Raw genomic sequence first — 56,033 nt, 5'->3', positions numbered from 1 at the left:
CCCGGTAGCACAGGGTGTCGGTCTCGCCATAAGGGAGCAGGTCGGTGACCGTCTGCGCGAATTGCGGGGTGACGACATCGAGCGCATAGTCGGCCATGTCGCGAAAGACGAAGCGGGTCGTGTCGATTTCGTCGCCCTGATCGGCCCATTCGGCGGCCATGGCCTGGGCAAGGGCTTCGCCCGGCACGATCTGGGGCTGGCCACCCTGGGTGCGGATGCCGCGCCCGTCGAGGCAGACGCGGTAGCCGCCTGCTTCGTTCTGGACGCTGACGGTGGTGTAGAAACGCTTCATGGACGGGTCTTCCAGCGGCGCGCGAGCAGGCGCGGGGCGACAAAGAACACGGCAAGGCCGACAAAGGCCATCGGCATGGCCGCCGCGTGGGGGATGAAGGAGAGCGCGGGCGCCTGCCCGGTCGAGGCCATGGCGCCGATCATCACGATCAGCGTGCCGATCACGCGCAGGAATTGCAGCAGGGCAAAGCGCCCCATGGTGGACGATGGCATGATGTAACCTGTTGATTTTTTGTTTTCAGTTCACCGCGTCGAGCAACTGGGCCAGTTCGGTGATGGTTCCGGCCACGGCATGGGCGCCCGCCGCGATCAGCTCGGCGCGTTCGTGATAGCCCCAGTCCACCCCGATCGCGCGGACCCCGGCGTTGAGCGCCATGGCCATGTCGAACGCGGTGTCGCCGATCATCACCGTCAGCGCCGGTTCGGCCCCGGTTGCGTCGAGGCAGGCCTCGATCATGCTCGGATGCGGCTTGGACGGGTGGCGGTCGGCGGTCTGGAGGGTGACGAAATGGCGCGCGAGGCCATGGGTGGCGAGACAATGGGCCAGCCCCCGGTCGCTCTTGCCGGTGGCCACGCCCAGCAGCCAGCCGCGCGCGGCCAGATCCTCGACCAGCCCGGCGATGCCTTCATAGAGCGGCTCGCCGACCATGCCCGCCTCGCGCCGGGCGCGAAACGCGGCCTTGTAGGCTTCGGCAAGGGCCAGGTGCGTGTCGTGGTCGCCCCGGGTGTGGAGGCGGCGCATCGCCTCCACCAGCGAGAGGCCGACGATGCGCCGGGTCTCGCTGCGGGGCGGGGGCACGAGGCCGAGCGCGTGGAAGGCCCCGTCCATGGCCGCGCCGATGTCGGCCTGGCTGTCGACCAGCGTGCCGTCGCAATCGAAGATGGCTAGCCGGAGGGTCATGAAAGGGGGCCTTCTCGCTCGGGTCTCAGCGTTTGGGGGCGGAACGGTTGGAGGTGGGGCGGCGCGCGGCGGCAGGGGCCGGGCGCGGTTTTCCGGCGGTCTTGGGGCCGGCAGGCTTTCCGGCCGGTTTTCCACCCGGCCTGCCCCCTGCGGGCTTGCCACCCGTGAGTTTTCCGGCCGCGGGTTTCCCGGCCGGCTTGGCGCGCTGTCCGGTGGGCTTGCGTGCGCCGCCGGTTCCCTCGCTATCGGCGCGCTTGCGGCGTTCGCCCCGGCGTTCCTTGCGGTATTGCTTGGCGTGGGCCTTGGCCGCGCGCTTCTGCGTTTCCTTGGGATCGACCAGCACCGGCGCTTCGAGCGGAAGGTCGCCCTCGCTTTCGGTGAAGCCCAGTTGTTCGAGGCTCTTGGCGAAGTGTTCGGGCAGGGGGGCGGTCACATCGATCAGGTCGCCCTCGGGATGCTCGATGCGCAGGCGGCGGGCATGGAGGTGGAGCTTGCGGCTGATCGTGCCGGTCAGGAACGCGGCCTGTCCGCCATACTTGCCGTCGCCCACGATCGGGTGGCCGATGGCCGCCATGTGGACGCGCAGCTGGTGGGTGCGGCCGGTGAACGGCTGAAGCTCGACCCAGGCGGCGCGATTGCCCGCACGGTCGATCACGCGATAGCGGGTGCGCGAGGGCAGGCCGTGCTCGCTTTCGTCGACCATCATCTTTTCGCCGCCCGTGCCCGGCTGCTTGGCCAGCGGCAGTTCGATCATGCCGTCGCTGATCTCGGGAATGCCCATGACCAGCGCCCAGTAGATCTTGCGCGCGGTGCGGCCCGAGAATCGCTTGGAGAAGAAGGCCGCGCTGCCCGGCGTGCGCGCGACGAGCAGGACGCCCGAGGTGTCCTTGTCGAGACGGTGGACGAGGCGGGGGCGCGGGTCGCCGTCGTGGGCATAGGCATCGAGCAGGCCGTCGACGTGTTCGTGGGTGCCGCTGCCGCCCTGCGTGGCAAGGCCGGGCGGCTTGTTGATGATGATGGCCGCGCGATCCTGTTCGAGAACGATATCCTGGGCCAGATGGATCTGTTCTTCGGTCAGCGGCTTGCGCACCCTGGCGCCCTTGCCCCCGCCTGCGAGCGGAAGCGGCCCGCCAGCGGGCGGCACGCGCAGCACCTGGCCGGTCGTGAGGCGCGTGTCGACATCGGCGCGCTTGCCATCGACGCGGATCTGGCCGGTGCGGGCCCAGCGCGAGACCATCGCGAAACTGACCTGGGGAAGGTGGCGCTTGAACCAGCGGTCGAGGCGCACATCGTTGTCGTCGGCCTTGACGGTAAACTGGCGCACGGCATCGGAAGGGCCGCCGATGCCGGAGCCGCTGCCGGCGTCTTTGCGCGCGCCGTGAGAGGATTTGAAAGAAGTCATGGTCGCGCCCATAAGACCTTTGCCCGCAAAATGCACGACATTGCTTGCCTTCTGTCGCCAGAATCGCTAGTGGCCCCGCCAGTTCGAGCCGCCTCTGTTCGGAGTCGGCCCGTTTTGTGTTCCTGATATCTGGTGACCCCCGCGCGGCTGCGGGCTCTCGCCCGAAGCTTTTTTGAGGTGTGTCGGTTTATGCAGATTCTCGTTCGCGACAACAATGTTGATCAGGCTCTTCGCGCTCTGAAGAAGAAGCTGCAGCGTGAAGGCGTGTACCGCGAAATGAAGCTGCGCCGTCACTTTGAAAAGCCGTCGGAAAAGCGCGCCCGCGAAAAGGCCGCTGCCGTGCGCCGCGCCCGCAAGCTGGAGCGCAAGCGCCAGGAACGCGACGGCGCGAAGTAAGGTGCTCTGCAGCGGGCCTGTTCCGCTGCATTGAGGACTTGCGATAGGCCCTTGGCTGGGCCAAGAGGGCGCCGTGAATCACGGCGCCCTTTTCGTTTGTTTTCGATTCCGGACGGTTCGAATCAGGCGAAGATCGACGCCGTAGGGCGCGCCTCGACGGGGGCTGGCCCATTGCAGGCCCATCAAGGGACAACCCAGAGGGAAACCCCCAGAGGATACCTATGTCGGAAATCACCCGCGTTCCGTTGCAGCCCGTCGCCAAGGGCTCGCTCGCCAAGGTCTGGCTGGGCGTGATTGTTGCCGTGCTGGTGGGCATTGCCCTGGCCTGGACGATGCGCCCGGTCCACTACAGCGAAGTGAAGGTCGTTGCCCTCAAGGACGGCAACGGCAAGTCGCCGACCACGGCTGACGTCGCCCTCGTCAACTATGTCGGTCGCCTCGCCAGCACGGGCAAGGAATTCGACCGTGGCGAAAACGCGGTCATGCCGATCCAGGGCGTGATCCCCGGCTTCTCGCAGGGGCTCCAGAAGATGAAGGTCGGCGGCAAGTACCGCCTCGAAATCCCCGCTGCGCTGGCCTATGGCAGCCAGGCGATGCCCGGCCGCAATGGCGAGATCGCCATTCCCGCCAACAGCGATCTCGTCTTCGAGGTCGAACTGCTCGATTTCCGCAGCGCCGCCGAACTCCAGAAGCAGCAGGCCGCCATGCAGGCCATGCAGCAGGAAATGCAGGCGCGCGGCGGAATGGGTGGCGCGATGGGCGGGGCTGTCCCCGGCTCGGCTCCGGTTCCGGCCAACTGATTCGCGGCAGATCGCAGCCGGGGCCGCCATTGCAGGCCCCGCCGCGCGATCCGACCTGCTTGAAGGACACCGCGTGCGATGGTAGCGCGCGGTGTTCCTGTTTGTATCGAACCCCCGCATGAAAGGGACGGCATGTCCGTGAATACCGCCGACGTGGCGAAGATCGCCAGTCTCGCCCGCCTCAAGGTTACCGAGGCCCAGCTTGAGGCCATGGTGCCCGAGCTTAACGGCATTCTGGCCTGGGTTGAGCAATTGGGCGAAGTGGACGTGACCGGGGTCAGCCCGATGACCGCGGTGATCCCCAACCACCTGCGCCTGCGCGACGACGTGGTGAACGCCGATCCGCTGACCGGCGGCGACATCCGCGATGCGGTGCTCGCCAATGCGCCGGTGGCCGAACACGGCTTCTTTGGCGTGCCCAAGGTGATCGAATAAGCGGGCCGTTTGGCCGCTTTCCTGACTTTCTCTGCATGGCGGGCGGGGCCTGCCATGCGCAAACGATCGGTCCGACCAGATGACTGACATTACCGAACTTGGCGTTGCCGCCATCCGCGACGGGGTGAGCACGGGCGCCTTTTCCGCCACCGAAGTGGCCAGCGCCTTCAACGCCGCCGTCGCTGGCGCGCAGGATGCGCTCAACGCCTTTATCGTCACCACGCCCGAAGCGGCGCTGGAAGCCGCAGCAAAGGTCGATGCCGACCGCGCCGCGGGCAAGCCGCTGGGCAAGATGGCCGGCGTGCCGATCGGCATGAAGGATCTGTTCGCCACCAAGGGCGTGCAGACGACCGCCGCCAGCCACATCCTCGAAGGTTTCGTGCCGCCTTATGAAAGCACGGTCTCGCAGAAGCTGTGGGATGCGGGCGCGGGCATGCTGGGCAAGCTCAACCTCGACCAGTTCGCGATGGGTTCGTCGAACGAATCGAGCGCCTTTGGCAAAGTGATCTCGCCCTGGCGCAAGGATGGCGACACCACGCCGCTGGCGCCCGGTGGCTCGTCGGGCGGCTCTTCGGCGGCGGTGGCCGCGCGGATCGCCCCGGCGGCGACCGGCACCGACACCGGCGGTTCGATCCGCCAGCCTGCCGCCTTCACCGGCATTTCGGGCATCAAGCCGACTTATGGCCGCTGCTCGCGCTGGGGCATCGTGGCCTTTGCCTCGTCGCTCGACCAGGCCGGGCCGATGGCGCGCGACGTGCGCGACTGTGCGATCATGCTCGAAACCATGGCCGGTTTCGATCCCAAGGATTCGACCAGCCTCGACCTGCCGGTCCCGGACTGGGAAGCGGGCCTGAGCGCGGACCTGCGCGGCAAGAAGGTGGGCATTCCGCGCGAATATCGTGTCGATGGCCTCGACGCCGACGTGGCGAAGAGCTGGGACCAGGGCATCGCCTGGCTCAAGGATGCGGGCGCGGACGTGGTCGACATCTCGCTGCCGCACACCAAATATGCGCTGGCGACTTACTACATCATCGCTCCGGCCGAGGCTTCGTCGAACCTCGCGCGCTATGACGGCGTGCGCTATGGCCTGCGCGAACTGCCCGAAGGCGCGAACCTTCAGGAGATGTATGCCGCCACCCGCGCCGCCGGTTTCGGCGACGAGGTCAAGCGCCGCATCATGATCGGCACCTATGTCCTCTCGGCAGGCTTCTACGACGCCTACTACACCCAGGCCCAGAAGGTCCGCGCGCTGATCTCGCAGGACTTCATGAAGGCCTTCGAGGAGGTGGACGTGATCCTCACCCCCACCGCGCCCACGGCGCCCTTCGCCCTCGGGCAGAAGAGCACCGACCCGGTGGAAATGTACCTGAACGACGTGTTCTCGGTTCCGGCCAGCCTTGCGGGCCTGCCGTGCATGTCGGTTCCCGCCGGGCTGTCTTCGGACGGTCTGCCGCTGGGCCTTCATGTGATCGGCCGCCCGCTCGACGAGCAGGGCGTGTTGAACGCGAGCCTCGCGCTGGAACAGCGCGCACAGTTTTCGGCCAAGCCGGGTAAGTGGTGGTAAGATGAGCAGCTATCGTATCCAGGGCGCCACGGGCGAATGGGAAGTGGTGATCGGGCTTGAGGTTCACGCCCAGGTCACCTCCAACGCCAAGCTTTTTTCCGGTTCGGCCACCGCCTTTGGTGCCGAGCCCAACACCCAGGTCAGCCTGATCGACGCGGCCATGCCCGGCATGTTGCCCGTGCCCAACCGCGAGTGCATCCGTCAGGCGGTGCGCACCGGCATGGCCATCGGCGCGCAGATCAACGCGTGGTCGCGGTTCGACCGCAAGAACTACTTCTATGCCGACTTGCCGCAGGGCTACCAGATCAGCCAGCTCTACCACCCGCTGGTGGGCGAAGGTTCGATCGAGATCGCGCTCGACGACAAGAACCCCGATGCGGGCACCAAGGTGATCGGCGTCGAGCGGATCCACGTCGAGCAGGACGCGGGCAAGCTGATGCACGACCAGCACCCGACGATGTCCTATGTCGACCTCAACCGCTCGGGCGTGGCGCTGATGGAAATCGTCAGCCGCCCGGACATGGCCTCGCCCGCCGAGGCCGGGGCTTACCTCACCAAGCTGCGCCAGATCCTGCGCTATGTCGGCTCGTGCGACGGCAACATGGATCAGGGCTCGATGCGCGCCGACGTCAACGTCTCGGTGCGCCGCGCGGGCGAGCCGCTGGGCACCCGCACCGAAACCAAGAACGTCAACTCGGTGCGCTTCGTGATGGCCGCCATCGAACACGAGGCGAGCCGTCAGGTCGACGTGCTCGAAGCGGGCGGCAAGATCGTGCAGGAAACCCGCCTGTTCGATCCGGGCACCGGCACGACCCGCTCGATGCGCAGCAAGGAAGACGCGCACGACTATCGCTACTTCCCCGATCCCGATCTGCTGCCGCTCGAACTCGACGAGGCCTTCCTCGCCGATTGCCGCGCCAGCCTGCCTGAACTGCCCGACGCCAAGCGTTCGCGCTACACCGAGGTTCTGGGGCTCTCGGCCTATAACGCGGGCGTGCTGACCGCCGATGTCGACACGGCGCGCTGGTTCGAAACCCTGATCGCGGCGAGCGCGGCCAAGCAGGGCAAGGATGAAGCGGCGGTGGCCAAGCAGGCTGCCAACTGGCTGACGAGCGAGCTGTTTGGCGCGCTCAACAAGCTGGGCAAGGGCCTCGAAGACAGCCCGGTGACCTGCGAAAGCGCCGCCGAACTTCTCGCCCTTGTCGGCGACGGCACGATCTCGGGCTCGATCGCCAAGCAGGTGCTCGAAAAGATGCTGGAAACCGGCGAGGGCGCTGCTGCCATCGTCGAGCGTGAAGGCCTCAAGCAGACGACCGACACCGGCGCCATCGAAGCGGCGGTCGACGCCGTGCTGGCTGCCAATGCCGACAAGGTCGAACAGTATCGCGGCGGCAAGGAAGCCCTGTTCGGCTTCTTCGTGGGCCAGACGATGAAGGCCATGGCCGGCAAGGGCAATCCGCAACTGGTCAACCAGGTGCTGAAGACCAAGCTGGGCTGACAGAACAGGAAACCGGTATTTGCCGCCAGACTGGAGGCAATGCCGGTTTCTTCTTGTAATGTTACAAAGTTTTGCGAAAAGTGTGCCCCTATTCTGACGAGGGGGACAGACTGTGAATCGCCAATTCTGGGCCAGCGCCGCGTCGCTGGCCTTTTTCGTGGCGCCTTGCGCCCAGGCTCAGGAGGCGTCGGTCTATGGCGCGCCCGATCCTGCCGGGCTGACGATGCCCAGGCTGGACTTCGTGCCCACGCCCGACGACGCGCTGAACTACGACAAGTATTTCTATTTCCACCGCGAAGACACCAGTTTCGTCCAGGCCTACGACGACATCCGCGAGTGTGACGCCCTGTCCAGCGGTTCGAATATCTATGCTGGCGGCGATAGCGCCACGATGATGGCGGCGACGGCGCCTTATGGTGTTTTGGCGGGCGGTGTGGGTGGGGCAATCGCCTCGGCGGCGGTCGATGCCATCTGGGGTTCGGCGCAGCGCCGCGCCCAGCGGCGCACGAGCATGCGCAACTGCATGGGGTTCAAGGCCTATCATCGCTATCCGTTGAACGACACCCTGTGGAAGGCCTTCAATTTCGAGGAAGGCTTCGGCCGCAAGAAGGAAGACGTGCGGCTCGAAGCGCTGGCGCTTCAGGCCCTGGTTGCATCCGGCCCCAAGCCGACGACAGAGGAGCTGGCCCAATGAACACGAAGCCAGTGAAGATGAAGCGATTGGCAGGCTTTTTGGGCCTGTGCCTTGCGATGACGGCTTCGGCGGCATGGTCGGCGCAGACCAGGCCCAATGACCTGATCACCGAATCTGCGGTGCTTTCGGGCAAGGTCACGCCCGACCCGGCCATGGGCTATATTTTCCTTCGCATGCCGCGGGGAATGACGATCACGCTGATGCGGGTGCCTGACGCTGAAACTGTTGCCGCATGGGAGCAGGACCGGCAGAAGGCGCTGGCCAAGGCGATCAAGAACTATCCCGGAGACATCAGCACATGGGAAGACGACGTCGCTCTCTTGAAGAAGGCGCGACCCAAGGACCCACTTCCGCCTCGCCCTGCCGAACCGACCCTTGAGGCGGTTGAAGTCTTGCCGCAGGAATTGCGCGACTTGCTCAATATTGGGATATTCAGGCGCTACGCCAAGGGAACTGCGTTCGACGAGCCGTTCCTGGTGGCGGTCAAGCCGGGCACCTATTTCTACGCTGGCACCAATACGACTTGCATGTGCATGGGGACGGTCGCGTTCGATGTCCTGCCCGGCAAGGTGACGAACCTGGGCGCCACGCTGTTGGATAAAACGCCATCGCCGAGCGTGGATATGACCGTGCCCGACAGCCTCAAGGCGTGGCCGGTTATGCCCGCTGAGCTTCATGCCCATGGCAAGTTCAACAACTACTTCCGGGTGATCGTCAACCGTATGCCCGCCATTCCCGGCGTGCTGTCCTATCGCCGTGACACGGTGATCGACGAGCGGACCGGGCAGGCCCTGCCCAACCCCAAGCTGGTCGCCGTGCAGAAGCCCAAGCTCTGATTTTCATACCGACCCGAATAGCAAAAAGCCCCCTGTCAATGCCGGACAGGGGGCCTTGCAGGGCCGGATTGGATCAGTGATCGGTGCTGGTGGATTGTGGGGCAGCTTCGGGTGCCGAGGCTGGAGTGCTGGCCGGAATCACACGCGGCGCTGCTTCCGGAACAGCCGCCACCGGGTTGGCCTGAGCGGCGAGGGCAGCCTTGATCTGGTCGTCGGTCAGCACATTGGGGGACATGCGATCAGGGGTGACTGATTTCCACATCTTGCTGCGGAATTCATTTTCCATGGCCATTTTCAGCTTTGGACGCCCAGCCAAAAAGCCCATGGCGATGTTGCATTCGGCGTATTGCGTTTCACCCGGCTTGAGGGTGACAAACAATTGGTCCTTGGCTTCTGACGACACGGTGAAGGTGTGGTCACCCGGTTCAACGACAGCCGCGAAGAAGCGCGCAGGGGGCAGCGAACTGATTTTTGCGTTGTCTTCATGAACAGCGCAGCTGATCATGGAGCCTTGGATGCCGCCCTTGCGGAAAAACACCATTTGCGCCTTGCCCGCAGGCGGGTTGGGCAGTGTAATCCGTTCTGCGGTTTCCGTGTTGGCAAGAGCGGGTGTGCTGGCCAGGATGCTTGCGGCCACCAGTGTGACAAGAGCTTTCATTGACAGTCTCCGATACACCGCCCTCAGCCGCCCCTCGTGTTGCCGTTGAGCGTGCAATAAAGCGAATAAATCGGCTTATTAACGCATTAAAATGGCCTCGCAAGATGTGTTGCGAGGCCATTTTGCCGCCAAAATGAAGCGAATTAAGTTACTTGCCCGTAACGGTCGTCACTTCGACCGGGAGGCCGAGCGTTTCGAGTTGCGGTTTGACCTTGGCGGCGTCGCCCACGACGACCCAGGTGAGTTTTGCCGGGTCGATGGCGGCGCGGGCGGCCTTGTCGAGGTCGGCGGCGGTCAGGGTGGGGTAGCGGATCGCGAGGCGGGTGTAATAGTCGTCGGGGCGCTGGAACTGGGCGTTCTTGACCAGCCCGCCGAGCACCGCCGCCGAGGTTTCGAAGGCGCCGGGCAGTTCGCGTGCGGCGCCCTGCGTGGCCCAGGCCAGTTCGTCGGGGGCGACGCCCTTGTCCTTGAGGAACGCGGCCAGATCGGTGCGCAGGGCGGCGATCGAGGGGCCGGTCTGGTCGGTCTGGACCGGGGCGACCACGCGGTAGATCACGCGGCCGACGCGCTCGCTCACCGCGCTGCCCACGCCATAGGACCAGCCCTTGGCCTCGCGCAGGTCCATGTTGAGGCGCGAGAGGAAGCTGCCGCCCAGAACCTCGTTGGCGCTGCGCAGCGGCACGAGATCGTCGCGCCCGGTGGCATCGAGCACCTCGCCGGCCATGATCATCGACTGGGGCGAGGCGGGGCGGTCGATCAGCAGGATGCGCGGGCGGGGTGCCGGAATGGCGGCGGCCAGCGACTTGACCGGGGCGGGGCTGGCCGGTTCGGCCCACGTGCCGAAGCTGCGTTCGAGCAGGGGCTTGAGCGCGGCGAGCGTGGTATCGCCGACCACGAAGATCGTCGCCTTGGACGGGCGCAGCCAGGCATCGTGGAATGTGGCGAGGTCGGCGCGGGTCAGCCGCTTGACCACCGCCGGGTCGCCCGTGCCGGTCGGCGGGGTGCCGTAGGGGTGCTTGTCGCCATAGAGTGCGGGATAGAGCACGCGCGTGGCCATGGCCGAGGGATCGCGCAGCTCGGCGTCGATGGCGGCCAGTTGCTGGGCGCGCACGCGCTCCAGATCGGCATCCTTGAGCGCGGGCTTGCGGATATAGTCGGAGAGCAGCGCGAGCGAGCCGGGCAGGTTGGGGACCATGGCGTCGAGCTGGAAGGCCGTGCTGTCGGGCAGGGCGGCGTTGGTGATGCTGGCGCCCAGACGCTCGCGGGCGCGGGCGAAGGCCACCGAATCGAGGCTGGTGGTGCCCTCGTCCATCATCTTGAGCAGCATGGCCTGGGTGCCCAGTGCCGAGCGCGGATCGGCGGCAAAGCCCGCATCGAAGGCAATCTGGACCGAAACGACCGGCACCGCCGCGCGGCGCGCGAAGATGACCCTGATCCCGTTGGACAGCGTGGCGCGCTCGACTTGCGGGAGCTTGAGCGCGGTGAGCGTGCCGATGGGGGGCAGTTCGCTGCGGTCGGGGCCCGTCTGGGTGGGGGCCGGGACGGGGGCGGCGGGAACGGGCGCGCTGACGGGCGCGGCGCCGGGCTTGTGCCAGTAGGCGGGGTGGGCGCTGCCCCCGGTTCCGGTATTGGCCGGATCGACGGCGAAACCGCCGCGCGCCTCGCCCCCGGCGGTGCGGGTGCCCGGCTCGACGGTGAGAGCGAAGACCGGGCGCGAGAGCCACTTCTTCAGTGCGGCCTGCACGTCTTGCGGGGTGAGCGCGGCCATCGCGGCCAGTTCCGTGCGATAATGGCCCGCATCGCCATTGTAGAGCAGCCCTTCGGCCAGCGTCGGCGCCTTGCCGCTGAAGCCACCGGTGGTTTCCAGCTTGCGGATCTCGTCGCTGGCGGTGACGGTCGCCGCGCGGGCGAGTTCGTCGGCGGTGGGGCCCTGTTCGATCAGGCGGGCGATCTGCGCATCGAGCGCGGCGCCGACCTTGGCCACGTCCTGACCGGGCTTCACGTCGGCCTGAACGATGAACTGGCCGCCCTGGGCGAAGATGTCGGCCTCCGCGCCTGCTGCCACGGCGAGCTGCTGGTCGCGCACGAGGCTGTCGTTCAGGCGCGAGCTGGACAGGCCGCCCAGAATCGCCGCGCCGATCTGCAAGGGCAGGTAGTCGGGATTGTCGAGGCCGGGGACCGCCCACATCCGGTAGACGCGCGGCGTGGCGATCTGGTCCTTGATCGTCTTGGTGACCGGGGCGGGCAGGGTGGGCACGGGCACGGCGACCGGCTGGACCTTGGGCCCGGCGGGAATGGCGCCGAACCACTTGGTCACCTTGGCCTTTGCCGTGGCAAGGTCGATATCGCCCGCCAGCACGAGAATGGCATTGTTGGGGCCATAGTGGTCGGTGAACCAGGCCTTCACGTCGGCCAGGCTCGCCCCGTCGAGGTCGGCCATCGAGCCGATCGTGCTGTGGTGATAGGGGTGGCCGACCGGATAGAGGTTTTCGAGCTGTTCGTACTGGACGATGCCGAAGGGTTCGTTGTCGCCCTGACGCTTCTCGTTCTGGACGACCGAGCGCTGGTTATCGAGGGTTTCCTGGGTGACGGCGCCCAGCAGGTAGCCCATGCGGTCGGATTCGAGCATCAGGAAACGGTCGAGCGCGGCGGTGGGGACCGTCTCGAAATAGTTGGTGCGGTCGAACCAGGTCGTGCCGTTGTAGTCGGTCGCGCCCGCATTTTGCAGCGGGGCGAAGAAATCGCCCTTGTTGTGTTCCGAGCCGTTGAACATCAGGTGCTCGAACAGGTGGGCAAAGCCGGTCTTGCCCTTGGGCTCGTTCTTGGAGCCGACCGCATACCAGACCGAGAGCGCCACCACGGGCGCCTTGCGGTCGGTGTGGACGAGGACGCGCAAGCCATTGGGCAGGGTGAAGGCCTCGTAGGGGATGTTCACCGATTTCACGAGGTCGGCCAAAGGCGCGGGAGCGGGTTCTGGCGTGGTGGTTGCGGCAGATGGGGTTGCGGCAAGCACCGTGGCCGGGGCCAGCCCGGCCAGCGACAGGGCCAAAATCGAGGCGGACATCAAGGTCGACAGGGGGCGCTGCTTCAAGAGGACATTCCTCGCATGGTTACATTCTGGTGTCTCTTGTCCATGGGCAAAACCCTCGTGTCAAAGCCCAACTGCGGGAGGAACTGGTTAAGGCTGCAACCAGTGGCCAATTTTTTGTCGCTTGTTTTGACATGACTCCTTGTGTTGCTCAAAAGCAACACTACTTTGGACCCGTCAGCACAGCGAGAGATCCATGAACCTCGAAAAATTCACCGATCGTGCCAAGGGCTTTTTGCAGGCAGCACAAACGCTTGCGATCCGCCTGAGCCACCAGCGCATTACCCCCGAACACGTCCTCAAGGCCCTTCTGGAAGATCAGGAAGGCATGGCCAGCGGGCTGATCCAGCGTGCCGGCGGCAACCCCGCCACGGCGCTCGCGCAGGTCGATCAGGCGCTGGGCAAGATCCCGGCGGTCTCGGGCTCGGGCGCGCAGGCTTCGCCGGGGCTCGACAACGACACCGTGCGCCTGCTCGACCAGGCCGAACAGATCGCCACCAAGAGCGGCGACAGCTTTGTGACTGTCGAGCGGCTGCTGCTCGCCCTGACGCTGGCGGGCACGACGCCTGCCGGGCAGGCGCTCAAGGCTGCCAACGTGACGCCGCAGGCGCTCGAAGCGGCGATTGCCGCGCTGCGCGGCGGGCGCAATGCCGACAGCGCGGGCGCGGAAAACGCCTATGACGCGATGAAGAAGTATGCCCGCGACCTGACCGAGGCGGCCCGCGAGGGCAAGCTCGATCCGGTCATCGGCCGCGACGAGGAAATCCGCCGCACCGTCCAGATCCTGGCCCGGCGCACCAAGAACAACCCCGCGCTGATCGGTGAACCGGGCGTGGGCAAGACCGCGATTGCCGAAGGCCTCGCGCTGCGCATCGCCAATGGCGACGTGCCCGACAGCCTCAAGCACCGCCGCCTGATGGCGCTCGACATGGGCGCGCTGATCGCGGGGGCGAAGTATCGCGGCGAGTTCGAGGAACGCCTCAAGGCCGTGCTCGACGAAGTGAAGGGCGCGGAAGGCGAGATCATCCTGTTCATCGACGAGATGCACACCCTGATCGGGGCGGGCAAGACCGATGGCGCGATGGATGCTTCCAACCTGCTCAAGCCTGCCCTTGCGCGCGGCGAGCTGCACTGCATCGGCGCGACCACGCTCGACGAATACCAGAAGTACGTGGAAAAGGACCCCGCGCTCCAGCGGCGGTTCCAGCCCGTCTTCGTGGGCGAGCCGACGGTCGAGGACACGATCTCGATCCTGCGCGGGATCAAGGACAAGTACGAGGTTCACCACGGCGTGCGCATCGCCGATGCCGCGATCGTGGCCGCCGCGACCCTGTCCAACCGCTACATCGCCGACCGCTTCCTGCCCGACAAGGCCATCGACCTCATGGACGAGGCCGCCAGCCGCATCCGCATGGAAGTGGAAAGCAAGCCCGAGGAGATCGAGAACCTCGACCGCCGGATCATCCAGCTCAAGATCGAGGAAATGGCGCTTGCCAAGGAAACCGACGCGGCCAGCCGCGACCGGCTCACCGCCTTGCGCGAGGAACTGGCCAACCTCGAACAGCAGTCGGCCGAACTGACCACCCGCTGGCAGAACGAGCGTGACAAGATCGCCGCCGAAGGCAAGATCAAGGAACAGCTCGACGCCGCGCGCGTGGAACTGGAACAGGCCCAGCGCATGGGTGATCTCGGCAAGGCCGGGGAGCTGGCCTATGGCCGCATCCCCGATCTGGAACGCCAGTTGGCCGAGGCCCATGGCGCCAGCCAGAACGCCCTGCTGCGCGAGGAAGTGACCGCCGAGGACATCGCCGCCGTCGTCAGCCGCTGGACCGGTGTTCCGGTCGACCGGATGATGGAGGGCGAACGCGAAAAGCTGCTGCACATGGAAGATGTGCTGGGCAAGCGCGTGATCGGGCAGAAGGACGCGGTGGTCGCGGTCTCCAAGGCGGTGCGCCGTGCGCGCGCGGGCCTTCAGGACCCCAACCGTCCGCTGGGGAGCTTCCTGTTCCTCGGGCCGACGGGCGTGGGCAAGACCGAACTGACCAAGGCGCTGGCCGGTTTCCTGTTCGACGACGACAATGCGATGGTCCGCATCGACATGTCCGAGTTCATGGAAAAGCACGCGGTCAGCCGTCTGATCGGGGCTCCTCCGGGTTATGTCGGCTATGACGAAGGTGGCGTGCTGACCGAAGCGGTGCGGCGCCGGCCCTATCAGGTCGTGCTGTTCGACGAAGTGGAAAAGGCGCATCAGGACGTGTTCAACGTGCTGTTGCAGGTGCTCGACGATGGCCGTCTGACCGACGGTCAGGGCCGGGTGGTCGATTTCACCAACACGCTGATCATCCTCACCTCGAACCTGGGCAGCCAGTATCTGGCCAACCTGCCCGAGGGCGAGGACGTGGCGAGCGTCGAGCCGCAGGTGATGGACGTGGTGCGCGGGCATTTCCGGCCCGAGTTTCTCAACCGTCTGGACGAGATCATCCTGTTCCACCGTCTGGGCCAGGAGCACATGGCGCCGATCGTCGACATTCAGGTGGCGCGCGTGGCCAGGCTGCTCAAGGATCGCAAGATCACGATCGACCTGACCGAGGCGGCCAAGCGCTGGCTGGGCCGGGTGGGCTACGATCCGGTCTATGGCGCAAGGCCGCTCAAGCGGGCGGTCCAGCGCTACCTGCAAGACCCGCTGGCCGAGAAGCTGTTGGCCGGGGAGGTGCCCGATGGGAGTACGGTAACCATCGACGAGGGCGAAGGCGCACTGGTCTTCCAGATCGCCTGATCCCCGTCTGGCACTTTCTTGCCCGACGCGAGGCCCCGGAGATGATCCGGGGCCTCGTTTGTTTTTGGGGTGTGTTTTTTGAAGAAGGGGCGTCGCTCCGGCCCTGAGCCGGGGCCCCGCGCCGCAGGTTCAGCCGGGGCCCCGTGCCACAGGTTCAGACTGTGGTTTTCAGGCCGGGATCAGCGTGTGCCCAGGCCGCGCAGGGCGATGCTGAACAGGAACGAGTTACCCGCCGTGGCGTCACCGGTCGTCACGTAGTCGCGCTTCCAGGTGATCGAGAGATCGAGGCAGTCGTCGGTATAGGCCAGCCCGAGGCGGTGGCGCAGCATCTGGAAGCCGTCCGAGCCATAGACCGGGTCGTCGGTCTTCCTGGTCAGGTTGACCACGCTCGACCCGAAGATCGAGAAGTAGCGGGCAAAGCCGATGCGGGCCGCGGCGCGCAGTTCCTCGCGGTCGCGCAAGTCCTCGAAGGTTACCGGCATGTCGCGGTTGAGGCGCATGTAGCCGACTTCGAGGTAGGTCCGGTGGTTGCCCAGCGTGGCGTCGATCTCGTTGCGGCGCAGCTTGAAGCTGTTCTTGTCGAGGCGGAAGCGGTGGGTCAGCTGGATGATGTCGCGATAGCGGATGTCGGTCCGCCCGACGATGTCCGACAGGCGGTTGGACAGCCCGGTTCCGTCGGGCAGCAGGGTCTGCTCGCTCGACATGCGGTAGCTCTGCCCGACCGTCGAGGTGATCTTCCAGCGCGGGCGGATCAGCGACCAGTCGAAACCATAGGTCACCCGCACGCCGTCCTCGACCCGGTCATAGCCGTTGAAGCGGTTGAGCGAGAAGAGGTTGGAATCGTCGAGATCGACCGCGCGCGAATCCTCGTTGGGGATCGTTATGTTGCGCAAGTGCGGGGTGGCCACCAGCTGGACATGCGGGGTGATCACTTGCGTGCCGCCCAGTAGCGCGCCCACCAGCGGCCACTTGACGTCGATGGCCGCCGTGGCGATGCCGCGCGCCTGCCAGCCCGATTGGCCGCGGTAGAGATCGGTCGTGGTCGCCGCGTTGCCGTCCGAATGGTAGAGGTCGCCGCGCAGCAGGCCGGTGAAGGTGATTTCCTGGCCCATCGGCGTGACCTTGCGCAAGTCCCACTGCGCGCGGGCAAAGGCGCGCTGGGTATCCTGCCCGTCGGTGCGGGTGATCGCCAGGGTATTGACCTGGAATTCGAGGTGGCCCCCGATGCCCGGCGTGGCGACGCGATAGCGCCAGTCGAGCGCGGGCAGGGCGAGGGGAACCTGCCCCTGCTTGTCGCCCACGCGCAAGGTCTGCACATGCCAGCCCGCGAGGCTGAAATAGCTGTTGTCGCCGATGCGTTCGAGGTTGATCGACGAACGCAGGCGGTCTTCACGGGTGATGTCGTAGCGGCGCAGGAACGTGCGGTCGCTGACATAGCGGCCATAGATGCTCAGGCTCCAGTTCTCGTTGAACTGGAAGCGGCCATTGGCTTCGAGATAGCCACGGAACTGGTTGGTCCCCACGCCCGATCCGGCATCGACCTTCGTATAGACCGGAATGGCCGACGAACGGGTCAGGTAGCCGGTGATCTGGAACGGACCGATCCCGGTGAGTTCGCGATAGGTGCCCGAGATCATCGGCAGGGCCCCGGTAAAGACGTGGCCGGTGACGGTCAGGTCCTTGTTGGGGGCGATGCGCCAGTAGAACGGCTCGGCAAATTCGACCCCGTTGCTCGCGTTCGAGCGGATGTTGGGGATCAGCAGGCCGGTTTCGGCGCGGAAGTCGCTGGTATGTTCAAGGCCCGGCAGCGGCAGCAGCGGAATCCCGAAGACCCGCAGCGTCGCGCCCGAATAGCGGACTTTCTTGGTGACCTGGTTCCACGTCACCTTGACGGCGGTGATCTCCCAGCTCGGCCGCTTGGGGCAGCCTTCCTCGTCTTGGATGGTGCAGCCCGAGAAGGCGGCATCGTGCATCGTGAGGTTGCCGCTGGCATCGCGCGAGGCCTGGCGGGCGGCCAGACGGCCTCCTTCGCGCAGCACGACCAGCAGGTCTTCCATCGCCCCGGTCTTGAGCTCGTCGGTCAGCTCTACCTTGTCGGTATAGAGGATGTTCCCGCTCTCGTCGACCGAGCGGATGTTGCCGGTGGCCTCGATCTGGCCGGTCTTGCGGTTCCAGGTGACGACGTCGGAGCGCACGGTCTGCCCGGCGCGGCGCAGGATGACATTGCCATGGGCGGTCACCACGTCGGAATCGTTGGCGTAATCGACCTTGTCGGCCTCGAAGTGGATCTCGTCGGTCGGGGCCGCTTCAACCTCGGTCGGCGTGCCGTCGGGCGCGATGGTGACCGGGCCGGGCGCCTGGGCGCGGCTGGGGCGCGCCGTGGGGGCGATTTCGGGCACGGTGGTGCGCGGCGGGGCCGCCAGTGCGGGAGCGGCCAGCGATACCACGCCCGAAGCACAGATCCCGCCCAGCAGCGAATGCCGCATGAAGGTGCCGGGCAAGAGGCCGCACCGGGCCGCGCCAAGCAACAGGCGACGGGCGGAAAGGGAACGATAGCGGGGCAGGGACGTGGCGGAATGCCGTCGGGCAAGGGACATGCGGTTGCCTATCGCACTGGTCGGTCCTAACTGCAAACCCACAATTGCAGCCGTGTTTCCCGGAATTGCGATCTTCGCGATTCTGTGGCTGCTTTCGGACAGGAGTTTGGTGATGAACATCGTATTTGCCCGAGGCGCTGCCGAGCTGCCCCGTCTGGTCGCCCGGATCGTCGCGGAAGGCCCGCTTCCCGAAGGGACACCCGCGCTGGTTGTCGAAGGGGCGCAGGCCGCGCGTTTCGCGGGCAAGGCCGGGCAGGTTCATGAAGCGTTCGTGGCGGGTGAAAAGGGCCTCGTGCGGCTGGCCTTTGCCGGTGCGGGCGATCTTTCGGACGGCGATCGCCGCGCCGGGCTGGAACGCGCTGGCGGCGCGCTGGCGGCCAAATACCTGACCTCGGGCGAGGACGCGCTGGGAATCGACTTTTCCGGGACCGGCTTTTCGGCGCAGGACGTGGTTTCGGTGCTGCTGGGCGCGCGCCTGCGTTCGTGGCAGTTCCTGACCTATCGCACGCGCCTCAAGGACGAGCAGAAGCCCTCGCTCAAGAGCGTGATCGCGCTCGGCGCCCCTGAAGGCACCGAAGACCTCTGGGCGGTCGAAGTGGCCGTGGCCAAGGGCGTGGAGTTCACCCGCGAACTCGTGACCGAACCGGCCAACGTGATCTATCCCGAAAGCTTCGTGGCCCGTTGCCAGGAGCGTCTGGCCGGGACGGGCGTGGAAATCCTCGTCCTCGACGAAGTGGCGATGGCCGCGCTGGGCATGGGCGCGCTGCTGGGCGTGGCGCAAGGGTCGGTCAGGAAGCCGCGCCTGCTCGCCATGCGCTGGAAGGGCAAGGAGGGCGTGCGCCCCACCGCCTTCGTGGGCAAGGGCGTCTGCTTCGACACCGGCGGCATTTCGATCAAGCCGGCGGCCGGCATGGAAGACATGAAGTGGGACATGGGCGGCGCGGCGACCGTGGCGGGCACGATGCTCACCCTCGCGCTGCGCAAGGCACAGGCTGACGTGATCGGCGTGTGCGGCCTCGTCGAAAACATGCCCGACGGCAATGCGCAGCGCCCCGGCGATGTCGTCACCAGCATGAGCGGCCAGACCATCGAGGTGATCAACACCGACGCCGAAGGCCGCCTCGTGCTGTGCGACGCGCTGACCTGGGTCCAGAAGGAATACCAGCCCGCCACGGTGATCGACCTGGCCACGCTGACCGGCGCGATCATCATCTCGCTCGGCCACGAGCACGCGGGCATGTTCTCCAACGACGACACGCTGGCAGGCCAGCTCGACAGCGCGGGCAAGAGCTGTGGCGACGCCCTCTGGCGCATGCCGATCGGCCCTGCCTACGACAAGCTGATCGACAGCCCGATTGCCGACATCAAGAACGTCGGCCCCCGCTTTGGCGGTTCGATCACGGCGGCGCAGTTCCTCCACCGCTTCATCGACAAGGGCGTGGCCTGGGCCCACCTCGACATCGCGGGCACGGTCTGGATCGACAAGCCCGGCGCCACCCACGACAAGGGCGCGACCGGCTTTGGCGTGCGCCTGCTCGACCGCTTCGTGCGCGATACGCTCGAAGCCTGAGAGGATGACTGACCCGAAATTCGCCGTACAGGCGAATTTCGGCTCGGCACCGGCCCACTCCCCCACCCGGCCTCCCTACGATAGTATCCTATGGGAGGCCGGGTGGGGGAGTGGGCCGGTGCCGAGCGCTCCGAAACGGGAGTTTCGGAGCAGGCACAAGCACTGCACTTGCCGCCAGCCCCGCACCCCGGCATAGCGCCCCCATGCGCGTCGATTTCTACCAGCTCTCCAAAGACCCCGCCGAATGGGTCGTGCCGCTGATCGCGCGCAACACGCTGGGCGCGGGCGAGCGGCTGGTGGTGGTCAGCGAATACGAAGACCAGCTCGACCGCATCGGGCAGGCGCTGTGGACCCGCCTTGCCGACAGCTTCCTTGCCAATGGCCGCGCCGGTGGCCCGCATGACGCGCGCCAGCCGATCCTGCTCGACACCACGGTTTCCCGGGAGGCCCCCCCGGCCAATGGCGCGCGCTTTCTTGCGCTGGCCGATGGCGGCTGGCGCGAAAGCGCGGCGGAGCGGGTGTTCCTGCTGTTCCCGCCCGAGCGTATCGACGAAGCCCGCGCGACATGGCGCCTTTTGGGCCAGCGCGAGGGTGTCGAGCGCAAATACTGGCGTCAGGACGGCGCAAGGTGGCGCGAGGGCCCCTAAGTTCGGCGCGCTCTCTTGCGGTGTGGCCCCATACCGGCTAGGGGCGCGCCCAACAATTCCAGCCTTTTTGACCATTCAAGGAAACGCATCATGGCGGTTACCCGCACCTTTTCGATCATCAAGCCCGACGCCACCCGCCGCAACCTGACCGGCGCCGTCACCAAGATGCTGGAAGAAGCGGGCCTGCGCGTCGTTGCTTCCAAGCGCATCCACATGAGCCGCGAACAGGCCGAAGGCTTCTACGGCGTGCACCGTGAGCGTCCGTTCTTCAACGACCTCGTCTCGTTCATGATCAGCGGCCCCGTGGTCGTCCAGGTCCTCGAAGGCGAAGACGCCGTGAAGCGCAACCGCGACATCATGGGCGCCACCAACCCCGCCAACGCCGAACCCGGCACCATCCGCAAGGAACTGGCCGAATCGATCGAAGCCAACTCGGTCCACGGTTCGGACTCGGAAGAAAACGCCGCGATCGAAATCGCGTTCTTCTTCAAGCCCGAAGAAATCGTCGGCTGATCCCGTCGGATCATCGACCCTGAAAAGGGCCGGGAAGCACACCGCTTCCCGGCCCTTTTTCGTGGGCGAGGGGCCCCCTTCGTCATTCCCGCGAAGGCGGGAATCCAGCGGGCCTTGCACAAGGCCCGCCGCTCACAAAAGCGGGCTCATCATCGCCAGCAGGTTGCGCCAGATGCGCTTGGTCAGCGGGGTCTGCGCGGCCATGGCCGGGGTGATCGCGATGCTCTGGGCCAGCCAGTCGCGCTGCCGCGCGCTGATCGCGCGGGCCAGCGCCGCGTCCTCGAATAGGATGGTGTTCTCGAAGTTCAGCTCGAAGCTGCGCCGGTCGAGGTTGGCCGAGCCGACGATGGCCGCGCTCTCGTCGACGACCATGGTCTTGGCGTGGAGCAGGCCGGGCACGAACTCGTGAATCTCCACCCCCGCTTCGAGCAGGGCCGGATAGTGGCTGCGGCTGGCCGCGCCCACGAAACGGCTGTCGTTGCGGTGGGGGACGACCAGCGTGGTCTCCACCCCGCGCCGCGCGGCGGCCATCAGGGCCGAAAGCACCTGCTCGCCGGGCACGAAATAGGGGGTGGTGATCGTCAGCGTGCGCCGCGCGGCATGGATCAGCGCGGCAAAGCACGAGGGCATCGCGCCATAGGCCACCGTCGGCCCGGTGCCGATCCCCTGCGCGACGATGTCGCCTTGCGGTTCGGGCAGGGGCGCGGTGAGCAGGGCGGTCAGGTCGTCGCCATCCTCGGCCATCCAGTCGGCGGCGAACAGGAACTGCCAGTGGCGGGCGATCGGGCCATGCCAGCGGGTCATGATGTCGACCCAGGGGGCAAAGCGCGGCTTGATGCGGAATTCGGGATCGGCGGCGTTCTGGCTGCCGCACCAGGCCACGGCATTGTCGACGATCAGCGTCTTGCGGTGGTTGCGCAAGTCGACCCGGCCCCGGATCAGCGTCCATGCAAGGTTGCCCACCGGCAGCGCCTCGCGCGCGTCCACGCCCGAGGCGCGCATCTCTTCCCACAGCGGCGAGCGCACGAACTGGCGCGAGCCGAGCGCATCGGCCAGAACCCGCACGCGCACCCCGCGCCGCGCCGCGCGCGCCAGCGCCAGCGCCAGCAGGCTGCCGCTTTCATCGGGCAGCCAGATGTAGAAGCAGACATGGACATTCGCGCGGGCGGCCTCGATATCGGCGATCATTGCGGCGATGGCGGCGCGGTTGTCGGGGGCGAGGCTGGCGGCATTGCCACAGGTGGGGGCGAGGCCGTTGACCGAGGCGGCCAGCGCGAAGCTGGGCTGCCAGGGCCCGGCGGCCACGCGCACGGTGCCACCGGGATCGACCGGCGGGCGCGGCAGTGCGGCCTCGATCTCCAGCCCGTGGGCGCGGCGGCGGCGGATCAGCCGGGTGTCGCCCAGCAGGAGATAGGCCGGAATGCCCAGCGCGGGCAGGATCAGCACCACGACCAGCCAGGCCAGCCGCGAGGCCGGCTCGCGATGCGGGCGCAGCACGACATGCAGCAAAGTGGCGACTTCGATCAGCGCCAGAAGGATCCAGTGATAGATGGTCATGGGCGCTGCCTTGGTTTCACATCCCCAACGGCCCTGTCCAGACTTCGATCCTGTTTCCCCGCGCGCCCGGAGCCGGGATCAGGCCCGCGCCAGCACCAGCGCGGCCAGACAGCGCGAATAGAGCTGGTGCTCGGCGATCAGTACCCGCGCGGCGAGGGTGTCGGGCGTATCGCCGGGCAGGATCGCCACGCGCGTCTGCCCGAGGATCGGCCCGTCGTCGAGTTCGGGGGTGACGAGGTGCACCGTGCAGCCGCCATGGCTGTCGCCCGCCGCAATCGCCCGCTCGTGGGTGTGCAGCCCCTTGTAGAGCGGCAGCAGCGAGGGGTGGATATTGACCATGCGGCCTTCCCAGCGGGCGACGAATTCGCCCGAGAGAATGCGCATGTAGCCCGCCAGTGCGATCACTTGCGCGCCAGCGGCCAGAACCTGCTCTTCCATCAGCGCATCATGCTGGGCGCGGGGAATGCCCTTGTGGGGCAGGGCAAAAGTCGCCACGCCCTCGGCCCTGGCGAGCGCGAGGCCCTTGGCTGCCGGATCGTTGGAGAGCACCAGCGCGATCTCGTAAGGGCAATCGGCGGCGCGGCTGGCATAGAGCAGCGCGGCCATGTTGGTGCCGCTGCCCGAGATGAAGACCGCTACTTTTGCCTTGGCCACTGGCGAGGTTCCTTGAAACTGCAATGCCGGGCCCCGCATGGGACCGCCGAATAGACCATCGCCCGCCCGGCCTTTCGCGCGAAAGGCCGGGCGGGCGATGAAGAGAGGGGCGCGATGGCGCCCGCGACACGCGCCGCAATCAGCCGATGTGAACGGCTTCCCAGGGCTCGCGGGCCGACCATGCCTCGGCGCTGCCGAACACGGTGCAGCCCTTTTCGCCTTCGACCACTTCGCCGATCTTCGCGACGGTTTCGCCCGCCGCGGCAAGGTCGGCCATCAGGCTCTCGGCTTCGCCCGGCGCCACGGCCAGAACCATGCCGATGCCGCAGTTGAACGTGCGGGCCATTTCGCCCGGCTCGATATTGCCCTGGGCCTGGAGGAAGGCCATCAGGCGCGGCTGTTCCCAGCTGTCGGCGTCGATGCGGGCATGGAGGCCCTTGGGCAGCACGCGGGGCACGTTTTCGAGCAGGCCGCCGCCGGTGATGTGCGCGAGCGCATTGATGCGGCCCGAGCGGATGAACGGCAGCAGGCTCTTCACATAGATGCGGGTGGGTTCGATCAGCACGTCGATCAGCAGGCGTTCGTTGTCGAACAGCGCCGGACGGTCGAGCTTCCAGCCCTTGTCGGCGGCGAGGCGGCGCACCAGCGAATAGCCGTTGGAATGCACGCCCGACGAGGCCAGCCCGATCAGCACGTCGCCTGCGGCCACCTTGTCGCCGGTCAGCTGTTCGCCGCGTTCGACCGCGCCGACGCAGAAGCCCGCAAGGTCATAGTCGCCATCGCCGTACATGCCGGGCATTTCGGCGGTCTCGCCCCCGATCAGCGCGCAACCGGCGATCCGGCAACCTTCGGCAATGCTCGCCACGACTCGCTCGGCCACGCCGTTGTCGAGGCGGCCTGTCGCGAAATAGTCGAGGAAGAACAGTGGTTCGGCGCCCTGCACGATGAGGTCGTTGACGCACATGGCAACAAGGTCGCTGCCGATGGTGTCGTGGCGGTCATAGTCGATCGCCAGCTTGACCTTGGTGCCCACGCCATCGTTGCCCGCGACCAGCAGCGGGTCTTTGTAACCGGCTGCCTTGAGGTCGAAAAAGCCGCCGAATCCGCCCAGTTCGGCGTCGGCGCCGGGGCGTGCGGTGGACTTGGCGAGCGGGCCGATGGCCTTCACCAGTGCGTTGCCGGCGGCGATGTTGACGCCAGCCTGTTCGTACGAATAGCTCTGGGGCTTGGGAGTGTCGTTGGCCATGATGGAATGAGCGCCTAGCCGTTTCCTGCTTGGATTTCCACTTGCCTTTGGGCAAAAGCGCGCGGCATCACGAGCTGGCCTGAAAATCTGGCCTTTCGACTGGAGTTCTCTTGGCCGCCTTGCGCCCGATATTGCCGTTTCGCCCCTTCCGACGGGCTGCTGTCCTGCTGGCGGGGGGCACCGCGCTGGGGCTTGCGGGCCTGGTTGCGGGCCCGGCGATCCTCGCCCAGATCGAGGGCGAGCGCGGCATTGCGCCCATCGCCAGCACCGGCGATTTCGAGGTCGGCGGGATCGAGGTCAACGTCAGTGGTTCCTCGGCAGCCGATGCGCGGGCCAAAGGCTGGCAGGACGCCGAACGGCAGGCCTGGAAGAAGCTTTGGGAAACCAACGGCATGGGGGCGGGCAATGCCCCCGCGCTCGATCCGGCGACGCTCGATTCGATGGTCGGCGCGGTCATGGTCGAGCACGAGGAGATCGGCCCCCATCGCTATATCGCGCGGCTGGGCGTGCGCTTTGATCGCGCGCGCACCGGCGGCTATCTGGGCATGCGCGGGGCAGTCACGCGCTCGGCGCCGCTGCTGATCATCCCGGTCGTCTACGAAGGCGGGGTGGCTTCGGTCTACGAGACGCGCACCCCGTGGCAGCGCGCCTGGGCCGAATTCCACACCGGCGAGAGCGCGATCGACTATGTGCGCCCCAATGGCGCGGGCCCCGAATCGCTCCTGCTCACCGAAGGCCAGCTTTCGCGCCGCAGCCGTGCGTGGTGGCGCCTCGTCCTCGACGATTTCGGCGCCGCCGACGTGGTCATGCCGATCGCCCGGCTCACCCGCGAATTTCCCGGCGGCCCGATCCACGGCACGTTCACCGCGCGCCATGGCCCCGACAACCGCTTTCTGGGCCAGTTCGAGATGACCGCGCCGGGCGACGATGCCTTGCCGCAGATGTTGGCCGATGCGGTTCACCGGCTCGACGCGATTTACACGCAGGCCTTGCAGCGCGGCGAACTGGCACCCGATTCGACCCTGACCATGGCTCCGCAGTTCGACGCGAAGCAGATCAACCAGATCCTCGATTCGCTCGGGCCTGTCCGTCCGCGCGCGCCCGATCCGGCCACGCCCGCCGCTGCCGTTCCGGGCGCACCGGGCCAGAGCGCGCCCGGAACGGTGCCTGCCGCGCCCGCTGTGGCGGCGCACACGGTCACGGTTCAGGTCGCCACGCCCGAAGGCACCTCGCTCGATGCCGGGCTCTCGGCGGTGCGCGGGGTTTCGGGGGTTCAGGCTGTCGCGACGGCGAGCGTGGCGGTGGGCGGAACCTCGGTCCTGCGGGTGACCTATGCGGGCGAACTGGAAACTCTGGCGGCGGCCCTGCGCGGGCAGGGCTGGCGGGTCACGGTCGGGGCAAATGCGCTATCTATCCGCAAATGAGGGGGAATTGGCGGTGAAAGCCCCCATCGGAGAGGGGGCATAAGCGCGTTTCTCCCGCGCAAATACCTGGCTTTCCCCGAATTAATCCCCAATCTGCATGGGCCCTGACGTTCCAACTCTCTTGCGGGGCTCTATATGTCCGATTCTATGAGCCAGATTGCCCTCCCGCTTGCCCCGGCCAACGGCGCCGAAACCATCGTCGTCAGCCCGGCCTTGCAGCCGGTGATCGATGGGCTTCTGGCCGCCCAGGACTGGCCCTATCGCACCTGCATCCTGTCGGGGCCGCCGCGCTCGGGCAAGAGCCTGCTGGCCCGCTGGTTCGAGATTTCGGGGCTGGGCGATGCGGTCGATGATGCTGATTCGCACCCCGAGGACGAAGTGTTCCACTTGTGGAACCGTGCGCAGGCCAGCGGGCGCCCGCTGCTGCTGGTCAACAATCGCGGGGCCGGGCAATGGCGGGTCAAGCTGCCCGATCTCGGCTCGCGGCTGGGCGGGTCGATGACCCTGAATATCGGCGCGCCCGACGACGACCTGCTGGTGCAACTGATCGAGGAACATGCCGCGCGGCGCGGGCTGGCGCTGGGCGAGGGGGCGATCACCTTCCTGCTCCCCCGGATCGAGCGCAGCCATGCCGCTGCCGAACAACTCGTGCAAACAATCGACCGGTTGAGCCTTGAGCGCAAGGCACCCGTTACCATATCCTTGTTGCGCGATGCGCTTGCCGAAGGACAGGACGGGGTCTGATCCCGCCCCGGCCTGTCCTTCCTGCATCGGCACCACGACCGCATCATGAAGGGAGCTGCGCCGCGATGTTCTCTCCTCCTCCTGTTTCCCCGGCCTTGATGCCCGCGCCATGCGGGGTGCCCTTCTGAGCGGGCCAGACGCCGGGCCGGTGGCGTCTGCGGCGGCGGGCACGGGCAATGTCGTCCCGCTGGTGGCTGCGCGGCCTGCGGTGCAGGTGGCATTCGACCGGCTCGAACTGCTGCGCATCCTCGATCTCTACGGGCGCATGGTCGCCGCCGGGCAATGGCGCGACTATGCAATGGATTTCGGGCGCGAGGCGGCCAGTTTCAGCGCCTTTCGCCGCACCGCCGAACGCCCGACCGCACGCATCGAGAAACGCCCGGCCCTGCGCAGCCGGCAGGGCATGTGGACGCTCTATGGCGAAGCGGGGCAAGTGCTCAAGCGCGGCCACGAACTGGCTGGCGTGCTCTTTCCGCTCGAACGGCGCCTGCTCAAGCTGGTCGAAGACTAGGCGGTGTGCGATGGTTCATCCATGTCTCGTCATCCCCGCGCAGGCGGGGATCCAGTCCCGAGGGTTGCTCATGCGGGCAGAGCGCAGAACTGGATTCCCGCCTGCGCGGGAATGACGAATGGAATTGCCGGAAATCGGATTTTTATTTCAAACCTCAAGGCGTCGAATGGGGCGACGCCCCATGGGGGGGGCCTGCGCAGAGCCGGTCTGGCATGCGCCATCATTGCACTGGCCGCGCTGGGCGGGTGCGGGCAGCGCGAAGGCCAGCAAGGCGGGCCGGATTCGCAGGGCCGCCAGCCTGCCCGGAATGGGCCTGCCCAGGAGGAAGTCGTGCGGGCGGTCTATCGCGATGGGCACGATACCATGCTGGTCGCGTGGTCAAAAGGCGGCGCGGCTGACCCGCAAGGCGGCTGGGCGGACGATTGCCACGCGGCCTTGCTGATCACCGGCGCCGATGGCCATGTCAGCCGCCTTTCGCCGCAACAGGCGCAGGCCCGGATGAAGACCATGCAATTGTCGGGCGCCAGCGAGGGGCAGTGCCCGGTTGCAGGCCGGGCTCCCGATCCCTCAGGAAAACCGGGATAGCCCGTTTACCCGATAGTCGTGCCTGCGCTGCCATAAAGAGGCGAATCGTTCCGTGCGCGGGCCTCCATCCACGATCCGCGCACCGGGGCCGTGCCGTCTTCCTGCCTTCGCAGTGGAGGCGGCACGTGCCATCGGGCGTTTTTACGCGATGCGCGTGACCCAGCCGTGGGTGTCGGCTTCGTCGCCGCGCTGGATCGCCACCAGACGCTGGCGCAGCTTCTGGGTGAGCTGGCCGGGGCCGCCCGTGCCGATCACGAATTCGCCGTTGTGATCGGCGACCTTGCCCACCGGGGTCACGACCGCCGCCGTGCCGCAGGCAAAGGTTTCGAGCAACTGGCCCGAAGCGGCATCCTCGCGCCACTGGTCGAGGCTGTAGCGGCCTTCCTTCACGGTCAGGCCTTCCTCGCGCGCCAGCATGATCAGGCTCTCACGGGTGATGCCCGGCAGGATCGTGCCGGTGAGGGCGGGGGTGATCAGCGAGCCATCGGCATGGACGAAGAACAGGTTCATGCCGCCCAGTTCCTCGACCCACATGTGCTGGGCCGCATCGAGGAACAGCACCTGATCGTGGCCGCGGGCAAAGGCTTCGGCGGTGGGCACGAGGCTGGCGGCATAGTTGCCGCCGCACTTGGCCGCGCCCGTGCCGCCCGGCGCCGCGCGGGTATAGTCGCTCACCCAGATCGACACGGCGGGCGAGCCCGACTTGAAGTAGTTGCCCGCCGGGCTGGCGATCACGAGGAAGCGATAGGACTTGGCCGGGCGCACGCCGAGGAAGGCCTCGGTCGCGAACATGAATGGGCGCAAGTAGAGCGAGCCGCCCTCGACCGTGGGGAACCATTCATTGTCGGTCAGCACGAGCTGGCGCACGGCCTCGACAAACAGTTCCTCGGGGATTTCGGGCATGGCCAGACGCCGCGCCGAGGCGTTGAAACGCGCGGCATTGGCATGGGGGCGGAACAGCGCGATCCCGCCATCGGCCAGGCGATAGGCCTTGAGCCCCTCGAAGATTTCCTGGGCATAGTGCAGCACCGAGGCCGCCGGATCGAGCGCGATCGGGCCATAGGGCAGGATTTCGGCCTTGTGCCAGCCCTTGTCCTCGCTCCACTCGATCGAGACCATGTGGTCGGAAAACTTCGTGCCGAAGCCGGGATTGGCCAGTACCTGCGCGCGCACTTCGGCCGAGGCCGGGGCGGGGTGGGGAACGCGGGTAAAGCTCAATGAAGCATCGGCGAGAGTCGCCATGGCACAGGTCTTCCTTAGGACTGAGAGTTGGTGGGTGGGCGTTGAATGATTGTTGCGTCAAAGGCAAGCGAAAAGAAACAAATGTGAAGGGCCGCCTCGGAAGCCCGAAGCGGCCCTTCGCATGGTCAGCGGCCGGAAGTGCCGCCCACGAAGCCTTTATCGCCTATCTTTCAATTCAGCGATAATGCCTCGCGCCGCGGAATGCCGACCTCTCTGCTGAACCATGAGACATCGGATCACCTCCTTTCGCGCTGTTGAGCCAAAGACGCCATCCAATCCGCCGGGCAATCTGCCAAGAAGGGCTGCCGCAGGCGTTTCGAACAACTGGACCGGGAGGGTTTGGCCCCGCTCACCGGCCTTGTGATCTATGTGCGCAATCGCGGGGCAAACAACAAGACTTGCATTCAATTATTTTGGCGTCAAAATCGAGGCTTCGCGCCGGTTTCGCTTGCTTCCGGCCGCTCAGCGGCAATCCTCGATCACCCGGCCCACTTCGGCCCAGGCCGGAACAATCAGGCTGGGCAGGCCAGTCACTTCGACCATCCAGCGGCCTCGGCTGAAGGCCATGGCATCGAGCAGGGAATCGCGCGCCGGAAAGGCCATGACCAAAGCAGCGGAACCCGAGGCATTCGGCTCGGCAATCAGCGGGCGCTGCATGCTGGTGGTGGTGATGGTCGCCGGAAGGCCACCCACCTGATTCGTCCCTGCTCCATTGGGTGCAGCCCGTTCGAGGATCACCTGACCGCCCGCGCGAACACAGCGCAACGACAGCATCGGCGCGGCGCCCGGTGCGCCGAACAGCGCGACACCGCCGCCCGCTGCCGGCTGGTAGCGCCAGGCGCCGGGGGTAAGCGGCATGTCGCGCCAATCGCTGGCGGCTGGCGCGGCGGGCATGGGCAGCGGGGCCATCGGCGCCGGGCGGGGCCGGGCCGGGGCCTGTGCCGCCTGCGGGGCGCAGGCACTCGCGCAGGCGGCCAGCGCGGCGGCGGCGAGCATGGAAAAAGCCGGTTTTGCCATGGGGGAATTTGCGCAGGAATTTGCCGCGAGGCGGTCGGCGTGGTTGATCTTCATGCCCGGCTTATGGAAGGAAGCGCGCGTGACCTCAACCCGATCTCCTGCCGATGGCGCCCCGAAAGGGGCACCCCGCCCCAAGCCTGCGCCCAAGATGCGTGTCGACCAGTTGCTGGTCGATCGCGGGCTGGTCGAAAGCCGCGCCCGCGCGCAAGCGCTGATTCTGGCGGGCCTCGTCTATGTCGGCGAGGCCAAAATGGCCAAGGCCGGGCAGACCGTGCCTGCCGATGCCGCGCTCGACGTGCGCGGGCGCGACCATCCGTGGGTTTCGCGCGGGGGGATCAAGCTGGCCCATGCGATCAGCCATTTCGGCCTCGACCCGGCGGGGGTGACGGCGATGGACATCGGCAGTTCGACCGGCGGCTTTACCGATGTCCTGCTGCAAAACGGCGCGGCCCATGTCTTTGCCGTGGATTCGGGCACCAACCAGCTTGCGTGGAAGCTGCGGCAGGATCCGCGTGTCACCGTTCTGGAGCAAACCAGCGCGCGCATCCTCACCCCGGCCCATATCGACCGCCCGGCGACATGGGTGGTGTGCGATGCCAGCTTCATCGCGCTTTCCAAGGTGCTCGAAGTGCCTTTGGCGCTGGCCGCCCGCCCGACCCGTCTGGTCGCGCTGATCAAGCCGCAATTCGAGGTTGGCCGCGGGGAAGTGGGCAAGGGCGGGGTGGTGCGCGATCCCGCACTGCACGCTCGCGTTTGCGAGGAAGTGCGCACATGGCTTGAAGGCGATGGCTGGGACATCCAGGGCATCGTCGAAAGCCCGATCACCGGCCCGGAAGGCAACGTGGAATTCCTTATATCGGCAACCCGCGCCTAAATATCTGCGTTTCGGAACGAGATTCTCTGGCCAATTGCCTGACGGGCATACACTTGTCATACCAGAAGAGCCGGGAAGGTGGCCCTTGGGCCCTCCTGCCGGTTCGCGTTCCTTCTCAACCGGGGCAGACGTTTCAGTCGATCATGCGCTATCTTGCATCCCACGCCCAGTTGCGCGCCAGCCTGATGCGCTGGTCGCTGTTCACCGTGCCCCTGATCGTGGGGCTCGGCTTCCTCTCGGGACGGCTCTCGGGCAGCGGACCCGACAACCCGTGGTTCGCCGCGCTGGCCAAGCCGGCGATCTTCCCTCCGCCGGTCACGTTCGCGATCGTGTGGGTGGCGCTCTACATCGCGATGGGGGTGGCGCTGGCCATGGTCCTGTCGGCGCGCGGGGCGCCCGGACGCGGGGTTGCGGTGGGCATTTTTGCGGCGCAACTGCTGGTCAATCTGGCGTGGAGCCCGATCTTCTTCGCGCTGCACCAGATCATGGCGGCGCTGGTGGTGATCGTGGTGCTGGTGCCGCTCGTGGCGCTGGCGGCCTGGCTGCTGTGGCGGGTGCGGCCCATGGCCGGGGCGCTGCTGCTGCCCTATCTGGCCTGGGTCTGCTTTGCTGCACTGCTTACGTTTCAGTTCTGGCAGCTCAATCCCGATGCCGGGGTTTCGGCACCGGCGGCCTCGACGGTGCGAATTGCGCTCTGATCTGCTATCCACAGGCGGCGCTTGCGGTAGGGTGCGGCGCACACCATATGGGCTGGCCTATTCATTCCCAGGACAAACCTCATGCAGACCGAAAACCCGATGATCGCCGATTTCGTCAAGGTGCTGAACAGCGCGGCCGGTACGCTGGCCGGGCTGGGCCGCGAAGCGGGTGAAACCGCCCGCGAACGGGCACGCGAAGTCCTCGGTGGCTTCGACTTCGTCAGCCGCGAGGAATTCCAGGCCGTCAAGGACATGGCCTCGACCGCGCGCGAGGAAGTCGAAACCCTCAAGGAGCGCATCGCCGCGCTCGAGGCGGCTCTGGCCGCCAAGACGCAAGGCTGATCCCGATGCGGCCTGCCAGTCGCTGATCTTGTCCCGCTTCCCCGCCCCGGACGTGATCCGGGCGCGGGGTCGTGCTGTTTCAGGATGCCAGTTTCAGGAGGCCAGCGTCTTGGCCAGCGTGGCGTCGCAGGACAGGCGCCAGGTCAGGCCGTCGGGGGCATAGTCGAGGGTGACATCGGCCTTGAGGCTGCGCGCGGGGATGTGGCGGATCAGCGTCGTCCCGAAGCCCGAGGCCTGCGGTTCCCCGACCAGCGGACCACCGGTCTCGTTCCAGACGACGGACAGGCGCCCGTCGCGCTCCTCCCATGACAGGCCGACCTGCCCGGCGCCATGCGAGAGCGCGCCATGCCTGAGGGCATTGGTGGCCAGTTCGTGGAGCGCCATGCCCAGCACTTCGGCGGTGCGCGGCGAGAGCAGGAAGGCCGGGCCTGTGGTCCTGACCAGCTTGCGGCTGTCGCGATCGAGGATCGCCAGTTGCGCTTCGGCCAGTTCTTCCATCGGAATATGCGCCCAGCCGCGCCGGACGAGCAGGTCCTGATTGGCCGAGAGGCTGGAGAGGCGGTTCTCGAAGCGGCGCAGGAAATCGGGGTCGGCCCCGCCCGAGCGGCGGGCCAGCGCCTGAACCACCGCGAGCATGTTCTTCGAGCGGTGGTTGACCTCCATGAGCAGGAGGCGGATCTGCTCTTCCTTTTCGAGCATTTCGGTCACGTCGGTATTGGTGCCGAACCAGTGGAGGATGTGCCCGTCTGCGCCCCGGATCGGGGTGGCGCGGCCCAGAAACCAGCGATAACGGCCATCGCGCCCGCGCAGCGGAAACGTGTCTTCCCATGGCTGCCCGGCGGCGACATCGGCGCGATACTTGGCCACCACCCGTTCGGCATGGTCGGGGTGGTGGAACATCGAGCGGTCCAGCAGGGCTTCCTCGGGGGTCTGCCCGGTAAAGTCGTGCCAGCGCCGGTTGAGCCAGATCGCCCGCCCTTGCGCATCGGCGATCCAGGCCTGTTGCGAGATATTGTCGGCCAGCATCCGGAAGTGATGCTCGCTCTCGCGCAGGGCTTCCTGCGCGGCATGGCGGGCGCTCACGTCGCGGGCGATCTTGCTCGCGCCGATGACCGTGCCTTGCGGATCGAGGATTGGCGAGACGGTTAGCGAGACGCGAAACGTGCTGCCGTCCTTGCGCTGGCGGATGGTCTCGAAGCTTTCGACCCGCTGGCCTTGCGCGATGCGGGCGAGGATCGCGTCTTCCTCGTCCTGCCGGTCGGCGGGGATCAGGCGGCGGATCGACTGGCCGACCATCTCGTCTTCGGAAAAGCCGAAGATGCGCGATGCGGCGGGATTCCAGGTGACGACCAGGCCGTCGAGCGACTTGCTGATGATCGCGTCGTCTGAATATTGGACAATGGCCGAAAGGTGGGCTTCCGCCAGCAAGGAACAGGCTCCGGTAAGGTTTACCCCCGTGTTCCCATTACCTTAGGCGAAGGGGGCGGCATTTCAATGACGATCTGCCGCCCTTTACGCGCTGGTGGTGCAATCGGTTCCAGCCGGATGGGCCGAAACGACAGTTTCGGATCAGATTCTCAAAGACCCACGGCCTTGAGCGCCTGATCGAGATCCTCGATCACATCGTCGGCGTCTTCGAGGCCGACATTGAGGCGCAGCATGCCTTCGCCAACGCCCATGTCGGCGCGGCCTTCGGGGCCCACGCCGTGGTGGGTGGTGGTGGCCGGGTGGCACATCAGCGAGCGCGAGTCGCCGATGTTGTTCGAGATGTCGACCAGCTTGAGCGCGTCGAGCAGCCCGTGGGCCTGCGCGCGGCCCCCGTCGAGGACGATCGAGAAGATCGTGCCGCCCGTGCTCATCTGCTTCATCGCCAGATCATGCTGGGGATGGCTCTTGAGCGCGGGATAGAGGATCACCGGCACGCGGCCTTCGACGAACTGCGCGACCTTGAGCGCGTTGGCGCTCTGGCGCTGGATGCGCAAGTCGAGCGTTTCGAGGCCCTTGAGCACGACCCAGGCGTTGAACGGCGCGCAGTTGGGGCCGGTGTTGCGCTGGAAGGGCAGCAGCACGTTGTCGATGAAGTCCTTGCTGCCGCACACGGCGCCGGCCAGCACGCGGCCCTGGCCGTCCATCATCTTGGTGGCCGAATAGGCGACCACGTCGACGCCGAATTCCATCGGGCGCTGGAGCGCGCTGGTGGCAAAGGCATTGTCGACGACGGTGGTGATGCCGTGGGCCTTGGCCAGCGCACAGACATGCGCCATGTCGACGATGCCCAGCGTCGGGTTGGCCGGGGTTTCGAAGAAGAAGACCTTGGTGTTGGGACGGATCGCGGCTTCCCACGCATCGTTGTCGGTCGCGTCGATCAGCGTGCCTTCGACGCCGAAACGGGGCAGCAGGCTTTCGACCAGCCAGCGGCAGGACCCAAAGGCGGCCTTGGCCGCGACGATGTGGTCCCCGGCGGAAAGCTGGCAGAGGAGGGCGGCGGTCATCGCGGCCATGCCGCTGGCCTGGCTGCGGCAGGCTTCCGCGCCTTCGAGCAGGGCGATGCGCTCTTCGAGCATGGCCACAGTCGGGTTCTGGAGGCGGGAATAGGTCATCCCGTCCTGCTCACCGGCAAAGCGCGCGGCCACGGTCGCCGCGTCGTCGTAGGTGAAGCCCGAGGTGAGGAACAGGGCCTCGGACGTTTCCCCCATTTCCGAACGCCATGTCCCGCCACGAATGGCACGGGTGGCGGGGCGCCAGGTCTGCGTGATCGAGCGATCTTGTCCGGTAGTGCGTTTCATGGGGGGTGGTCTTAGAGCATCGCGCAAAAAAGTGGGAACCGGTTTTTTGCGAAAAGCGATGCGGAAGCGAACAAAGCGCATCGCGCAAAAAAGTGGGAACCGGTTTTTTGCATTTTTGAAAAGCAGGAAGAACAAGGGATGAAGCAGGGGCCATCGCCCCTGCACTCCATTAGCTTTGGCCGGGCATGACAACCGGCACCAGTTCCCGGGGGTCCGGGGGCGATGGCCCCCGGGTTAATCTTTTTCTTCAAAAAACCTGAAAACCGCGAGGGGCGGGGCTCCCATTGCGCGGGCGGGGCGATCTGGCGTATCGCGCGCCTCACGATGACCCAGCCGCCTTTCTCGCCGTACCGTATCGCCAAATCTGATCCGATCCTGCCGGTGGCGGCCATTGTCATGGCCTTTGCCGCGCTGGTGTTCTGGCGTCTGGGCACGCCCTCGAAGATCATGTTCGACGAGGTGCATTACCTGCCCGCCGCGCGCCACCTGATCGACCTGTCGAGCCGCCTTAACCCCGAGCATCCGTTGCTGGGCAAGGAACTGATCGCGCTGGGGATGATGACCTTTGGCGACAATCCGTTCGGCTGGCGTTTCTTTATCGCGGCCTATGGCACGATCGGGCTCTATGCCGCGATCCGGGCGTTCTGGTGGGCGAGCTTTTCGCGCGTGGGGACGGTGCTGTTCGGGCTGTTTCTGGCCACCAACTTCATCTGGTTCATGCTTTCGCGCATTGCCATTCTCGACATGGCGATGGCGGCCTCGCTGGCGCTCGCGTTCTGGCAATGGGCGCTGGCCGCGCGCAAGGGGCGGCGGGTGCATCTCGTGCTGGCCGGGGTGGCGATGGGGCTGTCGATGGCGGGCAAGTGGAACGGGGTGCCGCTGATGGCGCTGCCGGGGCTGTGGTATGCGTGGGACCGCTGGCAGGCGGCGCGGGCTTCGGGGTGGCGGCGCGGGCTCGACTGGCTCGTGGGCCGGGCCGGGGGCGCGGTGCCGGGGGTCTGTCTGGTCGAGGCGGCGCTCTGGCTCGGCGTGCTGCCGGTGCTGGTCTATTTTGCCACGTTCACCCCGGCGATGTTCTACAAGGTCGGGGCGATCAGCCCGTGGCACCTGATCGAATGGCAGCAGACAATGCTGAAATTGCAGGACAGCGTGGTCAAGCCGCACCGCTACATGAGCCACTGGTACCAGTGGATGCTCAACGCGCGGCCGATCTGGTTCTTCTATGAAAAGTGGGACGGGGCACAGCGCGGGGTGCTGATGATCGGCAACCCCTACACGATGTGGGCGGGTCTGCCCGCGCTGGTCTGGTGCCTGGCCGATGGGCTGCGCCGGGTGATGCCGCGTCCGCTCGCCGGACTGAACCGGCTGGGGCGCTGGGCGCCCGACGGGCAGGGGCGTCTGGCCGCGCTCGCGGGCGGGCTGGTGTTGTTCTATTTCCTGTCGCTGGTGTTCTGGGCGCTCAACGGCAAGCCGGTGCAGTTCTACCACCATTACCAGCTTGCCGCCGTGTTCCTCGACGGGGCGCTGGCGCTGGTTCTGGCGAAGCTGTGGGGGCGGGGGCTGCGCTGGCCGACGTGGGTTTCGGTGGCGCTGGCGCTGATCGGGTTTGCCTATTTCTTCCCGATCCTGGCGGCGCTGCCGCTGGCGGGGCCCAAGTCGTTCAAGTGGTTCATGTGGTTGCCGATCTGGAAATGAAAAAAGGGCCGCGCGGGAACATCCAGCGCGGCCCTTTTGGCAAGAGGGGATGGGCGAAAAGGCCGATCAGCCGTACTTGCCCCAGACGAACTTGCTCGACAGGGCGAAGTTCCACACCGAGGCCAGCACGATGCCGATCAGCGCCGCCGAAATGGCGTGGAAGCCCACGCGCACGAGCGCGGTCGATACGCCGATATTGGCCAGCATGCCGAATGCGCAGGTCGCGGCGAACTTGATCCAGCCGCGCACCCACGGGAAGAACCCGCGCAGGCGCTTGTCGGCATACGTCAGTTCGTTGTTCAGCACGAAGTTGAAGGTCATCGCGGTGAGCGCGGCGACCGTCTGGCCGACGATGAACGCGGCTTCCTTGGGATAGTGGCTGATCGCGAAATCCGCCCCGAACAGGTGCAGGATCACCCAGAGCACGGACAGGTGCACCAGCGCGCCCAGTCCGCCCACGGTGCCGAACAGGGCAAAGCGGGTGGGGATGATGCGGCCGAGCCACTTGTCGTAAAGGCCGATGAGGAATTCAAACACGACAGTCCGGTCCAGTTTCGATTCGCCTTCGGCCCGCGCGGCGAAGTTCAGGGGAAATTCCTTCACCCGCAGCGGCGCGTCAACCGTGGCGAGAATGTCGAGCAGGATCTTGAAGCCCACGCCCGAAAGGCGGTGGGCATCGGCCCGCAGCACGGTGGCGGGCAGCATGAAGAACCCGCTCATCGGATCGCTGAGCTGAACCCCGGTCACCTTGCGGGCGATGGCATTGGCAAGCCCTGAGGCCTTGACGCGGTCGGGCCGCCCCCAGGCTTCGGTGCTGGCCCCTTCGGCAAAGCGCGAGGCATAGGCCACGTCGCATTCGCCGCTGGTGATCGCCTGGAGCATGAGCGGCAAAAGCGCCGGATCGTGCTGGTGGTCGCTGTCCATCACCGCCACGACGGGCGCGGAGGTGGCGCACATGCCCTCGATCGCCGCCGAGGCCAGGCCCCGGCGACCGATCCGTTCGATCACGCGCACGCGCGGATCGGCACGGCCGATGGCACGCGCCACATCGGCGGTGCCATCGGGGCTGTTGTCATCGACGAAGATCGCTTCCCAGGTGATTCCGGCAAGCGCCTTGTCGAGACGGTCGACCATCGAGGCGATGTTCCGGCTCTCGTTGTAGGTCGGCAAAATTACGGCAAGTTGCAACATGGGGCGCGCGCTTACAGGTTTGCGAGCACCGCGTCACCAATTTCCGCTGTTCCCGCGCTGCCGCCCAGGTCGCGGCCCAGCACGCCCGCGGACAGGGTCTTGGCAACGGCGGCCTCGATACGGTCGGCAGCTTCGCCAAGGCCGAGCGAATGACGCAGCAGCATGGCCGCCGAAAGGATCGTGGCCATCGGGTTGGCCAGGCCCTGTCCGGCAATGTCGGGCGCCGAGCCGTGGATCGGCTCGTAAAGGCCGAACGTGCCGAAGTCGGTCTGGCGTTCGCCCAGCGAGGCCGAGGCAAGCAGCCCGATCGAGCCCACGCACATGCTGGCTTGGTCCGAGAGGATGTCGCCGAACAGGTTGCCGGTCACCACCACGTCGAACTTGCCCGGCGCGCGCACGAGCTGCATCGCCGCGTTGTCGACATACATGTGTTCGAGGGTGACATCGGGATAGTCCTTGCTCACCTCGATCACCACGTCGCGCCAGAGCTGCGAGGTTTCGAGCACATTGGCCTTGTCGACCGAGCACAGGCGCTTGGCGCGGCCCTGCGCGGCCTGGAAGGCGACATGGGCGATGCGGCGTACTTCGCTCTCGCTGTACGACATGATGTCGTAGCCTTCGCGCTCGCCGGTGGCGGTCGTGCGGAAGCCCTTTTCGCCGAAATAGACGTCGCCGTTCAGTTCGCGCACGATCAGCAGGTTGATCGCACCGGCCACTTCGGGGCGCAGCGCCGAATGGTTTTCAAGGCCGGGGAAGACCCGCGCCGGGCGCAAGTTGGCGAACAGGGTCAGTTCCTTGCGCAGGCCCAGGATGGCCTGCTCGGGACGCAGGTGGCGTTCGAGCGCATCGCAATCGGGATCGCCGACCGCGCCGAACAGGATCGCGTCGCAGCCTTGCGCGAGGGCGAGCGTTTCGGGCGGAAGCGGATGACCGGTGGCCTTGTAGGCCGCGCCGCCCACGAGGGCCTCTTCCATGGCGATGCCAAGGTCCAGCGCCTCGATCACGCGGACCGCTTCACGGGTCACTTCCGGGCCGATGCCATCACCGGGCAAAACCGCAATCTTCATGTTCAGGCCTCTTCATTCCGATCCGATGCGTTTCAGCCGTTCCAGCAGAATCGCGCGGGCCGCCATAACATCGCGGCGCCGTTCGGCAAGCAGATGACGGGAAATCGCCTGTCCTTGTGTTTCAAGCCGGGCGAGCAGCGCGGCCCAGTCTTCCGCGTCGGGAGAAGCCGGCAGGCGGCCATACCCGGCCTCGCGCAAGAGCAGCCGCTCGTAGCCATCGAGCGCGCGTGTCCAGCCGCGCGCCGACGGGGCCAGGCAGATCGCGTCGAGCAGGGCGCCCAGCCCCTGATGAAGGGCGGGCAGCGGCAGGGCTTGCGGCAGGCTCGTGGCGGTGAGCGCGCAGGCCCAGGCGATCCCCGCGCTCGCCAGCGGTTCACCCAGCCACGGGCCCCGGCTGTGGACCAGCTCGATCCGCGCCGAGGGCAGCCGCCCGTCGCCGCGTGGCAGGATTTCGGCGGCCACGCGGTTGCCGGGGATCAGCACCGGGCGCATCGCCCGGCTGCGTGCGCCCGCGACATAGGCGGCCACCAGTCCGTGGTGGAGCGTCAGCAGGCGGACCACCGCGCCATGTTCGCCATGGGGCAGCACCGCGCAGACGATCTCGTCGGTCATCGTCGCAGCAGGATCGAGGGAGGAGGGGGCGGGATCGGGGGTGGCCATGGTCGGGCTGGCTGTGCCCTGCGCGGGGGCAGGCTGCAAGGCGCAGGGCCGGAAATCCCGCCTGCAAAAGCCCGCCGGTTCGGGTCACCGGTGCGGCGATGGGGCATTTCGGGCATTGGAAGCGCGCCGATTGTGGGGTAGTCTGTCCGCGATGAAGCAACTTTTCCAGCATGCCGCGATCACGCATGGGGTGGCCGTCCGGGTCGCGGTCAGCTTTTTGCCCGAACAGTCGCGGGTCAGCGCGGGCAAGTGGTTCTGGGTCTATCATGTTCGCATCGAGAACGACTCGCCCGAGGCGATCCAGCTCATCACCCGCCACTGGCGGATCACGGACGGTCAGGGCCATGTCAGCTTCGTCGATGGCGAAGGCGTGGTGGGCGAGCAGCCCCGGCTCGAACCGGGACAGTCGCACGACTATGTCTCGGGTTGTCCGCTCGGCACGCCCAACGGCAGCATGGAAGGCCACTATACCATGCGCCACGACGATGGCTCGCTGATCGATGTGGCCATTCCCTTCTTCCCGCTGGCCGCTCCGGCCCCGGCGAACTGATTTTTCCGCGAAAGGCCTGATCGATGAAGCGGACCCATCTCCCGCTCAACGGGTTGCGTGTGCTTGATGCCGCTGCCCGCCACCTCTCGTTTACCCGCGCCGCCGACGAACTGGCGGTGACGCCCGCCGCCGTGGGCCAGCAGATCCGCGCGCTCGAAGACCTGCTGGGCGTGGTGCTGTTCCGCCGCACGTCCAAGGGCCTCGAACTGACCGACGAGGCTGCTGCCGGGCTCGACGCCATCCGCGAGGGCTTCCTGCGCTTTGAAGAAGGCGTGCAGGCCATGCAGGCCGGGCAATCGAGCCATGTCTACACGATCGCCTGCCCGCGCGATTTCTTCGCCGCCTGGTTCAGCCAGCGCCTCGCCGATTTCCGGGCCCAGAACCCCGCGCTGCGCTTCTCGCTGGTGGGGGGCGATGGTGATATCGATTTCACCGAGGCCAATCTCGACCTCGCGGTGCGCTGGGCCGAGGGGCCGGGCGATCTGGAGGGCATTCCGCTCGGGGCTGCGCAAGTGGTGACCGTGGCAGCCCCCGGTTTTGTCGAGGCACCCTTGCAGGCTGGGGTACAGGCTGGCGGGCAGGCTGGCGGGGAAGAGGGCTCCAACAGCGCCGACGAAGGCGCGTGGATCGGCTGGCCGGGCGACCCGGCGCCTGCGGGCGAGGGGCGCGAGGTGGCCTTTTCGGTGGGCGATGCGGGCACCGCGATCAGCGCCGCCGCTGCCGGGCTGGGCAAGGCACGGGTGCCCTATCAACTGGCTGAATTTGCGCTTTCGACAGGCCGCGTGGTCGCGCTGGGCGCGGTGGAGAGCAGCCGTCGCGGCTATTGGCTGGTGGCCCCGCTGCCCCAGTGGCGGCAAAAGAAGGTCAAAGCTCTTGTGACAGCGCTTTCCGAAGTCTGACAATCGTTTAGATTGTAAAATGCGACAACCGGCACGGGCCCGAATACGAGCTGTTAACCGTGCCGGTCTTATGCCTTTCTGATGAAGCTCATCAGGAATATCCCTCAGGTCGATGACGTAGAAATCGAGGCTGGTGCCCCGGCCTCGACCGACGGGAAGAGCGACTGTGGGCCGTTCGGGGATGAGCCGTTCGGGAGTGAGTTGGGCGCAGCGCGCGCGCGGGGCCCGGCCTCCGCTTCGTCCGGGCGGTGGTGGAGCCTGCTGCCGCGCACGGTGTCGCGCGGCGTGGTCCGTGTTGCAGCAGCATTGGGGGGATCGTTCTGGCGCGGCCATCGTGGCGACATGATGGTGGCCGCCTATACCCATTCGCTATCGCGCCGCCTGCCGCTGCTGCTGCTGGTGCTGGCGCTGGGGATCGGGGTGGAAGCGGCCTGGTCGCTGGCCGTCGAATCCTGGCCGGTGCTGCTGGTCGGGCTGGGGCTGGCGGGCTTTGTCGCCCTGCGCGGATGGTACTGGCTGCCCGCCAATGTCGAGCGCCGCTCGCTGGCGCATCGCCGCCGCGATCTGGTCAGGCTGGGCAGAAAGGTGGGGCTCACGCTGCTGAGCGTGGTGATCTGGAGCCTCTTTCTCTATGTGGTGGGAACGCCCGCGCAGCGCGCGCTGGTGCAGATGCAACTGGCGATCCTGACGGTCGGGGGCATGCTGGGGCTGGCCCATGCGCCCACGGCGGCGTTGCGCGTGGCGCTGGTCGCCACGGTGCCGGCCTGTCTCGTCTATCTGGCCGTCGATGGCGTGGCGGCCTTGCCGGTCGTGGTGATGCTGCTGATCGTGAGCGGGACCATGCTGGTGATCGCGCTGGGCTATCATGCCGATTTCGTGGCGTTCGAACTCTCGCGCCAGCAACTCGTGCGGCGCGAGCGCATGGCCGCGCGGCTGGCCGCAGCCAATTTCGAGCAGGCCTCGCGCGATGCCCTGACCGGGGGGCTCAACCGCCGCGCGATCCTTGCGCGGGTGACCCACGAACTGGCGCGTCACAGGCCCGGCAAGGAAAAACTGCCCTGGCTGGCGCTGGCCGATCTCGACGGCTTCAAGCACATCAACGACACATATGGCCATGGCGCGGGCGACGATGTGCTGCGCGCGGTCTCGCAGCGGATCGGCGAACATGACGGCGTGCTGGCCCACGGGCGGCTGGGCGGCGACGAATTCGCGATCCTGCTCGACGGCGCATTCGGCAATGACGCGGTCATGGCTGCGGCGCAGGGCATTTCCCAGGCGATCCGCGAGCCGATCCGATACAACGGGGTGACCTTGCGCCTCCATGCCTCGATCGGCCTGCACCGGTTGAATTGCCGGACCGTGAGTGGCAACCTCGAACGCGCCGATGCCGCGCTCTACAAGGCCAAGAAGCGCGGGGATGGCGCGACCATGCTCTTTGGCGCTGTCGACGAGGTGGAATTGCAGCAGCGCACGGCGCTCACCCGCCTGTTCAACGACTGCCCGCTCGATACGCGTCTGCGTGTCCTCTACCAGCCGTTCTACGATATCGATGCGCGCAAGGTGGTCGGGTTCGAGGCTTTTTCCCGCTGGTCGCCCGATGGAGACATCTGGCTCGCGCCCGATGGGTTCATGGATCTGGCGCTGGCCACGGGGCGGACCGATGAACTGACCCGCGCGGTCATGGGACGGGTTCTGGATGAATGCGAGGCCCTGCGCGGGGCAGGGCCGGATGGCGTATCGGCGGGGGAGCCGCTCTCGCTGGCAATCAACCTGACCCCGCGCGACCTTGCCCGCGAGGGCATGGTCGAGACGCTCGCCCGGCAGGTCCGTGCCGCCGGGGGCGAGCCTTCGCGCTTCATCCTCGAATTCAGCGAGCGGGCCCTGCTCACCGATCCGCGCCGCACGCGCATCCAGCTCGAAGCCTTCCGCGAGGCGGGGTTCCGTCTGGCGCTCGACGATTTCGGCGCGGGGTGGACCAGCCTTGCGCAACTGCGCGACCTGCCGCTCGACGTGGTCAAGATCGATCGCGAGCTGTCGCGGGCGATCACCAGCGATCCGGGCGCACGGGCCATCGTCGGGGCGATCGTCGCGCTCGCCTGGCAACTGGGCATCGAGTGCATGATCGCCGGGGTCGAGGACGAAGCCCAGGTCGAGACGGCCCGCGCGCTGGGGATCAAGATGATGCAGGGCTATCACTTCGGACGGCCACAGCGGGTGCAGGACATTCTCGGGCCCGGCGGACGGGCTGTGGCCTGATAAACGCGGGCCCGCCGGTTAAGGGTATCCGTTCAGGGCAGCCGGTTCAGGGCCCGGCGGTTCAGTGCAGGTCCGGGGCGATGCGCGGGCTGCCCGGCGGGATCAGGCGGCGGAACAGCCTGCCCCGTTCGCTGTAGAGCACCAGCAGCATCGAGAAGACGCCGCATGTCAGGAAGGCCATGGCCAGCGGGCGGGCCGAACCGTCATAGGCTTGCCCGATCACGATCCCGATCAGCGAACCCACCAGCGTGCGCACGAACATCTGCATCGAACTGGCGGCACCGGCGATCCGTGCAAACGGTTGCAGCGCGATGGCGCTGAAATTGGCACCGATGAAGCCCATGGCGCAGATATTGGCAGCCAGGACCGGCATGAACCGCAACAGGGTCTGGTGGGGGCTGAACGCGAAATAGATTTGCACCAGGCTCAGCGTGATCCAGACCAGCAGCGCGCTCTGCGACACGCGCCGCGCGCCGAACCGCTCGACGATGCGCGCGTTGAAGAAGTTGGATAGCGAGAGCGAAAGCGCCGTGCCCCCGAAGATCAGCGGAAATGCACGGCCCGCGCCGAAATGCTCGGCCACCAGTTGCTGCGAGCAGTTCACATAGCCGATCATCGCCCCGAACACGAGCGCCGAGCCCAGCATGTAGCCGCTGGCCGAGCGTTCGAGCCCGGCCCTGATCATGTTGCGTGCGATGGTCATCGGCAGGATCGGCTGGCGATTGGCCGGATCGAGCGTCTCGGGCAGGCGCAGGAAGATCCACAAGCCCATGACCGCGCCCATCGTCGCCAGCACGCCGAAGATCCAGCGCCACCCGGCAAACAGCAGCACGAACTGGCCCACGCTGGGCGCCAGCATCGGCACGACCATGAACACCGTCGACACCGTCGAGAGCGTGCGCGCCATGCGATCCCCGGCAAAGCGGTCGCGCACGATGGCCGCGGGCAGCACCGCCACCCCCGCACTGGTCACCGCATGGAGCGCGCGCAGGGCCAGCAGGCTGTCGAAATCGGGCGCCAGCGCACAGCCGATGGCCAGCGCGACATAGAACCCGAGCGTGACCAGCAGCACGGGGCGGCGGCCATGGCGGTCGGCCAGCGCGCCCGGCACCAGCGCGCCCAGCCCGGCTGCGACAAGGAACACGCCGACGACCAGCTGGCGGCGATTGGGATCGGCCACGCCCAGATCGCGGGCGATCTGCCCCAGGCCGGGCAGCATGGCGTCGATGGCCAGGGCCTGAAGCGCCATGAGCATGGCCATCATGGCGATGAATTCGCGGCTGCCCAGCGGCGGGCGATGCCGACCGGTCTGATGGGGCAAAGCAGAGACCGGAGCCGTATCGGTTGAATTGTGGGATTGCATGCCCATTCTATAGGCAGGTGCCCGGCCCCGTTCCAAGGTTTTGTTGTGACTGTCCTGCCTCGTCCCGCCGGCCCGGAGGCCGATCATGGCGCGTTTGACGACGCGCAGGGCCTGCGCAAGGTCATCCATGTCGACATGGATGCCTTCTATGCCAGCGTCGAACAGCGCGATGATCCCTCGCTCAAGGGGCTGCCGGTGGCCGTGGGCGGGGCAGCCGGGCGCGGGGTGGTGGCCGCCGCCAGCTACGAGGCGCGGGTGTTTGGGGTGCGTTCGGCCATGCCGGGGGGCAGGGCGCGCGCGCTATGTCCCGATCTCGTGTTCCGTCCGCCGCGTTTCGAGGTCTATCGCGCCGTTTCGCAACAGATCCGCGCGATCTTCCTCGACTATACGCCCGATGTGGAGCCGCTCTCGCTCGACGAGGCCTATCTCGATGTCACGCGCGACTTGCGCGGGATCGGCTCAGCCACGCGGATTGCCGAACTGATCCGCCAGCGCATCCGGCACGATACAGGGCTGACGGCGAGCGCGGGGGTTTCCTACAACAAGTTCCTGGCCAAGCTGGCGAGCGACCAGAACAAGCCCGATGGCCTGTGCGTGATCCGTCCGGGCGAGGGCGCGGCCTTTGTCGCGCGCCTGCCGGTCGCGCGGTTTCACGGGGTCGGCCCGCGCGGGGCGGAGCGGATGAAGGCGCTGGGCATCGTGACGGGCGCCGATCTGCGGCGGCTCGATCTGGCGACCTTGCGCGCGCATTTCGGGGCGCAGGCCGACTATCTCTATCGCGCGGCGCGCGGGATCGACTTGCGCGCGGTGCGGGCGGACCGTCCGCGCAAGTCGGTCGGGGCCGAACGCACGTTCGAGCGCGACCTGTCGACCGGGCCGGTCCTGCGCGAGACCCTCGAAACGATCATCGACCTGGCCTGGGAGCGCATCGCGCGCGCCGATGTGCGCGGGCGCACGGTCACGCTCAAGCTGCGGCTCAGCGATTTTCAGGCGATGAGCCGCGCGCGCTCCAGCCCCGCCCCGATTGCCGACCGCGCGACCTTCGCCGCCCTTGCGCGCGAATTGCTCGATGGCCTGCTGCCACTGCCCCAGCCGATCCGGCTGATGGGGCTGATCCTGTCCGCGCTCGATGAACCGGGCGCCCCCGAAACCGCCGCGCCCGAGGGGCAGGGCCAATTACCGTTCTGATTTTGGGGGCTGGCTTTTCCAGCATTCCCCGTTTTTCCAGCGCGCAAGGTGGGCCGCGCTCCAGTCGGTGATCGCCTCGGGCAGGGCATCGAGCGGGAAGAACGCCGCATCGAGGATTTCACGCCCGTCCGCGCGGGGGCTGTCTGCGGTGGTGCCCCAGACGAGTTCGATCCGGTTGGTCCAGCCCCCGCGCGGCAGGTCGACTTGCGCGAAATGGGCGGCATTGGCGAGGCGGCACCCGGTTTCCTCGGCCAGTTCGCGCACGGCGGCCGCCACCGGATCTTCGCCCGAGGCCAGCCCGCCGCCCGGCAGCATCCACTTGTGGCTGGCATGATAGCTGTGGCGGACGAGCAGGACGCATGGGAGCCCCGCGTCGCCGGGCGCGTGCTGCACGGCGATAACCTGACACCCGCGCACCACGGCCCCCGTCCGCCGCCACCAGGCCAGCCGCACCCGGTGGGCAAGGCGCAGAACCCCGCGATGCAGGGCAGCAGGAAACAGGGCAGAAACGGGGTGGGCCATGACCCCATGCTAGGCGGCGCGCGCGGGGAGAGGAACCGAAATCGAGCCATCGCCGCGCGGCGCCCGACGGCCTTGGCGCTAGGCTTCAAAGGGCAATGGGAACGATGCGGGGGCGGCGATCATGGCGGGATTTGGCACCAGATGGGCCGGAGGGCGCGAGGGGGGACGGACTGATGGGCTGGCCGGTGAACTGGCCGGTGCTTTGGCCGGCCAGAACCTGCGCTGGGTCGAGACGATGCTGCTCGGCTGTGCCGGGGCCTTGCTGGGGATTCTGGGCTGGGTTCTGCTGGCGCCTGTCGGCAATGGCTCAGGGGGGGGCGCGGGGGAGAGCGGGCCTCTTGTGCTCGATGCCCCGGCGCGGGCGGCGCTGTTCGGGCAATTCGATCCATTTGCGCGCGATGGCGGTGGCGGCGCAGGCCCCTTGCCGCTCACTCTGCTCGGCACGCGGTCAGGGCCGGGCGGGGAAGGTGGCAGCGCCATCGTGGCCGGGCCCGATGGCGTGCAGAAGGTGGTCTTGCAGGGGGAAGAAGCCTTGCCCGGCCTGCGGCTGGTGCGGGTCGATTTCGACACGATCACCCTTTCGCGGGCCGGGGGACGGGTCACGCTGGCGATGAAGGCGGACGAGCCCGAGGGCGATGCCGCGAACGACAATGACCCTGCGGATGCGGGGGACCAGACTCCATCAGCAAAAGCTCCATCGGACAAGACACCATCGGAAAAGGCTCCCTCGCAACCGATTGGCACGCCCGTATCTTCGGGGCTCCATTTCGAGGCTGTCGGGCAGGGCGGGCGCGTGGTCGGCCTCGCGCCGCACCTCGCGCAGCAAGGGGGGGGCGCTGCGTTCGGCCTGCTCGCGGGAGACACGATTGTTGCCATCGAGGGGCGCGCGGTAAGCGGGGCGCAGGACGGCATCCGGCTGGCCGAGGCGCTGCGGGCCGGGCGGGCGCTGGGGGTGACGGTGCGGCGCGGGGGGCGCGACCTGCCGCTTTCGCTGGGGGCTGGCCCGCCCGAACTGGCGCGGGGTGTTCCTTGACAGGGGTTCTGGCCTCGATGCGCTGGGTCTGGAGCTGGGTGGGGCTGGTGGCACTGGCGCTGCCCGCTCCGGCTTTTGCGCAATATCGGCTCAATGTGCGCGAGGCCGATGTGCGGGCCTTCATCGCCGATGCGGCCGAAGTGACCGGGCGGACGTTCATCGTCGATGCGCGGGTGACCGGCAAGGTCAGCGTGGCGAGCGAGCGGGTGCTCAGCGCCTCGGAATATTTCGAGGTCTTTCTGGCGACCTTGCGCGCCAACGGGCTGGTCGCCGTGCCCACCGGCAATGGCGCGTTTCGCATCCAGCCGATGGAAGGCGCGGCAACTCAGCCGACCGCTCGGGGAATCTCGGCGCGTAACCAGATGGTGACCGAGGTGATCCGCCTGCGCGTGATCGACGTGGCGCAGGCGCTGGAGGCCTTGCGCCCGCTGGTGGGCAAGGATGGCGCGCTCACCGCCAACAGGACCGGCAATTCGCTGGTCGTCGTCGATTATGCCGACAATGTCGCGCGGCTGCGCGCGCTGGCGCGCCAGCTCGATCAGGACCGCGCCAGTTTCCTCACCATCGACCTTGCCCATCTGGGCGCGCGCGAGATGGCCACGGCGCTGGGCCAGTTGATCGCCAGCGGCGAGGGCGGGCGGGCCATGGCAACGGTTGTCCCGGTCGAAAGCGCCAATGCCGTGGCGCTGCGCGGCGAGCCGACCGTGCTGGCCGGGCTGGCGCAGATCGCGCGGCGGCTCGATGCGCAGGCGGGCGGCACGGGGGCGGGCGGCGCGATCCGCGTGCTCTGGCTCGAGCATGCCGATGCCGCGCTGCTGGTGCCGGTGCTCGAACGGCTGGCCGGGGGCAGCGGGGGCGAGGCCAGCGCGGGGTCGGCGGCGCCGGTTTCGTTGGGTGGGGTCAATGGGGGGGGATTGGCAGGCACCAGTATGGTGGGCAGCGCCGGAACGGGGGGCATGGCCGGGCCGGGGATGGGGGCCGGGCCATTTGGCAATCCTGCGCTCAGCAATCCTGCACTCAGTAATCCCTCGGGGGGAACGACCGGCAGTCTGGGCAGCGGGCCGATCCGGCTCGACGGCGGGCGCGGGAGCGTGACCATCACCCGCTATCCGGGGGCCAATGCGGTGATCATCGCGGGGCCGGCGGACGAGCAGCGGCGGCTGGCCGATCTCGTCCGCGCGCTCGACAGGCCGCAGCGGCAGGTCCTGGTCGAGGCCATCGTTGTCGAGGTGTCGGACGACGTGGCGCGGCGGCTGGGCGTGCAGATGATGATCGGGGGCAAGAACCAGCCCTTTGCGGTCACCAGCTTTTCCAACGGTGCGGCCAATATCCTCGATCTGGCGGGCGGGCTCTATGCCGACCGGCTCGACCAGACGACGACGGTGATCAACGGATCGACGGTGACGACCTCCACCAACTCCACGCTGGGCGACAGCTTGCGCAGCAATGCCGCGCAGGCTGCGCTTGCCGCGCGCGGGGGCATCGCGGGCTGGGCGACGGCGCTGGGCGGCACCGGCTTTTTCGGCGCGCTGATCGACGCGATCCATTCGGACAGCAATTCCAACGTGCTTTCCACCCCGCACATCGTGACGAACGACAACGTGCCCGCCTCGATCCTGTTCGGGAAGGAAATCCCTGTCGCCACGGGCGAGGCGCTGTCCGGCTCGCTGGCCGGGGCCTTCCGCACGATCCAGCGCCAGAACGTGGGGATCGAGCTGGACGTGACGCCCCAGATCAACGGCGGCAGCGCAGGGTTCGATGGCGGCGAAGGCGACGCGGGCGCGGTGCGGCTCGACTTGCGCCAGCAGGTCAGTTCTGTGGCCGGGCCGGTATCTTCGACCAACGGGGAACTGGTCGTGAACAAGCGCGAGATCCGCACGACCGTCACCGTCGGCGATGGCGAGATCGTGGCCCTGGGCGGGTTGCTCGACGACGCTGAGCGGCGCACGCTCGAAAAGATCCCCGTGCTGGGCGACATGCCGGTGCTGGGCGAACTGTTCCGCTCGCGCAGCAAGACCCATGTGAAGACCAACCTGATGGTCTTCATCCGCCCCACGATCCTGCGCGGCGGGCTGGACCGCGCGGCCCTGACCGCGCGGCGCATGGCTTCGGTGCGCGGGGCGCAGGTGCGCTTTGCGCCGGGGCGTGATCCCTCGATCGACGAACTCGTGGCCGACTATCTGGGGCCGGCCCATGCTGATCTGGCCCATGCCGGGTCGCCCGCGCCCGGCGATGTCCTGATCGCGCCGCCATCTGCGGCCTCTCCGGTGCCCCTTGCGCCGGGGTTGGCTCCGGGGCTGGCGCCCCCGCTGCCCGAGGAAAAACGGCCATGACGATGACGTTCCGCGTGGAAGCAGCCTCAGGCATGCCTGTCTGGCGCCCCGACTATGCTCTGGCGCGCGAGCGGGGGATTCTGGTCGAGGCGGAGGAAGCCAGCGGGCTGGCGCTGGTCCTGCGCGAGGATGCCAATGCGCTTTGCCTGCTCGATGTGCGGCGGCTGGCCGGGCCGATTGCCTCGTGGCGGCGGGTTTCGGGTCCGGTGTTCGAGGCGCTGCTGGCGGAGACTTATGTTGAGGGGGTGCGCGGCGCGCAAGTGGCGGCGGCGGATGCCCTGTTGCAGGAAGAGTTGCAGGATGGCGGGCCTGCCGGGCTGGACTTGCCGAGCGCGGAAGACCTGCTGGGCAGTGCTGATGACGCGCCCGTCATCCGCCTGATCAATGGCCTGCTGGCCGAAGGGCTGCGGCAGGGGGCGTCTGACATTCATCTGGAGCCCTATGAACAGGCGCTCGTCGTGCGGTTGCGGCGCGATGGGCAACTGGCCGAATTGCTGCGCCTGCCTGCCCATGTTGCGCCGCTCGTGGCCAGCCGGATCAAGGTCATGGCGCGGCTCGACATTGCCGAGCGGCGCCTGCCGCAGGACGGGCGCATGGCGCTCGATCTGGCCGGACGGCTGGTCGATGTGCGCGTGTCGACCCTGCCCAGCCGGGCGGGCGAGCGGGTCGTGCTGCGCCTGCTCGACAAGGCGCGGGCAGGTATCGGGCTTTCTTCGCTGGGGCTCGATGGCGCGGCAGAAAGCGTGCTGCGGCAGGCATTGGCCCAGCCCAACGGCATCGTGCTGGTCACCGGGCCGACCGGATCGGGCAAGACGACGACGCTCTATGCCGCGCTCGGCCTGCTGGGCGACGGGACGCGCAATATCCTCACTGTCGAAGACCCGGTCGAATATGCGGTCGAGGGGGTGGGGCAGACACAGGTGAACCCGCGTCTGGGGCTGACCTTTGCGGCGGGCCTGCGGGCGATCTTGCGGCAGGACCCCGATGTGGTGATGGTCGGCGAAATCCGCGATGCGGAGACGGCGCAGATCGCGGTTCAGGCCGCGCTAACCGGGCATCTCGTGCTGGCGACGGTCCATACCAACGATGCGGCGGGCGCGGTCACGCGGCTGCGGGACATGGGGGTGGAGCCGTTCCTGCTGGCGGCGACCTTGCGCGCGGTGATCGCGCAGCGGCTGCTGCGGCGCCTTTGCCCCGATTGCGCGCGCGAAGAGCCGCTGGACATGCGGCTTGCCGCCATTCTCGGGCTGGAGCCCGGCGCGATGGTGCGGCGCGCGCAAGGGTGCGCGGACTGCGGGCAGAGCGGCCATGCCGGGCGGATCGGGGTCTACGAGGCCTTGCGGGTGGACGAAGGCCTGCGGCGGCTGATCCATGACGAGGCGGACGAGGCGCGGCTGGCCGACCATGCCTTTGCCCATGCCCCGCGTCTGGCCGATGCGGCGCGCGCGCTGGTTGTGGGTGGGGCCAAAGGTGGGATTGTTGGCGCCGAGGAAGCCGCGCGCATCTTGCGGCAGGAGCAGGGCTGATGCGGGCTGAACGCTTTGCCTTTCGCGCGGTCGATCGCGGCGGGCGCCTGCGCGAGGGGCAGATGACCGCCGATGGTGCGGGACAGGTCAACGAACAACTGGCGGCGCGGGGTTGGGAGGTCTTGCAGGTGGCCCCGGTGGATGCGGCGAGCGGGGGCGAGAAGGGCAGCGCGAAAGGTGGGGGAGAGGCCGATGAGCGCCGTCTGCTGCGCCTTTCGCTGCGCCAGCGGGCCCTGTTCACGCGGCAACTGGCGGCGCTGGCGGCGGTCTGCCCGCTGGAGGAAGCCTTGCGCACGATGGCGCGGCAGGCGCAGCATCCGCGCGAGCGTGCAGTGGTGGGCCGGGTCCATGCCGGGGTCTGCGAGGGGCTGACCCTGGCCGAGGCGATGAAGCGGGCCGGGCGCGCCTTTCCAACGGTTTATCGCGCGATGATCGCGGCGGGCGAGAACGCGGGGCGCTTGCCGCTGATCGCCGGGCGGCTGGCCGACCTGACCGACCGGCAGGCCCATGTGCGCGGGCGGCTGGGGGCGGCGCTGGCCTATCCGGCGGCGCTGTGCCTCGTGGCGCTGGGGGTGGTGACCGGGCTGATGGTGGCGGTGGTGCCGCGCGTGGTCGAGCAGTTCGACGCGGCCAGTCGGCAATTGCCGTGGCTGACGCGGGTGGTCATCGCGCTGTCCAATGGTCTGGCCGCGTGGGGCTGGCTTTTCGGGCTGCTGGTGGTTCTGGCCGGGTTTGGTCTTGTGCGGGGGCTGGGCTGGCCGCCGTTTCGTGCGCGCTTCGATGCGGGCTTGTTGCGCGTGCCGCTGCTGGGATCGCTCTGGCGCGATGCACAGGCCGCGGCGCTGGCGCGGACGCTGGCGACGATGATCGAGGCGCAATTGCCCTTGCTCGACGGCTTGCGGCTGGCGGCGGGAACGGCGGTCAACACCGTCCACCGCCGCGCGCTGATCGATGTGGCGGGCGGGGTGCGCGAGGGGGGCTCGCTGGCCGGAGGGCTGGCGCAGGCCGGGGTCTTTCCGCCATTGCTGGTGGCCATGGCCGCCAGTGGCGAGGCTTCGGGCCAGCTCGGCCCCTTGCTGACGAGCGCCGCCGACGCGCTCGACCGCGCGTTCGAGGCCACCTGCGCGACTGCGCTGGCCTTGCTCGAACCGGCGATCATCGTGGTGATGGGGGCGCTCGTGGCGCTGATCATCCTCTCGATCCTGCTGCCGATCCTGCAACTGCAAACCCTGACCGGACCTTGATGCTCATGGCGCAAATGGCTTCTTTCCCCCCTGTTTCTTCCCGCACCGCTGCGCGTGTCGTGCGCAATGGCTTCAGCCTTGTCGAACTGATGGTGGTGATCTTCATCCTCGGGCTTTTGACCACGGTGGTGCTGATCAATGTCCTGCCCAGCCAGGACAAGGCCATGGCGGTCAAGGCGCGCAGCGACATCGCCACGCTCGAACAGGCGCTGGAGATGTTCCGCCTTGATCAGGGGGCCTATCCGAGCGCCGTGCAAGGGCTGGCCGCGCTGCGCGTGGCGCCCGCCGATCTGGCCGTGCCCGAGGCCTTCAGGCAGGGCGGCTATATCAAGGACTTGCCCATGGACCCCTGGGGGCGGGCCTATCTCTATCGCGTGCCGGGCGAAGGGGGCGCGCCTTATGCGCTGCTGTCGCTGGGGGCCGATGGCCAGCCGGGGGGAACGGGGCGCGATGCCGATATCGGCTCGGGACCGGCATCTGTGCCTACGGGGGGGCATTGAGCGGTCATGGCCGGGCTGGCCCTGCTTCTGGGGGAGGATGGGCCCGTGGCGGCGTGGCGTGTTGTGGATGGCAGGGCGCAGGGGCTCGATCTGGCCGATATGGTGGATGTGTCAGGGCGCGTCGTCGCGCTGGTGCCGCCCGATGCGCTGCCGGTGCGGATTGTGCGAGGGGCTCCGGGGGCGACGCCGGTGCAGGCCGTGGCGGCGGCGCGGCTGTCGGCGCAAGTCTGGGCCGAGGGGGATGGGGTGGTCGCGGCCCTGTTGGATGAAACGCGGGTCATGGTGGCGACGCCGGGGGCCGGGCAGGTGGCGGGCTGGCAGGGGCAGGTGCGCGCGGCGCTGGGGCGCGAGGCTGATGCGCTGGTGCCCGCCGGGCTGATCCTGCCCGAGCCGCCAGAAGGCGGGGTGAGCCGGGGAAAGATCGGCCCGCTCGTGCTGGTGCGCGGGGAGGCGGCCCTGTTTGCCGGGGAGGCGGCCTTGTGGGACGCGCTGGTGCCTGAAGGGGGCGCGGTGCTGGACTGCGACGGGGCGGCCCTGGCGCAGGGGGTGGCGGCGTGTCATGCCGCGCCGCCGTTCGATCTGGCCGGGGATGCGCCTGCGGCCGGGTCGATGCGGCGGCTGGCCCTGTTGGCGGGGCTGGTCGGGGCGCTGGTTCTGGCCTTGCCACTGGCGCAAGCGGGGCGCTGGAAGTTCGATGTCTGGCGGGCCGAAGCGGCGGCGCTGGCGCGGGTGCGGGCGCGGTTTCCGCAAGTGGCCGATTTTGCCGGGGCACAGGCGCTGGTCGCGCGCGAGCGGGCCGCGCGGCAGGCCGGGGCCATGGGCTGGGCGCCGGTGAGCGCGGCCTTGTGGCGGGCCTTGCGGGCGAGCCCCGGCGTGCGGCTGGCCGCGCTCGGCCACGACGAGGATGGCACCCTGCATGTGACATTGGGGGCAGGTTCGGCGGCGCCGATTGATGCGGTGATGCTGGCCTTGCAGCGCGATGGCTGGCGCCTCGCGCCGCCGCCCGCGCCGGTGCAGCAGGGGGGCGAGGTGCTGGCGACGATCACGGTGCTGGCGCCATGACGGGGCTTCTTGACTGGTTTCGGGGCCTGAGCGGGCGCGAGCGGCGGCTGGTCGTGGTGGCGGCCGTACTGGGGCTGGCGGTCGTGCTGGTGGAGGGCGTGGGGGTGCCGCTGGCGGGGCTCTGGCAGGACGCGCGGGCCGACCATGACGCGCGGCTGGCCCAGGCCGCGCGGCTGGTGCGCCAGCTTGATGAACTGGGGCCTCCCTCGCGCGGGCGCCCTGCGCCGCTGGCCGGGCTGGTGGCGCAAGGGGCCGGGCTGGTGATCGAGCCGCTGGCGGGTGGAGGCGGGCAGGCACGGATCGTGCGCGGCAGCGGGGCGAGCGCGGCGGTGCTGGGCTGGCTGGAAGGCTTGCCGGGGCGCGGCTGGGTGGTGCGGCGGCTGGTTCTGGCGCCCCTTGGCGAGGGGACGATCAGCTTCGAGGCGACCCTGGCTTCCTGATGCACGCCCGGATGCACGAAAGCCCGCCCCTTGCGGGACGGGCTTTTCGCGGCGGGATCAGGCGATCAGGCGAGGATCTGGGTGAGGAACCAGACGCGCTGTTCGGCCTGGTCGGTCCAGTCGTCCGACATGCCTTCGGTGGCGTTGTCGCCCGCTTCGGTGGCGGCGGCCTTGACCGCGCGGATCGTCTCGACGAGCGCGGCGTTGTCGTCGCGCAGCGCCTTGACCATGGCGAGCGCATCGACGCCGGTGCGGTCGTCGTCCTTGATCGAGGTCTTGGCGGCCACCGCGCCGATCGAGGTGAGCGTATTGCCCCCGTTCTTGCGCACGCGTTCGCCCACGATGTCGGTCAGGGCAAAGATTTCGGCGGCCTGTTCATCGAACAGCAGGTGCAGGTCGCGGAACTGAGGCCCGGCCACGTGCCAGTGGAAGTTCTTGGTCTTGAGGTAGAGCGCGAAGTAATCGGCCAGAAGACCGTTCAGGCTGTCGATCAGTGCCTTCTTTGCATTGTCGCCCGACATGGCAACTTCCTTTCATGTGAGTGGCGTTGTGAAGGTCATACGCCAGAACAGGCTGAAAGTTTCATGACAATAGAGGGATAGTTTGATCGCTTTTGTCGATCAGTCCTGAGGGCGCGGGGCCAGCCGCAACACGAGCGCCCCGGCCAGCGCCGAAAGCAGCGAACCACCCAGAATGCCCAGCTTGGCTTCCTCGACGAGCAGCGGGCTGCCCGGAAAGGCCAGTTCGGTGATGAACAGGCTCATCGTGAAGCCGATCCCGCACAAGAGCGCCATGCCCCAGATATGAAGCGGGCCGGCGCCCTTGGGGCGCGGGGCGATGCCCAGCCGGTCGGCCCCCAGAACGGCCGCGAGCACGCCCAGTTGCTTGCCCACGAACAGCCCGCCCGCAATCGCCAGCGGCAGGGGGGCAAACACGGCTCCCAACCCCATCTGGCCCAGTTCGACCCCGGCATTGGCCATGCCGAACAGGGGGACCACGAAAAAGCCGTTGACCGGCACCAGCGCGTGTTCGAGGCGCAGGAGCGGGCTGTCGCCATGGGCATCGAGCTTCATCGGCACGCACAGCGCCGCCAGCACGCCCGCCACCGTGGCGTGAACGCCCGAGTGCAGCACGCACAGCCACAGCGCGAGCGCCAGCAGCCCATAAGGCGCGATCCGCGAAACCCCCGCGCGGTTGCACGCGACGAGCGCGGCCAGAACCGCCAGCGCGCCGCCCAGCCAGCCCCAGGCCACGCCTTGCGTGTAGAACAGCGCGATCACCACCACCGCGCCCAGATCGTCGACCACCGCGACCGTGAGCAGGAACAGGCGGATCGAGGGCGGCACGTGGCCCCCGACCAGCGCGAGCACGCCCATGGCAAAGGCGATGTCGGTCGCCGCCGGAATGGCCCAGCCGCGCGCGAGGCCGGGATGGCCTTGCGCGAGGATGAGATAGACGAGCGCCGGGGTGGCCATGCCCGCGAGCGCGGCCAGCACCGGCAAGCGCCGCCGCCGCGGATCGGCCAGCGCGCCGTGGACGACCTCGCGCTTGATTTCGAGACCCACGACGAAGAAGAACAGCGCCATCAGCCCGTCGTTGATCCACGCATGCGCCGTGCCGAGCCGGGGGACCGGGGTGAACGGCAGGGCGGCGTGGAACAGCCCATGCCAGCCGTGTTGCAGCGGCGAATTGGCGAGCGCGATGGCCAGCGCGGCGCACGCGACCAGCAGCAGGCCGGGCGTGGCTTCATGGCGCAGAACCCGCCGGAGGGCCGTGGGCTTGCGGTGAGGCGTGGTCATGATGGTCCCGTTTCAGATTTTTTCCAGCCGGGCCGTTGTGGCAGGGGGGGAATCGGGCGTCAAACCAAGGTGGGGCGGGTCTGGCGTTTTTGCGTGTCGGGCCTGTTTCCTCGGGCCGCACAAGGCGCTAGGCAAGGGGGGATGGATGTCTATCTTCCTATTGCCAATCTGGCGGTCAACGGGCTGGTGATTGTCGGCCTCGGGGCCCTGACCGGTCTTCTTTCGGGCATGTTTGGCGTGGGCGGCGGGTTTCTGACCACGCCGCTGCTGATCTTCTATGGGGTGCCGCCCACGGTGGCGGCGGCCTCGGCGGCCAGTCAGGTGACCGGGGCGAGCGTTTCGGGGGCCTTTGCCCATGC

Annotated in this window: 52 protein-coding genes (2 of these 52 running past the window's edge); 31 read left to right on the top strand and 21 right to left on the bottom strand. The window is 67.7% G+C overall.

From position 1 onward, the window contains the following. The 4 genes in view from SBI20_RS07590 to SBI20_RS07575 are tightly spaced (at most 25 nt apart) and all read right to left on the bottom strand, a layout consistent with a single transcriptional unit that may run on beyond the window. A protein-coding gene (locus SBI20_RS07590; RefSeq protein ID WP_317974483.1) for an ATP12 family chaperone protein crosses the window boundary here: on the bottom strand, positions 1-292 show its 5' portion. The gene continues 404 nt to the left of window position 1, outside the view; the window shows 292 of its 696 coding nt (coding positions 1-292); it begins with the start codon at positions 290-292; the stop codon falls past the left edge of the window. After that, on the bottom strand, positions 289-504 hold the full coding sequence (locus tag SBI20_RS07585; RefSeq protein WP_317974482.1) for a hypothetical protein: 216 nt from the start codon (positions 502-504) through the stop codon (positions 289-291). Before SBI20_RS07585 ends, SBI20_RS07590 begins: the two co-directional genes overlap by 4 nt. A gap of 25 nt (positions 505-529) precedes the next feature. Next, positions 530-1,192, bottom strand: coding sequence for an HAD-IA family hydrolase (locus tag SBI20_RS07580; RefSeq protein WP_317974481.1), 663 nt, complete (start codon positions 1,190-1,192; stop codon positions 530-532). Positions 1,193-1,217: 25 nt separating this feature from the next. Next, the gene (locus tag SBI20_RS07575; protein ID WP_317974480.1) at positions 1,218-2,594 is read right to left on the bottom strand and encodes an RluA family pseudouridine synthase; all 1,377 of its coding nucleotides are present in this window, start codon (positions 2,592-2,594) and stop codon (positions 1,218-1,220) included. Positions 2,595-2,783: 189 nt separating this feature from the next. On the opposite strand from SBI20_RS07575, the gene rpsU reads away from it, so the two are divergent. The 7 genes from rpsU (at position 2,784) to SBI20_RS07540 (ending at position 8,817) form a co-directional block, all read left to right on the top strand. After that, positions 2,784-2,990, top strand: a complete 207-nt coding sequence (rpsU, locus tag SBI20_RS07570) for a 30S ribosomal protein S21 (RefSeq protein ID WP_011446475.1) — start codon at positions 2,784-2,786, stop codon at positions 2,988-2,990. 221 nt (positions 2,991-3,211) lie between these two features. Continuing rightward, positions 3,212-3,790, top strand: coding sequence for an FKBP-type peptidyl-prolyl cis-trans isomerase (locus SBI20_RS07565; protein ID WP_317974479.1), 579 nt, complete (start codon positions 3,212-3,214; stop codon positions 3,788-3,790). 132 nt (positions 3,791-3,922) lie between these two features. Further along, a complete protein-coding gene (gene gatC / locus SBI20_RS07560) occupies positions 3,923-4,225 on the top strand; it encodes an Asp-tRNA(Asn)/Glu-tRNA(Gln) amidotransferase subunit GatC (RefSeq protein ID WP_317974478.1) in 303 nt (100 codons plus the stop codon). 79 nt (positions 4,226-4,304) lie between these two features. Continuing rightward, a complete protein-coding gene (gene gatA, locus SBI20_RS07555) occupies positions 4,305-5,789 on the top strand; it encodes an Asp-tRNA(Asn)/Glu-tRNA(Gln) amidotransferase subunit GatA (RefSeq protein ID WP_317974477.1) in 1,485 nt (494 codons plus the stop codon). A 1-nt stretch (position 5,790) separates the two neighbouring features. Further along, the gene (gene gatB, locus SBI20_RS07550) at positions 5,791-7,287 is read left to right on the top strand and encodes an Asp-tRNA(Asn)/Glu-tRNA(Gln) amidotransferase subunit GatB (protein ID WP_317974476.1); all 1,497 of its coding nucleotides are present in this window, start codon (positions 5,791-5,793) and stop codon (positions 7,285-7,287) included. Between the two features lie 112 nt (positions 7,288-7,399). Further along, a complete protein-coding gene (locus tag SBI20_RS07545) occupies positions 7,400-7,981 on the top strand; it encodes a hypothetical protein (RefSeq protein ID WP_317974475.1) in 582 nt (193 codons plus the stop codon). After that, a complete protein-coding gene (locus tag SBI20_RS07540) occupies positions 7,978-8,817 on the top strand; it encodes a hypothetical protein (protein WP_317974474.1) in 840 nt (279 codons plus the stop codon). The genes SBI20_RS07545 and SBI20_RS07540 overlap by 4 nt, the downstream gene beginning before the upstream one ends. 73 nt (positions 8,818-8,890) lie before the next feature. Here the strand turns inward: SBI20_RS07540 and SBI20_RS07535 are convergent, their stop codons facing one another. Then, positions 8,891-9,475, bottom strand: coding sequence for a hypothetical protein (locus tag SBI20_RS07535; protein WP_317974473.1), 585 nt, complete (start codon positions 9,473-9,475; stop codon positions 8,891-8,893). Between the two features lie 148 nt (positions 9,476-9,623). Beyond that, a complete protein-coding gene (locus SBI20_RS07530) occupies positions 9,624-12,566 on the bottom strand; it encodes a M16 family metallopeptidase (RefSeq protein WP_317974472.1) in 2,943 nt (980 codons plus the stop codon). A 193-nt stretch (positions 12,567-12,759) separates the two neighbouring features. On the opposite strand from SBI20_RS07530, the gene clpB reads away from it, so the two are divergent. Beyond that, positions 12,760-15,339: an ATP-dependent chaperone ClpB gene (gene clpB / locus SBI20_RS07525; protein WP_317974471.1), complete on the top strand. Its 2,580-nt coding sequence runs from the start codon at positions 12,760-12,762 to the stop codon at positions 15,337-15,339. 179 nt (positions 15,340-15,518) lie between these two features. On the opposite strand, the gene SBI20_RS07520 is transcribed toward clpB, so the two are convergent. After that, positions 15,519-17,825, bottom strand: coding sequence for an LPS-assembly protein LptD (locus SBI20_RS07520; protein WP_411911549.1), 2,307 nt, complete (start codon positions 17,823-17,825; stop codon positions 15,519-15,521). Positions 17,826-18,048: 223 nt separating this feature from the next. Here SBI20_RS07520 and SBI20_RS07515 point away from each other — a divergent pair, with 223 nt between their 5' ends. The 3 genes from SBI20_RS07515 (at position 18,049) to ndk (ending at position 20,666) form a co-directional block, all read left to right on the top strand. Beyond that, on the top strand, positions 18,049-19,506 hold the full coding sequence (locus tag SBI20_RS07515) for a leucyl aminopeptidase (RefSeq protein ID WP_317974469.1): 1,458 nt from the start codon (positions 18,049-18,051) through the stop codon (positions 19,504-19,506). Positions 19,507-19,709: 203 nt separating this feature from the next. Further along, positions 19,710-20,153, top strand: coding sequence for a DNA polymerase III subunit chi (locus SBI20_RS07510; RefSeq protein WP_317974468.1), 444 nt, complete (start codon positions 19,710-19,712; stop codon positions 20,151-20,153). A 90-nt stretch (positions 20,154-20,243) separates the two neighbouring features. After that, positions 20,244-20,666, top strand: a complete 423-nt coding sequence (gene ndk / locus SBI20_RS07505; protein WP_317974467.1) for a nucleoside-diphosphate kinase — start codon at positions 20,244-20,246, stop codon at positions 20,664-20,666. Between the two features lie 132 nt (positions 20,667-20,798). Here ndk and SBI20_RS07500 read toward each other — a convergent pair whose 3' ends face one another. From SBI20_RS07500 to purM, 3 genes are all read right to left on the bottom strand, one after another. Further along, positions 20,799-22,223 carry a phospholipase D-like domain-containing protein gene (locus SBI20_RS07500; RefSeq protein ID WP_317974466.1) on the bottom strand — a complete coding sequence of 475 codons (1,425 nt, stop codon included), beginning with the start codon at positions 22,221-22,223 and terminating at the stop codon, positions 20,799-20,801. A 78-nt stretch (positions 22,224-22,301) separates the two neighbouring features. Continuing rightward, positions 22,302-22,877, bottom strand: a complete 576-nt coding sequence (gene purN, locus SBI20_RS07495) for a phosphoribosylglycinamide formyltransferase (RefSeq protein ID WP_317974465.1) — start codon at positions 22,875-22,877, stop codon at positions 22,302-22,304. 139 nt (positions 22,878-23,016) lie between these two features. Beyond that, entirely contained in the window at positions 23,017-24,123 is a 1,107-nt protein-coding gene (purM, locus tag SBI20_RS07490; protein ID WP_317974464.1) for a phosphoribosylformylglycinamidine cyclo-ligase, read from the bottom strand. 110 nt (positions 24,124-24,233) lie between these two features. Here purM and SBI20_RS07485 point away from each other — a divergent pair, with 110 nt between their 5' ends. From SBI20_RS07485 to SBI20_RS07470, 4 genes are all read left to right on the top strand, one after another. Then, positions 24,234-25,547, top strand: coding sequence for a heavy-metal-associated domain-containing protein (locus SBI20_RS07485; protein WP_317974463.1), 1,314 nt, complete (start codon positions 24,234-24,236; stop codon positions 25,545-25,547). Positions 25,548-25,694: 147 nt separating this feature from the next. Beyond that, complete coding sequence (locus SBI20_RS07480; protein ID WP_317974462.1) at positions 25,695-26,291, top strand: HdaA/DnaA family protein; 597 nt, start codon at positions 25,695-25,697, stop codon at positions 26,289-26,291. Between the two features lie 109 nt (positions 26,292-26,400). After that, complete coding sequence (locus tag SBI20_RS07475) at positions 26,401-26,802, top strand: DUF2794 domain-containing protein (RefSeq protein WP_317974461.1); 402 nt, start codon at positions 26,401-26,403, stop codon at positions 26,800-26,802. 330 nt (positions 26,803-27,132) lie between these two features. After that, positions 27,133-27,387, top strand: a complete 255-nt coding sequence (locus tag SBI20_RS07470; RefSeq protein ID WP_317974460.1) for a hypothetical protein — start codon at positions 27,133-27,135, stop codon at positions 27,385-27,387. A gap of 141 nt (positions 27,388-27,528) precedes the next feature. Here the strand turns inward: SBI20_RS07470 and SBI20_RS07465 are convergent, their stop codons facing one another. Then, positions 27,529-28,629, bottom strand: coding sequence for a branched-chain amino acid aminotransferase (locus SBI20_RS07465; RefSeq protein ID WP_317974459.1), 1,101 nt, complete (start codon positions 28,627-28,629; stop codon positions 27,529-27,531). 462 nt (positions 28,630-29,091) lie between these two features. Next, entirely contained in the window at positions 29,092-29,487 is a 396-nt protein-coding gene (locus SBI20_RS07460) for a hypothetical protein (protein WP_317974458.1), read from the bottom strand. Positions 29,488-29,725: 238 nt separating this feature from the next. Here SBI20_RS07460 and SBI20_RS07455 point away from each other — a divergent pair, with 238 nt between their 5' ends. The 3 genes from SBI20_RS07455 to SBI20_RS07445 all read left to right on the top strand — a co-directional run bounded on the left by SBI20_RS07455 (position 29,726) and on the right by SBI20_RS07445 (position 31,560). Further along, complete coding sequence (locus tag SBI20_RS07455) at positions 29,726-30,520, top strand: TlyA family RNA methyltransferase (protein WP_411911548.1); 795 nt, start codon at positions 29,726-29,728, stop codon at positions 30,518-30,520. Between the two features lie 143 nt (positions 30,521-30,663). Continuing rightward, on the top strand, positions 30,664-31,218 hold the full coding sequence (locus SBI20_RS07450; RefSeq protein WP_317974457.1) for a TspO/MBR family protein: 555 nt from the start codon (positions 30,664-30,666) through the stop codon (positions 31,216-31,218). An 81-nt stretch (positions 31,219-31,299) separates the two neighbouring features. Further along, positions 31,300-31,560 carry an accessory factor UbiK family protein gene (locus tag SBI20_RS07445; RefSeq protein ID WP_317974456.1) on the top strand — a complete coding sequence of 87 codons (261 nt, stop codon included), beginning with the start codon at positions 31,300-31,302 and terminating at the stop codon, positions 31,558-31,560. Between the two features lie 93 nt (positions 31,561-31,653). On the opposite strand, the gene SBI20_RS07440 is transcribed toward SBI20_RS07445, so the two are convergent. Both SBI20_RS07440 and SBI20_RS07435 read right to left on the bottom strand, forming a co-directional pair. After that, positions 31,654-32,988: a PAS domain S-box protein gene (locus SBI20_RS07440; RefSeq protein WP_317974455.1), complete on the bottom strand. Its 1,335-nt coding sequence runs from the start codon at positions 32,986-32,988 to the stop codon at positions 31,654-31,656. A 149-nt stretch (positions 32,989-33,137) separates the two neighbouring features. Next, positions 33,138-34,346, bottom strand: a complete 1,209-nt coding sequence (locus SBI20_RS07435) for a trans-sulfuration enzyme family protein (protein ID WP_317974454.1) — start codon at positions 34,344-34,346, stop codon at positions 33,138-33,140. Positions 34,347-34,670: 324 nt separating this feature from the next. Here SBI20_RS07435 and SBI20_RS07430 point away from each other — a divergent pair, with 324 nt between their 5' ends. After that, entirely contained in the window at positions 34,671-36,041 is a 1,371-nt protein-coding gene (locus SBI20_RS07430) for a phospholipid carrier-dependent glycosyltransferase (protein WP_317974453.1), read from the top strand. 66 nt (positions 36,042-36,107) lie between these two features. On the opposite strand, the gene SBI20_RS07425 is transcribed toward SBI20_RS07430, so the two are convergent. From SBI20_RS07425 to recO, 3 genes are read right to left on the bottom strand one after another with little or no spacing between them, the layout of a single operon-like run. Continuing rightward, positions 36,108-37,232 carry a glycosyltransferase gene (locus tag SBI20_RS07425; RefSeq protein ID WP_317974452.1) on the bottom strand — a complete coding sequence of 375 codons (1,125 nt, stop codon included), beginning with the start codon at positions 37,230-37,232 and terminating at the stop codon, positions 36,108-36,110. Between the two features lie 11 nt (positions 37,233-37,243). Continuing rightward, positions 37,244-38,299 (bottom strand): 3-isopropylmalate dehydrogenase, encoded by a 1,056-nt coding sequence (gene leuB / locus SBI20_RS07420; RefSeq protein WP_317974451.1) that lies wholly within the window; start codon positions 38,297-38,299, stop codon positions 37,244-37,246. Between the two features lie 12 nt (positions 38,300-38,311). After that, the gene (gene recO, locus SBI20_RS07415) at positions 38,312-38,911 is read right to left on the bottom strand and encodes a DNA repair protein RecO (RefSeq protein WP_317976071.1); all 600 of its coding nucleotides are present in this window, start codon (positions 38,909-38,911) and stop codon (positions 38,312-38,314) included. A gap of 199 nt (positions 38,912-39,110) precedes the next feature. Between recO and apaG the strand changes: the two genes are divergently transcribed. The 3 genes from apaG to SBI20_RS07400 all read left to right on the top strand — a co-directional run bounded on the left by apaG (position 39,111) and on the right by SBI20_RS07400 (position 42,664). Continuing rightward, the gene (apaG, locus tag SBI20_RS07410; RefSeq protein WP_317974450.1) at positions 39,111-39,509 is read left to right on the top strand and encodes a Co2+/Mg2+ efflux protein ApaG; all 399 of its coding nucleotides are present in this window, start codon (positions 39,111-39,113) and stop codon (positions 39,507-39,509) included. A gap of 23 nt (positions 39,510-39,532) precedes the next feature. Then, positions 39,533-40,408, top strand: coding sequence for a LysR family transcriptional regulator (locus tag SBI20_RS07405; protein ID WP_317974449.1), 876 nt, complete (start codon positions 39,533-39,535; stop codon positions 40,406-40,408). Between the two features lie 81 nt (positions 40,409-40,489). Then, positions 40,490-42,664, top strand: coding sequence for a putative bifunctional diguanylate cyclase/phosphodiesterase (locus SBI20_RS07400; protein WP_317974448.1), 2,175 nt, complete (start codon positions 40,490-40,492; stop codon positions 42,662-42,664). A gap of 61 nt (positions 42,665-42,725) precedes the next feature. Here SBI20_RS07400 and SBI20_RS07395 read toward each other — a convergent pair whose 3' ends face one another. Further along, positions 42,726-44,027 (bottom strand): multidrug effflux MFS transporter, encoded by a 1,302-nt coding sequence (locus SBI20_RS07395; protein ID WP_317974447.1) that lies wholly within the window; start codon positions 44,025-44,027, stop codon positions 42,726-42,728. Between the two features lie 54 nt (positions 44,028-44,081). Between SBI20_RS07395 and dinB the strand changes: the two genes are divergently transcribed. Further along, positions 44,082-45,215 (top strand): DNA polymerase IV, encoded by a 1,134-nt coding sequence (gene dinB, locus SBI20_RS07390; RefSeq protein ID WP_317976070.1) that lies wholly within the window; start codon positions 44,082-44,084, stop codon positions 45,213-45,215. On the opposite strand, the gene SBI20_RS07385 is transcribed toward dinB, so the two are convergent. Further along, positions 45,204-45,737: an NUDIX domain-containing protein gene (locus SBI20_RS07385; protein WP_317974446.1), complete on the bottom strand. Its 534-nt coding sequence runs from the start codon at positions 45,735-45,737 to the stop codon at positions 45,204-45,206. The two genes, dinB and SBI20_RS07385, sit on opposite strands and share 12 nt — an antisense overlap. A gap of 121 nt (positions 45,738-45,858) precedes the next feature. On the opposite strand from SBI20_RS07385, the gene SBI20_RS07380 reads away from it, so the two are divergent. From SBI20_RS07380 to gspM, 7 genes are read left to right on the top strand one after another with little or no spacing between them, the layout of a single operon-like run. Further along, positions 45,859-46,770 (top strand): type II secretion system protein N, encoded by a 912-nt coding sequence (locus SBI20_RS07380; RefSeq protein ID WP_317974445.1) that lies wholly within the window; start codon positions 45,859-45,861, stop codon positions 46,768-46,770. Continuing rightward, entirely contained in the window at positions 46,767-49,103 is a 2,337-nt protein-coding gene (gene gspD, locus SBI20_RS07375) for a type II secretion system secretin GspD (protein ID WP_317974444.1), read from the top strand. Before SBI20_RS07380 ends, gspD begins: the two co-directional genes overlap by 4 nt. Beyond that, positions 49,100-50,629: a GspE/PulE family protein gene (locus tag SBI20_RS07370; RefSeq protein WP_411911504.1), complete on the top strand. Its 1,530-nt coding sequence runs from the start codon at positions 49,100-49,102 to the stop codon at positions 50,627-50,629. Before gspD ends, SBI20_RS07370 begins: the two co-directional genes overlap by 4 nt. Continuing rightward, positions 50,629-51,873, top strand: coding sequence for a type II secretion system F family protein (locus SBI20_RS07365; protein WP_317974443.1), 1,245 nt, complete (start codon positions 50,629-50,631; stop codon positions 51,871-51,873). The genes SBI20_RS07370 and SBI20_RS07365 overlap by 1 nt, the downstream gene beginning before the upstream one ends. Positions 51,874-51,887: 14 nt before the next feature. Beyond that, positions 51,888-52,373 carry a type II secretion system major pseudopilin GspG gene (gene gspG, locus SBI20_RS07360; RefSeq protein WP_317974442.1) on the top strand — a complete coding sequence of 162 codons (486 nt, stop codon included), beginning with the start codon at positions 51,888-51,890 and terminating at the stop codon, positions 52,371-52,373. 6 nt (positions 52,374-52,379) lie between these two features. After that, complete coding sequence (locus tag SBI20_RS07355) at positions 52,380-53,435, top strand: type II secretion system protein L (protein ID WP_317974441.1); 1,056 nt, start codon at positions 52,380-52,382, stop codon at positions 53,433-53,435. Next, complete coding sequence (gene gspM / locus SBI20_RS07350; protein WP_317974440.1) at positions 53,432-53,875, top strand: type II secretion system protein GspM; 444 nt, start codon at positions 53,432-53,434, stop codon at positions 53,873-53,875. The genes SBI20_RS07355 and gspM overlap by 4 nt, the downstream gene beginning before the upstream one ends. Positions 53,876-53,940: 65 nt before the next feature. Here the strand turns inward: gspM and SBI20_RS07345 are convergent, their stop codons facing one another. Beyond that, positions 53,941-54,396, bottom strand: a complete 456-nt coding sequence (locus tag SBI20_RS07345; RefSeq protein ID WP_317974439.1) for a Dps family protein — start codon at positions 54,394-54,396, stop codon at positions 53,941-53,943. 99 nt (positions 54,397-54,495) lie between these two features. Further along, positions 54,496-55,674, bottom strand: coding sequence for a Na+/H+ antiporter NhaA (gene nhaA, locus SBI20_RS07340; protein ID WP_317974438.1), 1,179 nt, complete (start codon positions 55,672-55,674; stop codon positions 54,496-54,498). 141 nt (positions 55,675-55,815) lie between these two features. On the opposite strand from nhaA, the gene SBI20_RS07335 reads away from it, so the two are divergent. Next, a protein-coding gene (locus SBI20_RS07335; protein ID WP_317974437.1) for a sulfite exporter TauE/SafE family protein crosses the window boundary here: on the top strand, positions 55,816-56,033 show its beginning. Its footprint extends 697 nt past the window's final position; only the first 218 of its 915 coding nucleotides appear in the window; the start codon lies at positions 55,816-55,818; the stop codon falls past the right edge of the window.

It is taken from the genome of Novosphingobium sp. IK01 (assembly GCF_033242265.1).
GTDB lineage: Bacteria > Pseudomonadota > Alphaproteobacteria > Sphingomonadales > Sphingomonadaceae > Novosphingobium > Novosphingobium pituita.
This window is presented reverse-complemented; position numbering and strand designations above follow the sequence as displayed.

Coding starts and splice junctions, on each gene's coding strand:
- SBI20_RS07565 (WP_317974479.1), top strand. CDS start 3,212: ATGTCGGAAATCACCCGCGTTCCGTTGCAGCCCGTCGCCAAGGGCTCG.
- SBI20_RS07355 (WP_317974441.1), top strand. CDS start 52,380: ATGGCCGGGCTGGCCCTGCTTCTGGGGGAGGATGGGCCCGTGGCGGCG.
- SBI20_RS07475 (WP_317974461.1), top strand. CDS start 26,401: ATGCGGGGTGCCCTTCTGAGCGGGCCAGACGCCGGGCCGGTGGCGTCT.
- SBI20_RS07580 (WP_317974481.1), bottom strand. CDS start 1,192: ATGACCCTCCGGCTAGCCATCTTCGATTGCGACGGCACGCTGGTCGAC.
- gspG (WP_317974442.1), top strand. CDS start 51,888: ATGGCTTCTTTCCCCCCTGTTTCTTCCCGCACCGCTGCGCGTGTCGTG.
- SBI20_RS07425 (WP_317974452.1), bottom strand. CDS start 37,232: ATGTTGCAACTTGCCGTAATTTTGCCGACCTACAACGAGAGCCGGAAC.
- gspM (WP_317974440.1), top strand. CDS start 53,432: ATGACGGGGCTTCTTGACTGGTTTCGGGGCCTGAGCGGGCGCGAGCGG.
- SBI20_RS07465 (WP_317974459.1), bottom strand. CDS start 28,629: ATGGCGACTCTCGCCGATGCTTCATTGAGCTTTACCCGCGTTCCCCAC.
- SBI20_RS07400 (WP_317974448.1), top strand. CDS start 40,490: ATGAAGCTCATCAGGAATATCCCTCAGGTCGATGACGTAGAAATCGAG.
- SBI20_RS07535 (WP_317974473.1), bottom strand. CDS start 9,475: ATGAAAGCTCTTGTCACACTGGTGGCCGCAAGCATCCTGGCCAGCACA.
- SBI20_RS07510 (WP_317974468.1), top strand. CDS start 19,710: ATGCGCGTCGATTTCTACCAGCTCTCCAAAGACCCCGCCGAATGGGTC.
- gatA (WP_317974477.1), top strand. CDS start 4,305: ATGACTGACATTACCGAACTTGGCGTTGCCGCCATCCGCGACGGGGTG.
- gatB (WP_317974476.1), top strand. CDS start 5,791: ATGAGCAGCTATCGTATCCAGGGCGCCACGGGCGAATGGGAAGTGGTG.
- SBI20_RS07480 (WP_317974462.1), top strand. CDS start 25,695: ATGAGCCAGATTGCCCTCCCGCTTGCCCCGGCCAACGGCGCCGAAACC.
- recO (WP_317976071.1), bottom strand. CDS start 38,911: ATGACCGACGAGATCGTCTGCGCGGTGCTGCCCCATGGCGAACATGGC.
- SBI20_RS07385 (WP_317974446.1), bottom strand. CDS start 45,737: ATGGCCCACCCCGTTTCTGCCCTGTTTCCTGCTGCCCTGCATCGCGGG.
- SBI20_RS07585 (WP_317974482.1), bottom strand. CDS start 504: ATGCCATCGTCCACCATGGGGCGCTTTGCCCTGCTGCAATTCCTGCGC.
- SBI20_RS07540 (WP_317974474.1), top strand. CDS start 7,978: ATGAACACGAAGCCAGTGAAGATGAAGCGATTGGCAGGCTTTTTGGGC.
- SBI20_RS07405 (WP_317974449.1), top strand. CDS start 39,533: ATGAAGCGGACCCATCTCCCGCTCAACGGGTTGCGTGTGCTTGATGCC.
- rpsU (WP_011446475.1), top strand. CDS start 2,784: ATGCAGATTCTCGTTCGCGACAACAATGTTGATCAGGCTCTTCGCGCT.
- SBI20_RS07395 (WP_317974447.1), bottom strand. CDS start 44,027: ATGCAATCCCACAATTCAACCGATACGGCTCCGGTCTCTGCTTTGCCC.
- SBI20_RS07575 (WP_317974480.1), bottom strand. CDS start 2,594: ATGACTTCTTTCAAATCCTCTCACGGCGCGCGCAAAGACGCCGGCAGC.
- SBI20_RS07445 (WP_317974456.1), top strand. CDS start 31,300: ATGCAGACCGAAAACCCGATGATCGCCGATTTCGTCAAGGTGCTGAAC.
- SBI20_RS07515 (WP_317974469.1), top strand. CDS start 18,049: ATGAACATCGTATTTGCCCGAGGCGCTGCCGAGCTGCCCCGTCTGGTC.
- nhaA (WP_317974438.1), bottom strand. CDS start 55,674: ATGACCACGCCTCACCGCAAGCCCACGGCCCTCCGGCGGGTTCTGCGC.
- SBI20_RS07450 (WP_317974457.1), top strand. CDS start 30,664: ATGCGCTATCTTGCATCCCACGCCCAGTTGCGCGCCAGCCTGATGCGC.
- SBI20_RS07430 (WP_317974453.1), top strand. CDS start 34,671: ATGACCCAGCCGCCTTTCTCGCCGTACCGTATCGCCAAATCTGATCCG.
- clpB (WP_317974471.1), top strand. CDS start 12,760: ATGAACCTCGAAAAATTCACCGATCGTGCCAAGGGCTTTTTGCAGGCA.
- SBI20_RS07520 (WP_411911549.1), bottom strand. CDS start 17,825: ATGCGGCATTCGCTGCTGGGCGGGATCTGTGCTTCGGGCGTGGTATCG.
- ndk (WP_317974467.1), top strand. CDS start 20,244: ATGGCGGTTACCCGCACCTTTTCGATCATCAAGCCCGACGCCACCCGC.
- gatC (WP_317974478.1), top strand. CDS start 3,923: ATGTCCGTGAATACCGCCGACGTGGCGAAGATCGCCAGTCTCGCCCGC.
- purM (WP_317974464.1), bottom strand. CDS start 24,123: ATGGCCAACGACACTCCCAAGCCCCAGAGCTATTCGTACGAACAGGCT.
- apaG (WP_317974450.1), top strand. CDS start 39,111: ATGAAGCAACTTTTCCAGCATGCCGCGATCACGCATGGGGTGGCCGTC.
- SBI20_RS07460 (WP_317974458.1), bottom strand. CDS start 29,487: ATGCCGCTTACCCCCGGCGCCTGGCGCTACCAGCCGGCAGCGGGCGGC.
- SBI20_RS07370 (WP_411911504.1), top strand. CDS start 49,100: ATGACGATGACGTTCCGCGTGGAAGCAGCCTCAGGCATGCCTGTCTGG.
- leuB (WP_317974451.1), bottom strand. CDS start 38,299: ATGAAGATTGCGGTTTTGCCCGGTGATGGCATCGGCCCGGAAGTGACC.
- SBI20_RS07345 (WP_317974439.1), bottom strand. CDS start 54,396: ATGTCGGGCGACAATGCAAAGAAGGCACTGATCGACAGCCTGAACGGT.
- SBI20_RS07500 (WP_317974466.1), bottom strand. CDS start 22,223: ATGACCATCTATCACTGGATCCTTCTGGCGCTGATCGAAGTCGCCACT.
- SBI20_RS07435 (WP_317974454.1), bottom strand. CDS start 34,346: ATGAAACGCACTACCGGACAAGATCGCTCGATCACGCAGACCTGGCGC.
- SBI20_RS07380 (WP_317974445.1), top strand. CDS start 45,859: ATGGCGGGATTTGGCACCAGATGGGCCGGAGGGCGCGAGGGGGGACGG.
- SBI20_RS07365 (WP_317974443.1), top strand. CDS start 50,629: ATGCGGGCTGAACGCTTTGCCTTTCGCGCGGTCGATCGCGGCGGGCGC.